Annotated in this window: 39 protein-coding genes (2 of these 39 cut by a window edge); 16 read left to right on the top strand and 23 right to left on the bottom strand. The window is 47.8% G+C overall.

Annotation, left to right across the window (positions count from 1 at the left end; genetic code table 11):
• The 6 genes from ACXAH4_RS13070 to ACXAH4_RS13095 all read right to left on the bottom strand — a co-directional run.
• A protein-coding gene (locus tag ACXAH4_RS13070) for an amidohydrolase family protein (protein ID WP_474882168.1) crosses the window boundary here: on the bottom strand, positions 1-1,270 show its 5' portion. Its footprint begins 281 nt before the window's first position; the window shows 1,270 of its 1,551 coding nt (coding positions 1-1,270); its start codon is at positions 1,268-1,270; the stop codon falls past the left edge of the window.
• A 95-nt stretch (positions 1,271-1,365) separates the two neighbouring features.
• Positions 1,366-2,889 carry a tryptophan halogenase family protein gene (locus ACXAH4_RS13075; protein ID WP_474882170.1) on the bottom strand — a complete coding sequence of 508 codons (1,524 nt, stop codon included), beginning with the start codon at positions 2,887-2,889 and terminating at the stop codon, positions 1,366-1,368.
• Positions 2,886-4,442: a tryptophan halogenase family protein gene (locus tag ACXAH4_RS13080; protein WP_474843228.1), complete on the bottom strand. Its 1,557-nt coding sequence runs from the start codon at positions 4,440-4,442 to the stop codon at positions 2,886-2,888. Before ACXAH4_RS13080 ends, ACXAH4_RS13075 begins: the two co-directional genes overlap by 4 nt.
• Before the next feature lie 51 nt (positions 4,443-4,493).
• Positions 4,494-7,559: a TonB-dependent receptor gene (locus ACXAH4_RS13085; RefSeq protein WP_474882172.1), complete on the bottom strand. Its 3,066-nt coding sequence runs from the start codon at positions 7,557-7,559 to the stop codon at positions 4,494-4,496.
• Positions 7,560-7,982: 423 nt separating this feature from the next.
• Complete coding sequence (locus ACXAH4_RS13090; RefSeq protein WP_119502348.1) at positions 7,983-8,699, bottom strand: GntR family transcriptional regulator; 717 nt, start codon at positions 8,697-8,699, stop codon at positions 7,983-7,985.
• Positions 8,700-8,855: 156 nt separating this feature from the next.
• On the bottom strand, positions 8,856-11,474 hold the full coding sequence (locus tag ACXAH4_RS13095; protein WP_474882174.1) for a glycosyl hydrolase 115 family protein: 2,619 nt from the start codon (positions 11,472-11,474) through the stop codon (positions 8,856-8,858).
• Between the two features lie 240 nt (positions 11,475-11,714).
• Between ACXAH4_RS13095 and galB the strand changes: the two genes are divergently transcribed.
• The 6 genes from galB to ACXAH4_RS13125 all read left to right on the top strand — a co-directional run bounded on the left by galB (position 11,715) and on the right by ACXAH4_RS13125 (position 23,046).
• Positions 11,715-14,432: a beta-galactosidase GalB gene (gene galB / locus ACXAH4_RS13100; protein WP_474882176.1), complete on the top strand. Its 2,718-nt coding sequence runs from the start codon at positions 11,715-11,717 to the stop codon at positions 14,430-14,432.
• A 63-nt stretch (positions 14,433-14,495) separates the two neighbouring features.
• Positions 14,496-16,400 (top strand): sialate O-acetylesterase, encoded by a 1,905-nt coding sequence (locus ACXAH4_RS13105; RefSeq protein ID WP_474882178.1) that lies wholly within the window; start codon positions 14,496-14,498, stop codon positions 16,398-16,400.
• Positions 16,401-16,634: 234 nt separating this feature from the next.
• A complete protein-coding gene (locus ACXAH4_RS13110; protein WP_474882180.1) occupies positions 16,635-19,688 on the top strand; it encodes a TonB-dependent receptor in 3,054 nt (1,017 codons plus the stop codon).
• Positions 19,689-19,756: 68 nt separating this feature from the next.
• Positions 19,757-20,506: a SapC family protein gene (locus tag ACXAH4_RS13115; protein ID WP_474882182.1), complete on the top strand. Its 750-nt coding sequence runs from the start codon at positions 19,757-19,759 to the stop codon at positions 20,504-20,506.
• Positions 20,503-21,537: a cupin-like domain-containing protein gene (locus ACXAH4_RS13120; RefSeq protein ID WP_474882183.1), complete on the top strand. Its 1,035-nt coding sequence runs from the start codon at positions 20,503-20,505 to the stop codon at positions 21,535-21,537. The genes ACXAH4_RS13115 and ACXAH4_RS13120 overlap by 4 nt, the downstream gene beginning before the upstream one ends.
• Positions 21,538-21,546: 9 nt before the next feature.
• Positions 21,547-23,046, top strand: a complete 1,500-nt coding sequence (locus ACXAH4_RS13125) for a tryptophan halogenase family protein (protein WP_474847504.1) — start codon at positions 21,547-21,549, stop codon at positions 23,044-23,046.
• A gap of 44 nt (positions 23,047-23,090) precedes the next feature.
• On the opposite strand, the gene ACXAH4_RS13130 is transcribed toward ACXAH4_RS13125, so the two are convergent.
• From ACXAH4_RS13130 to ACXAH4_RS13155, 6 genes are all read right to left on the bottom strand, one after another.
• Positions 23,091-24,203, bottom strand: a complete 1,113-nt coding sequence (locus tag ACXAH4_RS13130) for an endo-1,4-beta-xylanase (protein ID WP_474882184.1) — start codon at positions 24,201-24,203, stop codon at positions 23,091-23,093.
• A gap of 13 nt (positions 24,204-24,216) precedes the next feature.
• Positions 24,217-26,931, bottom strand: coding sequence for a glycoside hydrolase family 3 C-terminal domain-containing protein (locus tag ACXAH4_RS13135; RefSeq protein WP_474882186.1), 2,715 nt, complete (start codon positions 26,929-26,931; stop codon positions 24,217-24,219).
• Positions 26,932-27,083: 152 nt separating this feature from the next.
• Positions 27,084-28,292, bottom strand: coding sequence for a D-mannonate dehydratase ManD (manD, locus tag ACXAH4_RS13140; protein WP_474843250.1), 1,209 nt, complete (start codon positions 28,290-28,292; stop codon positions 27,084-27,086).
• Between the two features lie 51 nt (positions 28,293-28,343).
• A complete protein-coding gene (locus ACXAH4_RS13145) occupies positions 28,344-30,500 on the bottom strand; it encodes an alpha-glucuronidase family glycosyl hydrolase (RefSeq protein ID WP_474847496.1) in 2,157 nt (718 codons plus the stop codon).
• 295 nt (positions 30,501-30,795) lie between these two features.
• Positions 30,796-32,226: a sugar porter family MFS transporter gene (locus ACXAH4_RS13150; RefSeq protein WP_474882188.1), complete on the bottom strand. Its 1,431-nt coding sequence runs from the start codon at positions 32,224-32,226 to the stop codon at positions 30,796-30,798.
• Positions 32,226-33,245, bottom strand: coding sequence for a glycoside hydrolase family 43 protein (locus ACXAH4_RS13155; protein ID WP_474882279.1), 1,020 nt, complete (start codon positions 33,243-33,245; stop codon positions 32,226-32,228). Before ACXAH4_RS13155 ends, ACXAH4_RS13150 begins: the two co-directional genes overlap by 1 nt.
• 536 nt (positions 33,246-33,781) lie before the next feature.
• On the opposite strand from ACXAH4_RS13155, the gene ACXAH4_RS13160 reads away from it, so the two are divergent.
• Positions 33,782-35,665: a PAS domain-containing hybrid sensor histidine kinase/response regulator gene (locus tag ACXAH4_RS13160; RefSeq protein WP_474843256.1), complete on the top strand. Its 1,884-nt coding sequence runs from the start codon at positions 33,782-33,784 to the stop codon at positions 35,663-35,665.
• Between the two features lie 48 nt (positions 35,666-35,713).
• Here ACXAH4_RS13160 and ACXAH4_RS13165 read toward each other — a convergent pair whose 3' ends face one another.
• Positions 35,714-37,345 (bottom strand): NAD(P)/FAD-dependent oxidoreductase, encoded by a 1,632-nt coding sequence (locus tag ACXAH4_RS13165; protein WP_474882189.1) that lies wholly within the window; start codon positions 37,343-37,345, stop codon positions 35,714-35,716.
• Positions 37,346-37,501: 156 nt separating this feature from the next.
• Between ACXAH4_RS13165 and fdxA the strand changes: the two genes are divergently transcribed.
• Positions 37,502-37,825, top strand: a complete 324-nt coding sequence (gene fdxA, locus ACXAH4_RS13170; protein WP_474882191.1) for a ferredoxin FdxA — start codon at positions 37,502-37,504, stop codon at positions 37,823-37,825.
• 58 nt (positions 37,826-37,883) lie between these two features.
• Here the strand turns inward: fdxA and rlmE are convergent, their stop codons facing one another.
• On the bottom strand, positions 37,884-38,504 hold the full coding sequence (gene rlmE, locus ACXAH4_RS13175; RefSeq protein ID WP_474843467.1) for a 23S rRNA (uridine(2552)-2'-O)-methyltransferase RlmE: 621 nt from the start codon (positions 38,502-38,504) through the stop codon (positions 37,884-37,886).
• A 176-nt stretch (positions 38,505-38,680) separates the two neighbouring features.
• On the opposite strand from rlmE, the gene ACXAH4_RS13180 reads away from it, so the two are divergent.
• From ACXAH4_RS13180 to ACXAH4_RS13210, 7 genes are all read left to right on the top strand, one after another.
• Positions 38,681-39,424, top strand: coding sequence for a TrmH family RNA methyltransferase (locus tag ACXAH4_RS13180; protein ID WP_474882192.1), 744 nt, complete (start codon positions 38,681-38,683; stop codon positions 39,422-39,424).
• Between the two features lie 168 nt (positions 39,425-39,592).
• Positions 39,593-40,471 (top strand): LysR family transcriptional regulator, encoded by an 879-nt coding sequence (locus ACXAH4_RS13185; RefSeq protein WP_119502365.1) that lies wholly within the window; start codon positions 39,593-39,595, stop codon positions 40,469-40,471.
• A 178-nt stretch (positions 40,472-40,649) separates the two neighbouring features.
• A complete protein-coding gene (locus tag ACXAH4_RS13190; protein ID WP_474882194.1) occupies positions 40,650-41,546 on the top strand; it encodes a cation diffusion facilitator family transporter in 897 nt (298 codons plus the stop codon).
• Between the two features lie 236 nt (positions 41,547-41,782).
• Entirely contained in the window at positions 41,783-42,112 is a 330-nt protein-coding gene (locus ACXAH4_RS13195) for a hypothetical protein (protein ID WP_303572742.1), read from the top strand.
• Between the two features lie 201 nt (positions 42,113-42,313).
• Positions 42,314-43,399, top strand: coding sequence for an efflux RND transporter periplasmic adaptor subunit (locus tag ACXAH4_RS13200; RefSeq protein WP_474882196.1), 1,086 nt, complete (start codon positions 42,314-42,316; stop codon positions 43,397-43,399).
• Between the two features lie 11 nt (positions 43,400-43,410).
• The gene (locus ACXAH4_RS13205) at positions 43,411-46,593 is read left to right on the top strand and encodes an efflux RND transporter permease subunit (protein ID WP_474882197.1); all 3,183 of its coding nucleotides are present in this window, start codon (positions 43,411-43,413) and stop codon (positions 46,591-46,593) included.
• Positions 46,586-48,034 (top strand): TolC family protein, encoded by a 1,449-nt coding sequence (locus tag ACXAH4_RS13210; protein WP_474882199.1) that lies wholly within the window; start codon positions 46,586-46,588, stop codon positions 48,032-48,034. The genes ACXAH4_RS13205 and ACXAH4_RS13210 overlap by 8 nt, the downstream gene beginning before the upstream one ends.
• Before the next feature lie 70 nt (positions 48,035-48,104).
• On the opposite strand, the gene ACXAH4_RS13215 is transcribed toward ACXAH4_RS13210, so the two are convergent.
• The 9 genes from ACXAH4_RS13215 to ACXAH4_RS13255 all read right to left on the bottom strand — a co-directional run bounded on the left by ACXAH4_RS13215 (position 48,105) and on the right by ACXAH4_RS13255 (position 57,101).
• Entirely contained in the window at positions 48,105-48,935 is an 831-nt protein-coding gene (locus tag ACXAH4_RS13215; RefSeq protein ID WP_474882201.1) for a hypothetical protein, read from the bottom strand.
• 34 nt (positions 48,936-48,969) lie between these two features.
• Complete coding sequence (gene fabG / locus ACXAH4_RS13220) at positions 48,970-49,701, bottom strand: 3-oxoacyl-ACP reductase FabG (protein WP_474882202.1); 732 nt, start codon at positions 49,699-49,701, stop codon at positions 48,970-48,972.
• Complete coding sequence (locus tag ACXAH4_RS13225; RefSeq protein ID WP_474882204.1) at positions 49,694-52,039, bottom strand: MMPL family transporter; 2,346 nt, start codon at positions 52,037-52,039, stop codon at positions 49,694-49,696. The genes fabG and ACXAH4_RS13225 overlap by 8 nt, the downstream gene beginning before the upstream one ends.
• Positions 52,040-52,045: 6 nt before the next feature.
• Complete coding sequence (locus tag ACXAH4_RS13230; RefSeq protein WP_474882206.1) at positions 52,046-52,765, bottom strand: outer membrane lipoprotein carrier protein LolA; 720 nt, start codon at positions 52,763-52,765, stop codon at positions 52,046-52,048.
• On the bottom strand, positions 52,762-53,178 hold the full coding sequence (locus tag ACXAH4_RS13235; protein WP_474882208.1) for an acyl-CoA thioesterase: 417 nt from the start codon (positions 53,176-53,178) through the stop codon (positions 52,762-52,764). The genes ACXAH4_RS13230 and ACXAH4_RS13235 overlap by 4 nt, the downstream gene beginning before the upstream one ends.
• 4 nt (positions 53,179-53,182) lie before the next feature.
• Positions 53,183-53,437 (bottom strand): acyl carrier protein, encoded by a 255-nt coding sequence (locus ACXAH4_RS13240; RefSeq protein WP_474843278.1) that lies wholly within the window; start codon positions 53,435-53,437, stop codon positions 53,183-53,185.
• On the bottom strand, positions 53,434-54,255 hold the full coding sequence (locus ACXAH4_RS13245; protein WP_474868858.1) for a lysophospholipid acyltransferase family protein: 822 nt from the start codon (positions 54,253-54,255) through the stop codon (positions 53,434-53,436). Before ACXAH4_RS13245 ends, ACXAH4_RS13240 begins: the two co-directional genes overlap by 4 nt.
• A 52-nt stretch (positions 54,256-54,307) precedes the next feature.
• On the bottom strand, positions 54,308-55,246 hold the full coding sequence (locus tag ACXAH4_RS13250; protein ID WP_474882210.1) for a chorismate transformation FkbO/Hyg5 family protein: 939 nt from the start codon (positions 55,244-55,246) through the stop codon (positions 54,308-54,310).
• Positions 55,247-55,556: 310 nt separating this feature from the next.
• On the bottom strand, positions 55,557-57,101 hold the full coding sequence (locus ACXAH4_RS13255) for an alpha/beta hydrolase-fold protein (RefSeq protein ID WP_474882211.1): 1,545 nt from the start codon (positions 57,099-57,101) through the stop codon (positions 55,557-55,559).
• 334 nt (positions 57,102-57,435) lie between these two features.
• Between ACXAH4_RS13255 and ACXAH4_RS13260 the strand changes: the two genes are divergently transcribed.
• On the top strand, positions 57,436-57,671 hold the start of the coding sequence (locus ACXAH4_RS13260; RefSeq protein WP_474882213.1) for a TonB-dependent siderophore receptor. It continues 1,906 nt past the right edge of the window; 236 of the gene's 2,142 nt are visible here — the first part of the coding sequence; its start codon is at positions 57,436-57,438; its stop codon lies off the right edge, out of view.

The following is a 57,671-nucleotide window of genomic DNA, read 5'->3' on the forward strand; positions in this document are numbered from 1 at the left end:
TGACTTCCAGCGGATGGAAACCGGCTTCCTGTAGTAATTCCAGTTCACGGATGTAAGCAAAACCGTAGATTTTATAGATGTAACCGGCGTCGGAACCGGTGGTCACCCGGCCACCATGGTTTTTATAGTCATTAAGAAATGTCATCCAGCGGCGGTAGTTGTTGCGCCAGTTGATTTCATCCTGCGTGGTCCAGTTGAACCAGTAGCTGCCGTGGGCATACCGGCTGGGTTCAAAGAACTCCCAAAGCACGGGTAATGTGTAATCGTCATGCCATACGGCCTCACGCTCACGCATAAGATCCCGGCTGGCTTCATAAATTGTCAGTGTCGGGTCGATGGTGAAGTCCAGGTCGATAAGCTCGTCTCTTACCTGCTGCCACTTCTCACTATCCGGAGCTGCTGCCTGAAGCCAGAGTTTTCCGGCTTCCGAAAACCGGTGCTGCTCGTCGTTGTAATTATAGTGTGAGGGGTAGTCCTGAATAACCTTATCTTCAAACAGCGCTTCCGGCAGTCCGTACCAGTGTTCCATAGAGGTTAAACCTAACCGGGCTGAATCCAGTGCATTGGTGCCCATCACGTTCAGCTGGGCATGGTGCATCATGGTGCCTAAGCCCTGCTTCTTAGCTTCGTCTAAGGCTGCCGCCATAATTTTGGGACTGGCACCAAAAAACTTGATTCCCTTCGCACCTTTACGGGCGATGTCTTTCACCCAGGCCCTTGCCTGCTTCTCTGTGGAAACCGGCTGATCGCCGCCCATACCAAAACCCACATAAGGCACAATTCGCGGAGCAACAATTTCATTTTTATCACTGCGCGCCTGATGCTCCAGCACCCAGTCTACGCCATTGAAACTGCCGGGTTCGCGGATGGTGGTAATACCGTGAGCCAGCCACAACTTAAATACATACTCAGCGGGAATATTGTCGGCAGAACCGCCAATGTGGCCATGCATATCAATAAAACCCGGCAATACATACTGGCCCTGAATGTCGATTTCCTTATCGCCATTTTTCAGCTCAGGACGGCTGTATTTGATAGGTACGCCCGGGTGGCCCACCGATACAATTTTCGCAATTTTGCCATTCTCAATCACAATATCCACAGGACCCTGAGGGGGTGCACCTTCGCCTGAGATAATGTTGCCGCCTCTCAGAATAAGACGGGATGCATCCATACCTTCACCGGCCTTTCTGTCAGGGGCCTTACTGCCCGGTGTGGCGGCAGCCTGAAATGACAATGTGATACAAAGCGCCAGAATAAATTTTTTCATTGCCTTACCTTGAAGCTATTATAATCAAAGGCCTATCATCACTCATTGTCAAATACATGCGCAAGCGCATCTTGCCGGGATTCGAACACTCGCTCTCACCCGTGGGTATTAGAAAAAACACAATGCTTATTAATATATTGCTGATGAGATGGTAACGATGCTGCGGTTCTTTTAACGGCTTCCCTCAACCCATGCATATTTTTAAAAAGTATATCATCGGGAATGCGGTCTACCCGGCTGTCGTAGTGCATCGGAATAATTCCCTGTCCCAGCATGACCGCCAACCAACTGTGTGACGTAAAAAGTGCATCAGGGCGGGTAGCTATATTGCCGTTTCTGGCAAATTGCTCCATTTTTTCTGATAGCGAGTCCGGTACAGACATGTCCCGGACAAATCGCCAAAACGCAGTATCGTCCCTTAGAGTTGCTTTGTAATGCAATATGATGAAATCCCGGATATCCTCATATTCGTCAGTCATCATCTTATTGTATCGCCACCGCAATTCATCGTTGCTTCCACTTGCTGGCCACAAACTAATAAGCAGTTGAATACCGGTCTGCACCAGATGAATACTGGTTGACTCCAGCGGCTCTATAAAGCCCCCCGCTAACCCTATCGCTATACAATTATTTTTCCAAAATGTACTGCGGTGACCAGTACGAAAACGTAAAAAATTGGGCCCGGTAACCGGCTCCCCATGCAAATCACTTAACAGGGAAGTCAAAGCTTCCTGCTGCTCCTGAAACTGGCCAGAATACACGTAACCGTTCCCAAAACGGCTTTGCAACGGAATTTGCCAACGCCACCCTGCCTCTTTGGCGTAAGCGCGAGTGTATGGCGGAGCATGTATATTCTCATAAGTTTGGATTGCAATAGCGCGGTCGCACGGGAGGTAATGTGTCCAGTCGTTGAATTCACTCTGCAAATGTTCATTGATGAGTAAACCGCGAAACCCGCTGCAATCGATAAACAAGTCGCCGGCTACGACCAGACCGTTTTCAAGTCTTACAGACGTTATATCACCACTTTTCGGCTCAACAGAAACATCAACAATCTTGCCTTCAATTCGCTGAACATCCCTTTGCTCTGCATACCGGCGCAACAATTTCCCATAGGCGCCGGAGTCGAAGTGCCAGGCATGCCGCATGGTAGACAAAATAGTATTCGCCCCCCCTTGAGCCTGTGAAAATCGTCCTGATTTTGCTGCCACTGTGCACAAATTGTATTCGCAGATATTGCCGCAGAGCTCTTCCGGTAGTTCACCATTACGTACTAAGCTATTGAGCTTTAGCCATAACTGATGAAAAGGGAATTCGGGAGTATCTTTACCAAAAAAGCCGAAGGGATGAAAATAGGCATGTCCTTTCCGGTACCAGTCAATAAACTCAATCCCCAATTTAAATGTACCTGCACACTCCTTTAGCATGTCATGTTCGTCTATACCGAGAAACGCATTGAACTCTGCCAGCAAAGGAATGGTAGCTTCGCCTACGCCGATGGTGCCTATTTGGTCGGATTCCAGCAAAGTGACTTGCGTTTCAGGTTGTGCTGTTCGCGCTAACGCCGCAGCGCACATCCATCCTGATGTTCCGCCACCGACAATAACAACCCTTTTCACCGTCGTCCTCCGGCCCGGGGGCGAAACCCACCAGAAGCAACCTCGTTGATTAGTTGCCGGTGAGCAGGCACTGCCGTCATTGCATTTCTGCTTTGCTGTTGGATACTATGGAATTCACGACGGGCATCATCGTAAAACCGGAGCGCATCTGCGCGGGCTGATATATCTGTCTTAAACCCCATACCATACAAAATGTATTGCCAACTGTTTTCGTCGAAAATATCGTGACTTGCGTCAATATCCAGAAATGATGGCGGCCTGTGTCGCCATTGTGCTAACTTACCTTTCAAGTATTCTGAAGCAGAATCCGGTGCCCTGTTGTCCCGCCAGAAAGCTGTATCGTCCCGCTCGCTTAAGTAATAATGTACCTTGATAAAATCTTTAACATGCTCAAATCGCTTGCACATGGCTTCGTTAAACTGCCTCGCCGACGCCTCGTAATCGCCGGACCAGGGAAATAAGTTGCACAGCATCAGCGCTGCAACTTCAGCAAAACTGATCCCTGTTGCTTCAAGTGGCTCTATAAAACCCACCGACAATCCAACACCAATACAGTTTTTATGCCACTGAGTTTGCCGGTAACCGGGCTCAAACTTCAACAGCCGGTGCGACAAATCTCCCGCTGCCGGACCTATATGGGCTTTGAGCGTTTTTACAGCGGTCTCTTCATCACAGTACTCAGATGCATATACATAACCAACACCACGACGATGATGTAAACCGATATCCCAAATCCAACCAGCCTCTTTGGCTGTGGTGTAGGTACATGAGGGTATGCCGGCTTGCGGGTTGTCATAAGGCACCTGCAAGGCTACTGCGCGGTCGCAAAACAGTTCTTTTTTAAACGAAGTAAATGGCATGCCCAGGGTCTCGCCAATCAGACGTGCCCGAAATCCTGTGCAATCAATATATAAATCGGCAGTAAGTTCTCCATGCTCTCTTGCTGTTACAGAAGCAATGCTGCCATCTTCGGCTAAACTAACGTTGTCAATAGTATCGACAAGCCTCCTTACGCCGGTTTCCGTAGCTTTGTTTCTCACCAAAGCTGCAAGTTTAGTTGCGTCGAAGTGATAGGCATAGTTTAACGGCGCATCGAACTGAGGATGGGTAATTAATTTTGGGGCCAGCTTCTCATCAATCACCGTACTTTGCACTGAACAAGCTTTGGCCCAGGGTACATCTCCGGCAACCCCAAGCAGCCAGTACGGAAGTAAATCCATATCTGTGTGCTGTGAGGCTACCTGGAAAGGATGAAGGTAATTGTCATCAGGTTTATCTGCAGGGTTGTACTTCCAATTATTAAATCGGATCCCTTGTTTAAATGTGGCATCAGCATGTTTAATCAAGTCGCTCTCGTCAATACCAATACGTTTCATGGTTTTGCGAATAATAGGAAACGTTCCCTCACCAACGCCGAGGGTGCCAATTTCATCCGACTCGACAAGCGTGATTGACACACCACCGGGTGTATCTGCTGCCAACATACGTGCCATATAGGCCGCAGTAATCCAACCAGCAGTCCCCCCGCCGACGATCAACACACGCTTACTCATAGTGTTACCTCTGATATCAATTACCTTTGTGCTGTCACTTGTGAAACCGGGTTAAAAATTAAAACCTAAATGCAAACTTATGCGGCGGTCAGCAATGAAAACTGCACGGTCTACAAACACACCGTCCATAATTTCCATCTCGGTTCGCTGCTCCTCATCTGTCAGGTTTTGTACATTCAGTTTCACATTCATCGCATCACTGATCCGGTACGATAAGCTTGCATCTAACCGGCCTATAGCCGATGCATATACAGGAAGACCAATCTGAGTATCACTACCGGTAGCAGGATCCGCATAGACAAGAGTGGTACCTGAGTCATTAGTAGTGGTCAGGTATCGATCACGCCAGTTGTAAGCCAGTCTTGCACTGATATCATTTTTATCATACAGCAGCGTCGCTGAATATGACCACTCAGACAGCCCGATAACGGGAACACTAAGCGCGTCACCGTTGATATCAAGAGCAAACGCATCAGGTGCATCATTATCGATAAATGTCAGATTACCATCGACACCAAATCCACTCATCCATCCCGGCAAATTATCAAAATAAGTCCGTCCGCCCAATTCGAAACCTTTGATAATCGTATCCTCATCAGCGTTAAAGTTCGTACGACTCGAAACGTCCCCATTGAGGAATTCGCCTTGACCATCACTGACAAGCACTGATTGGGGATAATTTGCTTCTGAGAAAAAGTCACTGGCCGGAGCCGCAAAATTATTAAAAGTGATATAATTTTCAATAGTTTTGTAGAACAAAGCCAGATGCATCGAAGTCCCTTTCTCCGGATACCACTCAAGTGAAATATCATGGTTGTATGCTATTTCAGGCTCTAAGAAAGGGTTACCTGACGTATTCGTATAACCTGAAAAAATACCCGGCACGGAGACGTCCTGATCAGGATATAATGCATTAAGCTCTTCATTGGCCGGATTTTCAGTGACTTGCACAGTAGCGGTTCCTTGCGCACGGATGTCCGGGTAACGTGGAGGCGTGAGTGTTTTTGTCCATGCGTAACGTGCTACCAACTCTTCAGACAAATCAAATTTAATGTTGAAAGACGGTAGCCAGTAACTTTTTGAGAAATCTCCCATACGGTCTGTTTCATACCCTGCACTTTCGCGGGTTAATGGCGGCTGACTACCTTCGTTTGCCTCCTGCCAGGCCGCTACATTATCAAGCCCTCCCATTGCTTCGATGGAAGCTTCAGCATCTGCAAGACTTGCGTAGTAGCGGGCGCCGCCACTAAATACAAAATTGCCTTTACTTTCGATATCATAGTTGACCCAGCGGAGACCAACGTTACCGCTAAAGTTCGACCATATACTATCACCAATATTTTCGAAGCCGACCATAGCGTACAGTGATTGGGTTTTGTGCTTTGTCTCATAGAAAGACGGCATCTGGTCAAAGTTCGGGTTTGGCGTTTCGCCATACACATATGCACTTTGAGCAGGATCAGCACATTGATAATACAAGTCCGGACCACAAGCAGTATAGGTGTTGTACATCCTTTCAAAAGCGCTGGCATCGTTTAGTTCAGGAGTACCAACCCACACAGCGCCCGGTGCAGCTGTATCACCTTTGAAAAAGTCTGAAAATTCTTCCAGATAAAAATCACCTTCAGGAGCAGTATCAACAAAAGGTCTTGGCACACCATTCCATCCCCGACCGGTTGCAGACCACCAGGTGCCTACAAAGTTATCGCTTTCACTTCTGTCTGCAACACGGCCACCAACAGCGAGTTTCCTGAAAAAGTCATGTTCGAGGAAAAGACTCCCGTCAAGTTGAAATGCATGAGCCTCACCATCATTTGCACTGTTCAACCAGTTGACCCTTGATAAACCGGCATCGGCAGGATTAGTTGATAAGGCCTCACCAAATGTAGCCACAGGTATTGACCCTTTCAAATCCAGATAGGTTTCGGCGATTACCGGAAGCACTGTACTTCCAAGGCTATACTTTCCGGATCTTGATTCCGCATTAACATATTGGTAGCTACCGCTCAAATCCCAGTAGTCCGCCAGATATTTGAAACCCACTGTGTGGTCAGCGGTTTTACTGTTAGACGGGCTGAAGCTTGAATTTGGCGAGACGTTAAGGCCGGATGTCAGATTTGTACTGGATATTGTCCCTTGTTGGAAAACCCCGTTACTATCAAATTCTGCTCCCTCAAATACCCCTACTGAGGTCCCCGGCTCAAGTGAAAGTATTTGGCTATGGCGGTCACTGTCCCGTTCTGAGATAAAGCTGGTATGGTAGAACTCGAGCGCATCCGAAGGCTTCCATTGTAAAGCTACATAATATCCGTTTCTCACCCTTTCAAACTGGTCTTGCGTATAACGAATACCTGCAGGTACGTAAACCCGCTGATCATTATATGAGGTCGCCAGATAGGGAGGTAAAATGACGTTACTGTCGTGGGATGCTATTTTAGAATACGCAAGGTTAACCAGAACGCCGAATTCCCCCAGGTCGGTATCAATTCTGTTCGATACCATACCTGAAACCGCTGGCGTTACTTTTTCAGAGAAATCTCCGTAATCTGCTGTTATCGAAGCATCAGCCTTAAATCCTTCGAAATCAAATGGCATACGTGTTTGCAGATCTACTGTACCGGATACGCCACCTTCAATAAGATCTGCACGGCTGGCTTTATAAACAGTGACAGCTTTAAGGAGTTCAGGGCCCACATCAGCCCAATTTAGTCCGGAGCCACCGTTAGCAGAAAACACTTCACGGCCATTTATTAACGTTTTAGTTTTATTCAGTCCCCGTACCTGCACACCGGAACCTTCGAAAGCGTAACCATCCGGTGAACCTTCGGCCCCGGCACGAATCCGGTTCATAGTTACACCCGGCGTACGTTCGAGAATTTCAAGTAAGGAGGTGCTGGGCACCTTGCCTGCCTCGTCTAACACTATCGAATCACCGATAGTATCGCCGGCGCGCTTCAGGTCAATCGCATCCTGTAAAGACTGACGCTGGCCGGTAACAGAAATATATTCGACATCGTCATCAGACGTATTACCGTCACTCTGTTTATTAGCCGGTAAAGATTGCTGGACGGTTCTTTCAACCGGTTTGGCATCTTCGTCATCATTACTTTGGGCCATTACGCTTGTTGTGCATGACATAACGGCTAACGATAGTAGCGACAATTTAAAAGAAGGTAATTTACGTTTCTTGTTTTCCTGTGCAATCACGGGGTGAAATTTTGTTTTTTTAAAGCTAGGCATTTGCAGCCCTCCGATTTGTTTGATGGCAGGCCCCAACCTGTCAACGTGTTCCATACTGAGTTTCAGACAAACATACTTGTATACAACTTAACTGGACACGAGCATTATCAACCCAAAAAGTTAACAAATAATTTATTTTTATTAACAATGAGGTTACTTTTGTTTGAAAATTTATCGGATTTGAAGCTTTTAAATTTGATGCAGCCGGAGTTTAACCTTTTGAAATTAAACTAATCCGGAGGCAGGCGGTGAAAAAATGAAAAGTTAACATACGTAAAGTCCCTTCCCTGAAGGAGTGGACTAGACAAAATATTCAGGATGGTCGACAGGCAATCGATCCAGCACGTTGTATACCTCACGCAAATGCAAAGTCATAGCAGAGACTGCTTCTTGCCTGTTGCCAGAACGCAGTGCAGTTACAATTGCACGATGCTGTTGGATGACTCTCGCATATTGCCCGCTCATATGCAGACTAAGGTTTCGCAAACGGTCCATATGTGCCTTTTCCTGCTCTATCATATTGCTAACACGGTCAAAGCCGGTGTTGCCCGATAGCAACTGATGAAAGTCATCATCAAGTGACTGGAACAGGAGGGCATCATCAATAGCTGCGGCATCCTCCTGCCGGGCGATAATTGATTCAGCCTCATTGAATAAACGGGATTCAGTATGTTCTGCAAGATAGCTAACCACAGATACCTCAAGCGCTTCACGGATAAAACGCGCCTCTAATATAGCTTCGCGGCTGAGGCGGGATACATACGTTCCTCTTTGCGGCCGAACCTCTACAAAGCCTAAATTAGCCAATTTGATTAAGGCTTCTCTGACAGGTGTGCGGCTGACGCCGAACTGATTAGCAAGCGCAGTTTCGGAGATAAGTTGACCCGGTTCCAGTTGCATACTGACTATTGCGTCACGTATGAAACCGTAAACCTGACTTCCGGCAGGGCGACTATAATCAATTTGTTTAGCATATTCAGCCGCTTGCTCCAAAAAAAGAACAGATTTATTACTCAAAACCGTGTACCTCATACTTTACTGGTTTACCAGTATCAGTGTATCGGATGTAAACCAACCTTCACATTATTTATTGAAGCGACAAGCCTATTTTACCATTTATGACAGACACAGGAGCGTAGTTACTTTCACGTCTCTCACGCTCCTGGTTATCACTTATACGTCACCAAACAATTTATCGAAAAAGCGGCTGACAGCCGACTTAGTGTCAGGTTTCGTTTTCTGAGAATATCGAATATGAAGTTTTTCCAATACAATATTGTCGTCAATTCGATATATCGTTAACTCATGAGTGCCTGGTGTCAGATTTTCCGCCACCCATTTAAGTGTATACTTATTATTTATAACAGCATTAGCCCATGCTTTTTCTTCAGGAGTACGTTGAGCACCGCCTGTAGCGTGTAAATCAAAACTAACAATTTCTGCAGGCTTGTCATCTACAGCTATCCCGAGACGGATACCTCCACGACCGTATGTGTCAAGAGTGGGACTTAACTCAAGTTCTACAGACGCATCACCATAATAAGGTTGCTCGATACTATAGGTAATCGAGAGGTTGTCATCTAATGTGGTTGTAGTCAGTCCCTGAGGCAGTACCATCATAGCTGCCTCAGACTGCCCAAGGTTTTCCACAGCAGTCCAGCTGGCCTCTTTGGTGCCGCTAATCTTCACATAATCTTTAGCTTCAATCAGTTGCTCATCTTGTAAAAGTTGCGGTTCATGAAACGAAACTTCAATATTATTTTTACCACCGTAGATGCTGGATACAGCGGGCATAGTCTGTTGTTCAGGGTCATTCCATGTTACATAATTCATATGAACCTGGTTTATCATACCGTCCCATTTACCATTTAGTATGGAATGATATTTTTCAGTTAATGCTTTATCTTCAGCAAAACTCGTCTCGACTATACTTTTAAAATAGTTAGCCCTGGAATCACCTGCATCTACAAGCTTCTTATTCCAGGCTGCAGCAAAATACATTTCATAAAGATTGCTCAAAGACGCAACAGGCCATTCAACTAACTGAAAGAATGCCGGATAATGCTCCTCGTCAATTTTCTCTTTCACTTCTTTCATATCAGTCTCAAGCTGTTTCCACTTGCTGTAGTGCTGATAAAACTCTCCGGCTTGTAAATCAGGTACTGTGGGCTCACCTACTTCAAAAGTATCCTGATTAAGTAATTCAGGCTTCCGCATCGCAGCAAAGGTACCGTAGCGTTCCAGCAAACTGGCAATATCTTTTGCCAAATCTGCAGTAAAAGACTGTTCAGCAAATTGCATGGCATACGCCTGAAGCTCCTCCGGCCCCATTTCTTCAGGATTCCATGCCATTGTCAGAAAGAAATCTATAGGGTACTCAACAGGCTTGAGATCACCCACATTGACAACCCACAGATCTCTTGCACCACGCTCATAAGAAAGGTTCATTTGTTGCCAGACCTTGCCCACCTGCACAGTGTTCGTCCATTTATAATTCCGCGGCACGCCGACGTAATCGAAATGATAGTAAACGCCAAAACCACCTTCACGCTCTACATCTTTCACTGGCAACCGCCGAACCTGGCCCCAGTTATCGTCTGCAAATAATAGAGTAACGTCATCAGGTACGGTCATACCTTTATCGTAATAGTCCTGCACCTCTTTATAGAGGGCCCAGACCTGTGGGGTTTTTTCAGCAGGTTCGCCCGTTACGTCTTCGATGATTTTTCGCTGATCATCCACAACGGTTTCAAGTAGCTCAATTGCAGTCCCTTCTGACATTGGCTCATCCCCGTCACCACGCATGCCCACTGTGACAAGCGATTCATAAGGTTCTCCATCTCCCTTTGACATCATCCGCTCTATGCCACCTCGCCAGAATTGTTGTATGGCCTCGCGGTTAGTCTCATAATTCCACGCACCACCACCCGACGGGTTTTCAGACTTGCGATGCCACTCTGCATGTGCCCGAGTCATTGGTTCATGATGCGAGGTGCCCATAACGATACCCATATCATCTGCCAGCGAGGTATTTTTGGGGTCATCAAGATGAAAAGCTTTCCCCCACATGGCAGGCCAGATGTAATTCCCTTTAAGTCGCAAAATCAAATCAAAAACATGTTCATACATGCCGGAATTCACACCACCAAACGTTTTTTGTGCCCAACCTTTCAATGCTGGATCTTCATCATTAATAAAAATGCCGCGATAACGTACTTTTGGATGATCACTTCTGGTTCCCGCTGTAATAAAAACATTTGCATGCTGTTCAACCGGGACATCAGCAAACCAGTGCCAGGGAGAAACGCCCATTCGTTCAGAAATATCAAAGGTACCAAAAATAGCTCCCCGTCTGTCTGACCCGACAACAACTAACGCCCGACCTACCCCCGGAGCAGGATCGTCGACCACCGTTATCTGATATGCTTCCCATTTATTTCGGATGCCCGAGATATCAAGTTTTCCCTCTTTTACAAGAGAATCGATTAAAGCATCTTCCCCGGGGACTCCGATGATTATCGCTGCTTTATTCAGCATCTGCGATTCAGTGAGCTCAGATTTGCCCCCTCCAACCCTTGTTAAATCTTCCGAAAAAGATTTTGCGACTCTCTTCACGGCAGCATTAGCCCCGGGAGAGATTATAACCGGAAGAGGCTGATTATTTTTAATGAGTGGGATTCCCCCGTTATCCTTAAAACAAACGGAAGCGGGTTCGTCACATGCAAAAACACCTGTTGAAAACAGTGCACACATAAGTGATACAGATTTAATTGTCGATCTCATATAAAACATACTCACGTCTGATTTTTGTATACGAAATGTAAACAAAGCAAAATTAACAAACAATTACTAGTATACAAGTATGCATTACGTTTTTTTATTTTCTGATTTTCCCTCTCCTCGTCTTTAATAAAGGGCTTGAGAAATTTCGTAAACTGTTTACTTATTTTTTCTTTGGCTTTTAAACACCCAACTTCTCTGTATATCTTATTGAAGAATTCAGTTAGTCACATTTTATTAACAGAGAAGAGTATGTTATCGCCTAAGTATTTGAAGTGCCTGGCGTTGTTGACAACAATGTTGTTGGCTTCTGCCACATCAGCTAATCAGCGCGAGAGAATAGACCTTACCAGCGACTGGCGCTTTTATCGCTATGCTGACAGTGAGATTCCTGATTCTCTAATATATGATAATCGTCCATCCACAGGGCAGTACAATGACAGCCAGGCCGCGGACACCAAACCTACTGATGCCGTAGTTACTGAAAGTGGCAACAATGCATTGAAGCCCTGGATTCTTCCTTCTGGAAACAACTTTTTGGGGGCTTCTGAAAAGCGTTATGAAAGGCCAGAGGGAAAACCGGGGAGTAATTTTCCTTTCGTTCAGGAAGGCTTTGACGACAGTAGCTGGCAAAAAGTTGATTTACCTCATGACTGGGCCATCGCTGGTCCGTTTTATAGCGGCGAGAATCCCAAGGTCGGGGGAGGCATGGGCCGCCTCCCTTCTCACGGCGTAGCATGGTACAGAAAGCAATTTTCTACCGGTGCAAATGACGCAGACAATAGAGTTTACCTTCACATCGACGGTGCCATGTCTTATTCGATGGTATGGCTCAATGGCAATCTTGTGGGAGGCTGGCCGTATGGCTACAGTTCTTATCGCCTTGACCTGACACCTTACCTTGCGAAAAATGGCAAGAATCAATTAGCTATCAGACTCGATAACCCACCGAAATCCTCCCGCTGGTATCCGGGGGGAGGAATTTATCGCAATGTCTGGTTGGAAAAAACTGCGCAAATACATGTCAGTCACTGGGGCACACAAATCATTACCCCGTCAGTTTCCGCAGATAGAGCCACCATTTCCATTGCAACAACGCTGGTGAATCACCTCTCCGAAAGCAGTGAAGTCACGCTGAAGCAAAGTATTCACGAACTTACCGGGCAAGATCTTCCGGGTGACAGCCCGGTAAAGGAGCTTCCTGAACAGAAAGTTAAACTCTCTGCGGGACAACAGCATAAAACAAAAGCTTCAACAATTCTTGATAAGCCAAAGCTTTGGGGCCCGGCTCCTTACCAGACACCTAACCGATACGCACTTGTCACATCCGTGATATACAAGGGAAAAGAAATAGACCAGTACATTACTCCATTCGGGATAAGAAAATTGACGTTCGATCCCGATGTCGGAGTGCTGGTAAACGACCAGCACATACCTCTGAAAGGTGTTAATCAGCATCATGATTTAGGCGCACTGGGAGCGGCATTTAATCTTCGCGCAGCTCGCAGGCAGTTGGAATTACTTCAGGAGATGGGAGTAAATGCAATTCGCATGGCACATAATCCGCCGGCTCCGGAACTGCTTACGCTAACGGATAAAATGGGGATACTGGTATTAAATGAGTCTTTTGACAGTTGGTATAAAAAGAAGACCCCGTTAGATTTTCATCTGATTTTTGCTGACTGGCATGAACAGGATCTCAGGGCCCTTGTACGAAGAGACAAAAACCATCCTTCAGTGATTATGTGGTACATAGGAAACGAGGTGGGTGAACAATACACAGGTCAATCAGGTGCCGATATTGCACAGACTCTGAAAGCTATCGTTAAAGATGAAGACCCTACCCGCCCGGTAACCTCTTCCATGAATTGGGCAAAAGCAGACTTCCCTTTCAGCGCAGCCATGGATTTGATTAGTCTGAATTACCAGGGGGAAGGCATTCGTCAGGCAGCGGAGTTTGAAGGTACAGAACGCATTCGCACCCCGCCATCTTATCCAGCCTTTCATGAGGCTCATCCTGATAAGGTTGTTTTGTCCAGTGAAACTGCCTCGGCGTTCAGTTCCAGAGGAATCTATTTCTTTCCTGTGACAAAAAAGGAAAGTGCTCCTGTTCGGGACGGTCTGGGAGGTAATTCAAAGATTCATCAGGTCAGCAGTTATGAGTTGCACGCCGTCGACTTTGGCTCATCTGCAGATAAAGTATTCAGATATATGGAGACCTATCCCTTTGTCGCCGGACAGTTTGTATGGAATGGTTTTGATTATCTCGGTGAGCCAACACCGTATTACGCTGCCCGCAGTTCTTATTCGGGCATGATAGACCTGGCAGGATTTAAAAAAGATCGTTTCTATCTTTATCAAAGCGAGTGGAGACCGGATTATCCGATGGCTCATATTCTGCCTCACTGGAATTGGCCGGGACGTGAAGGGGAAATTACACCGGTACATATTTTCACTTCCGGTGATGAAGCTGAACTTTTCATAAATGGAAAATCACAGGGACGAAAAAAGAAAGGCGATCTTGAATACCGCCTGCGTTTTGATGACGTCCGCTATACACCCGGCACGGTAGAGGTCATTGCCTACAAGGATGGAAAACCATGGGCAACAGACAAGGTAACCACTTCAGGTGCTCCTCACGGAATGAAGTTGCAAGCAGACAGGAAAACAATTGATGCAGATGGCAAAGATCTCTCTTTTATCACCGTCGATATTGTGGATGAAAATGGCGTCTTCGTACCAGATGCTGTGAACGAAATATCTTTTACCTTAGACGGACCGGGCCGCATCATCGCCACGGATAATGGAGACTCCACTGATTTTACTTCATTCGCTTCACAAAAAAGGCACGCTTTCAGCGGAAAACTACTTGTAATAGTGCAGAGTAACAGAGGTGAAGCAGGCGATATCACGCTTTCCGCAACGAATCCGGAACTTGGCACCTCGACGATATTACTTAAGTCAATTTAATCATATGACAGATGTGCAGGCACCGGGTCTGCATGTCTGTATCGAAACATTTCAGGAGTGTTCATGACCCGTTTAATTATCAGTATGTTTATTCTTCTGTGCTGTCCGGTCCAGGCATTGACTGTGCACCGCCTTATTTCCGATAGTGCGGTACTACAACGTAATCACACTATTCCGGTAAAGGGAACGTCAGAAAGTGAAACGGTTTCAATCTGGCTGAACGACACACTCACCGGAAAAGCCAAGGTGACCAGCGGCCAGTGGGAAATAAACTTACCAGCCAGAGAAGCCGGAGGACCTTTCACACTGAAGATTAAAGGTGACAGCGAACTGACATTCTCCGATATATATTTCGGAGATGTATTTCTGGCTTCAGGGCAATCAAACATGGAGCTTACCATGGCCAGGGTTGAAGAAGCCTACCCTGAAGATGTCAGTCAGGCTGATTTCCCTCTCATCCGTGAATTTACAGTTCCGGATAAATATCGTTTTGATGCTGAAAACAAAAATTATGAAGCTGGCAAATGGCTCACTGCTACCCCGCAAAATATCAGACAACTTTCGGCTGTAGGTTATTACTTTGCCAACAAAATCCATAACTCTCAGAATGTGCCGGTAGGCATAATAAACGCTGCCTTAGGAGGCTCTCCCATCGAAGCCTGGATGGCCAGAGAAACGCTGGCACCTTATCCTGATGAAATAGCGGCAGGTGACTTTTTCGCAAAACAAGAAAATATTATCAGAACACAGGAACAAGAACGGGAAGCAGTTGATAACTGGTATAAGACGCTGAATGATAAGGACAAAGGCATGCAGGAAACGCCCTGGTATACACCTGAATTGGATGATAGTCAGTGGCAGTCAATTGCGATGCCGGGAGATCTAAAAGGTTATGATGAGGGATTTGCCGGGGTTTGGTGGTTAAGAAAACATGTTCATCTTGACAGCGTGCCCGACCAATCTTTTATTCTGCGATTAGGTCGCATTGTTGATGCTGATGAAGCATGGGTAAACGGAGTAAAAGTTGGTAACACCACCTATCAGTATCCGCCCCGACGCTACACTGTACCGGCATCGGCATTAAAAAAAGGGGACAATGTGATCACCGTCAGAGTAACCTCCAATGGCGGCGCAACAGGTTTTGTAACAGACAAACCATACTTTTTAGGCGCTTCTGAAGGTAGCAGCATTTCTCTGGACGGTGACTGGAAGTATAAAGTGTCATACCGCACAACTGAGACCCCGGCCACCACGTTTATTCGCTGGAAACCCATGGGTTTATTCAATGCGATGATAGCGCCGGCTGCAGGCTATCCGTTATCGGGAGTATTGTGGTATCAGGGGGAGTCTAACGCTTCCCGTCCTTCCGGATACAGCGATAAATTAATAGCCATGATGGCTAACTGGCGTAGCCGCTGGGAGGCACCCGATTTGCCTTTCTTCATCATACAGTTGACAAATTTTATGGAACGGAAACCTGAGCCGGGCGAAAGTAGCTGGGCAGAACTTCGTGGTGAACAAGCCAAAGCAGCAGCCGACCCCGCGACCGCCCTTATTGTTACAATCGACATAGGTGAATGGAACGATATTCACCCTGTAAATAAGCGTGAAGTTGGCCACAGAGTGGCACTTGCCGCAGAAAACATGGTTTACCGGAAAAACGTGGACTTTAACGGACCAATAGTTAAATCAGTAAAATCTTCAGGTAAGCAAGTTGAGCTTACTTTCGACTCGCCACTGGACCATGAACGTTTTAACGATACCCCGGCCAGCTTTGCCATGGCCGGCGCAGATGGTAATTACAAATGGGCAAAGTCGACCCTTCAGGGTAATAAGGTAATTCTGTCCCATCCTGCAATCAGTAAACCTGAAAAAGTGCGTTATGCATGGGCCGATAATCCTGCTGTATCTGTTTATGACCTGAGCGGTTTGCCCGCAGCGCCTTTCGAAATGAGTGTGTCACCATAATACCTCTCAGAGACATTTCTGCGCGGGTATACCGCGCAAAAAAAACACATTGAAGTAAAAAAAAATAATACCTGTTGCATGTTGTAAAGTGAAAGTATTTACACATCGTTAACACCATGGTCACGTAATTGGCGCTTAAGCGACAGCGTGAAATCTCTAAATAGACCAGATGCTGACGGGAAAAGGTTGGGCTATGTGTACATAGCCCGGGCACATCTCAACAGGACTAATGTAATGAACAAACAGCACACGTTCAGACAATCAATAGTAAATAAAGCTGTATCAGTAATACTTGGGACGGTAGTCATTTTACCGGCGACAGCACAAACGGAAGATCCGGTCGAAGTTATAGAAGTTACCGGTTTACGCTCCAGCCTGGCTGAAGCGGCTTCGATAAAAAGAAATTCTGTAGGGGTTGTAGACGCAATTTCAGCTGAAGACATCGGGAAATTTCCGGATACAAACCTTGCAGAATCCTTACAACGGATAACCGGTGTTTCCATCAGCCGTACAAACGGCGAAGGTAACGAAATCACCGTGAGGGGCTTTGGCGGCGGCAACAACATGATTACCCTGAATGGTCGGATGATGCCTGCAGCACAAACCTATGGCGGTGGTAGCGGAGCAGACGGTACGACCCGTGGAGGTAGTACCCGCGCTTTTGATTTCGCTAACCTGGCATCTGAAGGCATACGGGGCGTTGAGGTATATAAAACCAGCAAAGCAAATATCGCTACTGGTGGCATTGGTGCAACTGTGAATATCAAAACGGCACGCCCTCTTGATGCCCCCGGCTTTCGCTCCACCATAGGTGCAAAAGCAGTGCATGATACCACTAACCGTGCAGGTGATGATGTTACACCAGAGCTCTCCGGTTTAATCAGCTGGACTGATGATGACGCAAAATTTGGCGTGTCTTTAACGGGAAGTGTACAGGAACGTCATTCAGGATATGTTGGCGCAACAGTTAACGACTGGAACATCGGAACCTGGGGCGACCCTAACGATCCGGACACCCTGTTTAACAACAGCGGGGATATATATGAAAACGCACCTGAAGTGGGTCAGCTTTATGCCCGTCCCAACGATTTGCGCTATGCATTTTCGGATACAGAAAGAACGCGTACCAACGCACAGTTAACTCTGCAATACGCTGCCTCAGATAACCTTGTTGCGACCCTGGATTATCTTTATGCAGAGAATGATATACAGGAGCATCGTGGTGAAATAGGCAACTGGGTGCAAAACGGCTCCAACGTAACTGCTGTGGTATTTGATGACGGTCCCATTGCAACACCTATCTACATTGCAGAGTCTTATCCCGGTACCGTGGACGAAGGTTATGAACAACAATGGCGCGAACAAACTAATACACTCAATTCTGTAGGTATTAATCTTGAATATTTCGCCTCTGACAATCTTCTGCTGTCGCTTGATGCTCATAATTCCAAAATGGAAAGTTTGCCTACAGGTCCCAGTGAAAATGCTGCCTCAGGTGAGATTGCTGTTGGTATAGGCTCCCCTACTGTTACTTCCCGCGAGTGGTGGTTCGATACGGAACTGCCGACATACCGGAATGTTTACGATGATAGTGCAAGAGGAAACGGGAACGGTGTAGTTGACGCCGGAGATGTTGGTTCATCGATTTTACGCTTCAGACACGCTTCTCAGGAAACAGAAATAAGTCAATTAAAACTTGACGGTAAATGGATGTTTGACAGCGGGGAATTTGATTTTGGTGTTGAAACCAGAGCTATGGAAATGATTGCGCGGCAGACGGCCGGCGACAATATGACACTAGGCAACTGGGGCATAGCGAATCCGGGAGAATTTTCCGAAGGACTCCTTCAACCTCTCGATGTAGCCGGTCTGTTTGATGACTTTGACACCGGGCAAAGTCAGGGAATGGGTTTTGTCGCTGATCCTGTAGCCTTAGCCCGTGAGGGGTTAGCACTCTACCCTTCAGATGCTAATTATTTCGGTGTCAGCAATATTTTCTCAACCAACGATGTGGTTAAAGAAGACACTATGGCCGCATATTTTCAGGTTGCACTGAGCGGCGAACTTGGCAATATGCCAGTTAACTTTTTGGCCGGAGTCCGTTACGAAAAAACCGACGTCACTTCAACATCTCTGGTCACGCCACCCAGTTATCTGATTTGGGAAAACAACAACGACTTCAGTCTCTATACCGATCCTGATACAGATACAATTCCGCTGTCTGTGGACGCTGATTATGATCACGTGCTCCCCAGCTTTGACTTCGATGTTATGCTAACAGATGAGGTGAAAGCCAGATTCTCTTATAGCAAAACTATCGCCAGAGCAGGTTATGGTGATTTGCGGGTATCGCCCAGCGGTTTCGGTACATCAGGCTCGACACTTAACGGCACCAGACCCACGGCCAGTTCATCTAACCCTGCACTACTCCCTCTTGAGTCAGATAATTTTGATGTTTCAGCGGAGTGGTATTTTGAGGAAAACAGTTACGCTTCAATAGGCTTCTTCGAAAAACGTGTGGCTAACTTTATCGGGACAGGCCAGGAAGATCGCACATTTTTTGACATCCTCGATCAGACTAACGGACCACGGGCATTGGCGGCTGCGGAAGCGCTCAGAGACCGCGGTTATGCAGTGGATGATACCTCACTTTTTGCCATGATGGTTCTGCTCGAACATCCCGAAGCATTCCCCAACGGCGCGGATGACTACACCGGTTCATCAGAACAGTTATTACAACTGGGGGAAACACCGGGATGGGATATCGTGCCTGAAGAAGGCGATCCTGAAATGGTGTTCAGAACCAGCTTGCCTCAAAATAACCGTGAAGCCAAACTTTACGGAGCAGAACTTGCTGTCCAACACTTCTTCGGAGAGTCCGGCTTCGGTTTCCAGGCGAACTATACCCTGGTTCGGGGTGACATCGGATTTGATAACAACGGAAGCCCGGATGTGTCACAGTTTGCTCTTGCCGGCCTGAGTGACACTGCCAACTTTGTTTTTATTTACGACAAAGACGGTCTGACAGCGCGGGTAGCTTATAACTGGCGTGATGAATATCTGAACCGCATAAACTATCGCGGCTCAAATAATCCCACTTACGTTGAAAGTTATGCGCAGATAGATGCTAACGTGAGTTACGCCATTAATGAACAACTCACAGTGTTTGTTGAAGGTATTAATATTACCGGAGAGAACCGTCGCGAGCATGGGCGTACTGAAAACCAGTTGTGGTATCTGGAAGATCTGGGAGCCCGCTATCAGCTAGGCGCCCGTTATAACTTCTGACAATAATAGCTAGCCGCGGCCGGAAGAGACGCCGGTTGCGGCTGTATATCTGAATAAATGGAAGTCCTGTGGCAAAACTACAATTACTCAATAACCTTAGCCATAAAGATTTACGGGTTTTTACCCGTTACGGGGCGCAATATGGCGATAACGTTGGCTCCGTACTTACTTTTCCTGTCGAGTATGACGATCTGCACAAAGAATACCCTGTTTTACTGCGCAGACATCCCACACACGGTCTGCAATCAGTAGCGTTACTCGGTTTTTCTGCACAGGAAAATCTTTTTCTGAATGAACTCTACCCTTCACCACCGTCAGCAGGCAGCTGGATGGCCCGCTATGTGCCGGTAATGATTGTAAAAGGCCCGTTTATGATTGGATATCAGCAACAAGACGGCCAATCTGAGCCGGTTATACATGTTGATATGGACCATCCCAGAATCTCACATGATGCAGCCGGAGGCACTGCTGTATTCTTACCCAAGGGCGGCCAGAGTGGTTATTTGCAAAAAATAGCTTCAACACTTCAGCGGCTGGATACAGGTCAAAAAGAAGCGGATTTATTCTACCGGGAAATGGATCACCTGAATCTACTTGTGCCCGTTAACTTTACTCTTACATTGAATTCAGGAGAGAAAATCTCCGTTGAGGGTCATGAGACTATTTGCAGTGAAACGTTCGCATCTTTACCTTCACATTCACTGTCAGAACTGCACCGGAAAGGCTGGTTGAATTATATAATTTTTCTTCAGTCCTCGCTGGCAAATATGAATTGGCTCATTGAAATGAAAAATGCAATGGAGATTGTCAGGACGTGAACGAGCGACAGTGGCTTCCTGTCGAGGAGACAGCGCATTTAACCCCGACGTCAATCCCATCAGACCTGATTTTAAGACATAAACCACTGGTTATGCGTGGTTTAGTTCAGTCATGGCCTGCAGTGAAGGATTCCGGCGATGTGCCCCGTCTGATAAAGAGAATCAAGCAGGCATATAATGGCAGGCCGGCAATGATATACCAGGCTCCGCCCGGCGTTTCCGGCCGGTTCGCCTACGGCCCTGATTTGACGCACTTAAACTACGAAAGTGTATACGGCAGCGTTTCAACTATGCTTGATGAAATTACAGAAACGTTGAACGAGGCTAATCCACCTTCCCGCTATGTTGCTTCGAACCAACTTCAAACCCACTTTCCCGGACTGTTATGTGAACATTCACTAAGGTTACCACCGGCAATTACCCACCCGGAAGCTGCTCCGCCCTTAGCAAGTATCTGGATGGGGAATCATTCCATCGCCTGCGCCCATTTCGACGCGCTGGAAAATATTGCCTGTTGTGTAGCCGGAGAAAGGCGCTTTAATCTTTTCCCCCCTGAGCAGATTAAGCATCTTTATCCCGGTCCGCTTCATATTACCCCGGGGGGACAGCCTGTGACGCTGGTAGATATACACAACCCCGATTTACAAAAATTTCCTGAGTTTGCCCGCGCGCGGGAACATGGCTATGAAGTTACTCTCAAGCCCGGCGATGCTATCTATATCCCGTCCATGTGGTGGCATCAGGTAGAAGGTCTGCATGCTTTCAACATTATGATCAACTACTGGTGGAGTATGGCACCGGACTACCTTGCAGGAGGCATGAGTGCTCTGCTGCACAGTATACTGGCCATCAGAGATAAACCGGTTCACGAAAAAAAGGCCTGGAAAGCCATATTCGATTATTACATTTTCTCCGCCAGTGAGAGTAATACGGACCATATTCCCGAAGAGGCAAAAGGTCCCCTCGCTACACTGGATGAGAATACAGCAAGGCAACTCAGAGCCATATTAATACGACAGTTAAATCAATAGGTTTCGCCAATGGATTCAAACACCCAATCAGAGAAAACCCGCGTTGTCATTGCCGGTGGTGGTACTGCAGGCTGGTTGACTGCCGCTGCACTTGCAAAAAAGCTGGGTCCGTTAGTGGACATAACACTGGTTGAATCTTCTGATATTTCGACTATTGGGGTTGGTGAGGCGACTATCCCCCCTCTTCGCGTTTTTCACCAGTTGCTGGGAATTAATGAAGCTGAATTTATGCGGGCGACCTCCGCGACCTTTAAACTGGGCATTCAGTTCACTGATTTCGGCGATAAACAAACTGAGTATATTCACTCTTTCGGGCAAACAGGGCAATCAGGCTGGCTGGCTGAATTTTTCCATTTCTGGAGAGAGGCTCACGAAAGAGGCATACCCGGAGAATACGGAGAATACTGTCTGGAGCTGGAAGCGGCCAAAGCTAATAAATTCTTCACCTCAACGCAAAATTCTCCTCTCAACTACGCCTATCATCTTGATGCCGGAGCTTACGCTGCCTATTTGAAAAAAATAGCCGTTAACTCTGGCATCACTCATATTGTTGATAACATTGAAGCGGTCAACCGTGCCCCGTCTGGAGATATTTATGCGCTTTTACTCCGGCAGCAGGGGTTGTTAACGGGTGATCTCTTTATTGACTGTACAGGGTTTAAAGCTCTGCTGATTGGTGAAGCCCTTAACACCGGATATGAAGACTGGTCTCACTGGCTTTTCTGTAACCGGGCTCTGGCCGTACAAACTGAATTGGCTCCGCCATTAAAGCCCTATACAGTAGCTTCTGCTCATGAAGCAGGGTGGCGCTGGGAAATACCTTTACAACACAGAATGGGCAACGGATTCGTTTACAGCAGTCAATTCCTCACAGATGAACAGGCTGAATTGCAATTTCAGAAGACGCTGAATTCTGCCCCACTGCAAACAATTCGTCGCATAGAATTTAAAACTGGCAGACGTGACCATGCCTGGCAACACAATTGTGTTGCTATCGGGCTTTCTGCGGGTTTCGTTGAGCCCATGGAGTCTACCAGTATTCATTTAATAGTAACGGGTATAACGCGGCTTATGCAGCTGTTTCCTTACAGGGGAGATGCTACCCGCCTGCGTAATGAATATAACAATCAAACGCGGGCCGAAATAGAGAAGATACGTGATTTCATTATATTGCATTATCATGTAACAGAACGGGACGATTCTGAATTCTGGAAAATGTGCAAAAAAATGAACATTCCGGACAGTCTGGCTGAACGTATTGAATTATTTAAAGAACATGGTCATGCTTTTCAGAAAAACGGTGAGTTGTTTCGCGTTGATTCCTGGACTCAGGTAATGCTCGGACAAGGAATTTTGCCGGGCTCCTGGCATCCCGCAGCAAAAATGATGAGTAGCGGGCAACTTAGCGCAGCTATGGAAAAAGGCAAACAGGAAATTAAACAACGGGTAGCACAGTTACCCGGGCACGAGATATTTGTCAGTCAGTATTGTGCGTCAGTGAAGCATTAGAACGCTTACATTCACAGTGACATTCGCAAATACAAAAAAAGCACCTATGGTGCTTTTTTTACTATTACTTTGTAGGCCAGCTTTGGTTGGCCATTCCGGTCAAATAGTAACGGATAATCCACCCGTCCACGGACAGGCCAGTTATTTCGCCAGGATTCATCATCAGACGTTCCCCAAAGCGTCACCCTGTCAATATGTGCAGCATATTTCACAAACAAGGAGAAAAGACCTTCATAGACATCAGCTAATCTCTTCTGCTCTGACTCTGGCAATCCGTTTCTGTAGGGGTCGTACAATGGATCAGCCACATACCGTTGATTTACGTTTGCACCATCAAAAGATTCCTCTGGGACGGGTAACACTGACACGTCCAGTTCTGTCAGAGAAACCTTAGTTCCCGCACTGATAAGAGTCTTGATGCTCTCTTCAACAGCGCTCAGCTCCGGATAAAATAATGAGTAGTGGCCCTGCATCCCCACTGCGAAAATATCGATTCCGGCGTCGGTAAGCTGGTGTATCAGCCTGACTGCACCTGCCACTTTTTCGGGCTTATATAAATTAAAATCGTTATAGTACAACTGAGCATCAGGATCTGCTTCCCTGGCAAAACGAAAAGCCTGAATCAGGTAGTCATCGCCAATAATTCTTCTCCAGGGAGTATCACGTAAACTTCCATCGTCGTTTAAAGCCTCATTCACCACATCCCATCCCAGTACTCTCCCTTTATAGCGACCTGCAACGGTATAAATGTGTTCTTTCATGCGCTCCAGTAAATGCTTTCTGCTGATCTCAGCGCCTTTTTCATCTTTAAAAACCCACTCTGGTGTTTGCTGATGCCAGATCAACGTATGGCCAATGACTGAAGCTCCGCATCTGTCTGCCAGCTCGAAAAGCTTATCTGACAGGGTGAAATCGAATTCCCCTTCACGGGGCTGCAAGGACTGCCACTTCATAGCATTTTCTGCAGTGAAGGCATTGAATTCCTTACAAACCGGTGTATCTGTAGCGGGTAACGCTTTACTCAAAGTATCGTTACTGATGGCTGTGCCTGTGAGAAATTGATCATGGTAGGCTTCAGCCAGTTCTTGTGCACAAATTGACGGACTCGCGGTAATCACTCCGCATAACATTACCAATATGACTTTCGCTTTTTCCAAAATGTTGTCCGCCTTAATTGATGTTGATACTTGCCTGCGCGATGCGTGTTTCATCGACATAGCCCGGCTGACCATCACCGGCGAATATATTTAATTTTCCCTTATAAGCGACCCTGCTACCTTTATCGTTTATGTATGTCAGCTCTGAGGCTGGTACGGTTAATGATACGGATGCTTTGGTCTGATTTTCCAAAAATGTACGGGTGAATCCTTTTAAGCTTATACGTGGAGTACCTGCAGGCGCATCCGGCATCTGCACATACAACTGTGTCACCTGCTCTGCATCGTACGGCCCTATATTTTGCAGACTAACTGTAATTTCCAGATCACTTCCGGAATTCAAATTCGCAGGGGTTTTCAAGTCACTGTATTGGATTTCACTATAGCCCAGTCCATGCCCGAACGGGTATAAGACCTCGCCTTCGAAGTAGCGATAGGTACGGTTAGTCATTGAATAATCATCAAACTCTGCAAAACCATCGAGATTTTTATAGAAGGTCACCGGTAATCTTCCTGACGGATTTACTTCACCCCACAAAATTTTGGCAAGCGCTGTACCAGCTGCTTCACCCGGATAAAATGCCTGGATAATCGCATCAGCGTGTTCATCTTCCCAGTTTAAGGCCATCGCACTGCCACTAAAATTAACGACCACTACCGGCTTTCCGATTTTATGTATAGCTTTAATTAACGCCTGCTGCTCCGCCGGCAAATCAATCCGTGAGCGATCGCCATAGTTGAAGCCGTCCAGCTTAACCGGCATCTCTTCGCCTTCAATACGGGGAGATATACCTACCGCCATCACAATTACATCTGCCTGTTGAGCAACGCTTTCAGACTCAGCCAACAAATCGGTGGAAACGTTCACCCAGCGCATTTGCCAGTCGCGTAAATGACTATAAGCCGTATTCGCTATAGTGTTCACAGAAAATATATGCCGGATTTCCAGGTCGTAAGACACGCCCGCCTCCAGTTCAACACTTCCGTTTATACGGCGTCCTTCGATGGATATCTCACCGGCGCCGTCAAAGCGATATTCTCCGGATTTCTCCGGGATCAGAACTGCTTTCAACACCATGCCATAGTCTTCAGCTATTTTGTTGGTCACAGGAGAATGGGTTTTGCGAAACGAGAGAGAGTCTAATACTTCACTACTAACGGGCCCGCCGGACATTTCGACAGGGAAATGCGGACGGGAAAAGTCAGACATTTTACCCTGCGTAACTTCGAAATATTCAGCTTGAGCACCGGGTACTAATCGTCCATCTTTGTCGTTATGATATAAAACAGTGTTATCCAGAACCTGCCAATGCCCGTATACGTCAGCAATTAATGCGCTGCCCGCTGAATAGGCCACATTATCCACGCCGGCATAATTTCTGATCCCCTCCAGAGCAGTCACCGGGTTTACCGGTAATCCGTTGTAGTTCCCCACCAATACATCAGGATTGTCTGCATTAGGGCCAATAACTGCGACTTTAAGTCCTTTTTTCAGAGGCAGAATCCCGTCGTTTTTGAGCATTACCAGAGATTTCTCAGCAGCTTGTAAGGCTTTTGAAAGATGAGACTCTGAACCAACAGATTCAGAAGGTATTGATGCAAAGGGCACATCTTCATCGGGATCAAACATGCCGAGTTTAAAGCGGGTTTTAAATAGCCTGCTTACCGCCTGGTCTATTAACGACTCATCAATTAAACCTTTCTGTACCGCAAAGATGAGGTTAGCAAAACTGCTTAACCGCCCAGTGCCGCAATTCAGATCGGTTCCGCTGGTTACTGCCCAGGCAGCTGCAGCTGCAGGAGATGCAGTGACGTTGTGTGCCTTAGGATCGTAAAAATCAGCTATAGCACCGCAGTCTGACATTACATGACCATCGAATCCGTATTTACCTCTCAGAATTTCTTTCAGAAGCATATCGGAACCACAAGCAGGCGCATCATTCACACGATTGTAAGCGCACATAACTGCTTCGACATTTGCCTCTGTAACAGCCTTTTCAAAAGCTGGCAGGTAAGTCTCGTAAAGGTCTTTATCTGAAACAACATAATTGTCAGAATGGCGGGAAATCTCAGGGCCGTTGTGAACAGCAAAGTGTTTAGCTGTTGCTGCAGTTTTTAAATACTTATCATCATTGCCTTGCAGACCAGTGATAAAAGAAACGCCAAGTTCTCCTGTGAGATAGGGATCTTCGCCGTAGGTCTCCTGACCTCTACCCCACCGCGGATCGCGAAAAATATTTATATTCGGGGACCAGTAAGTCAGACCGGTGTAACGATAACTAAGTCCGTCCTGTTTAAATTCGTGGTGCTTCGCTCTACCTTCGTCGGAAATCACCGTAGCGACCTGATTCAAAAACGCCCTGTCCCACATCGCCGCCAACCCGATTGCCTGTGGAAACACTGTTGCTTCTCCGGCTCTGGCAACACCATGTAACGCTTCATTCCAATAGTCATACGCCGGTACTCCCAGCCGCGTGATGGCGGGGGCATCGTTGTACATCTGTGCAACTTTTTCCTCCAGCGTCATACTTTCTACCAGTGCCTTAACCCGGCTATCAAGTGGAAGTGCCGTATTCAGATAATCCGGCTGATTGTGACCCGTTGACTCAGCACGCACAACTTGCTGAGAGTGAACTTTAGTGCAGGATGCCAATGTTAAGGCAAGGGGAATTAATGCCAGTGCAAATCGCTTTTTAAAAGAACTGACAGCAGGTTTGACGTCTTCCATGTAACTCATGATTTTCTCACATTTGTAAACGATGAGAACACGATACCCCAACACTATTCGTGAACAAGCGGACCACTTCAAAACGTAAATAAGATGTAAAAAACGCCATCAGAGCACGAATAAAATTGAGATGAAGTCCCGCTGAAGGATTTCTACCAGTTCCACAAAGTGCCATCCTCCAAACGATTCACAGGCAGCATTGCCCGCTTATAGGGATATTTTTTCGCAAGCGATTCGTCAATATCCACACCATGGCCCGCTGACTCTCCGGGAGTGAAAAAACCTCTTTCAAATTTATAATCGAAAGTGAATACTGACTCCATCTCTCGCGTATATGGCATATGCTCCTGAATACCAAAATTTGGTACCCAGTAATCAAAATGCAATGCCGCGCCCATACACACAGGCGACAAATCCGTTGCGCCATGAAACCCTGTTTTAACGTGATACAGACTCGCAAAGTCGGCTAATCTTCGCATTTGAGTAATGCCACCCGCATGCACCAGCGTCGAACGGATATAATCGATATATTGCTCTTGTATTAAAGAGCGGCAATCGTGAATGGAATTAAATACCTCTCCTACTGCCAGAGGTGTAGTCGTATGCTCACGAATTAAGCGAAAGCTCTCCTGATTTTCTGCAACAACGGCATCTTCCATCCAGAACAGATGGTACGGCTCCAGTTCCTTACCAAGCCGGGCCGCTTCAATAGGCGTTAAGCGGTGATGTACATCATGTAACAAGTGAATGTCGTCGCCATACTGGCTGCGGACGGCGTCGAAAAGTTTAGGCATAAAATTCAGATATTTATGCGTACTCCATACACTTTCTGATGGAAGGTCAGCGTCTGCCGGTTCATATTTTCTGCCATCTTTGGCAACACCGTAAGTACTTGCCAGACCCGGGATCCCTGACTGCACCCGTACTGCCTGATACCCTGCGTCAATGGCTTTACCAACGGCATCCAGGGTCGACTCGATACATACGCCGTCAGCATGGGTATAAGTCATGATCCTGTCGCGACTACGCCCGCCCAATAATTGATAGAGAGGCAGGTTGGCTATTTTGGCCTTAATGTCCCATAACGCAATGTCGACGGCAGCAAGGGCAGTCATTCCCACGGGGCCACGCCGCCAGTAAGCGCCGCGATACAAAAACTGCCAGAGATCTTCTATACGTTGCGGATCTTTTCCGATAAGAGTAGGAATAATATGATCTTCAAGATAGCTGACAACGGACAATTCTCTACCGTTAAGTGTTGCGTCTCCGACGCCATACACCCCCTCATCAGTCATCACTTTCAACGTTACAAAATTGCGGCCGGGCGAACACACAATGACCTTAGCGTCGATAATTTTCATCGACTGACTCCTTAAAAAAAATAATATACAGTGAACATTATTGAGACCATGTCAGCCCTGACCCGGAGCATGGGGAAAAGATCTTGCTTTCAATTCGGCAAGTGAGTGTTTTGGTGTAAACCACTTTGCCGGTATGGGACGCTCAGAAAATTGTTGAAAATACAGCACACATGCATCACGCCACCAAATTGCTTCTTTCTCCTGAATATCCAGCGCCATCTGTACCTGACGGAATTGCAGAGGGTCAATCTGTCCTTCTAAATCATCCCATTTAGCGGCCATTTCACTAACTTGTTCTGCGCCCTGAAAATAGCGGTAAACCAACTCATCCCACAATGGACGGCCGCTGGATTCAACCTCAAAATCCCAGGGCAAGTGGTGAAACCAGAGCAGATATTTTTCGGGTGTACTTTGGGGATTTGACCACAGCTCCTTTAAAGGTGAAAAATATTGTTCTGTGGCATTCACGCCCTCGGGTGTACGGTCAAACCCGATACCGTCTTTCGCCGCACGATGATAGTAAGTCGAATTCCAGTCATCCCGTCCGAGACTATCAACCCAGGGACCTGGTCCGTAATGATGGCCAGCTCCCATGATGTGATGTAAGCCTAACGGTGTCATGACATCTACCACGGTTTGATGGCTGGTCATCATCATATTCGTGATAGCTGCCACTGCATTCTTTTCATTGCTGAGTGTCATACGCACCCAATCTTCTGCGACCTCTGACGCTTTGCTTTCAGGATCCCAGGCCATGCGACCAAACACATACCAGTTCGACTGCAGTATGATATGCCCTGTCCAGTTGCGGTCAGTGCCGATATTCGACACGCCCGCCATGCCGCTAATCCTATGGTCAAACAGTTCACCATCGATAACTTTAGCAACCGTACTCCCTTCACCCTTTGCATATGTATCAGACTGCAGAACCTCCTCATACATTGGGCCCAGATAAACAAAATGTGTACTGAATCCCAAATATTCCATAGTAATTTGGAACTCCATCATCAGTGGTGTTTCTGGCATAGCACCGAATAAAGGACTAAAGGGTTCCCTGGGTTGAAAATCAATCGGGCCGTTTTTTACCTGAACCAATACGTTTTCATCAAACTTTCCGTCAAGAGGTGTGAACTCTGAATACGCTTGTTTGGAGCGCTCTTCGCCTTTCTCATTGGCGTAGACAAAAGCTCTCCACATAACATTTCCAGCAAACGGAGCCAGTGCCTTCGCAAGCATATTCGCACCTTGTGCATGAGTACGGCCAAAATCCCCCGGCCCGGGTTGTCCCTCAGAATTCGCCTTTACCAGGAATCCACCGAAGTCGGGTATATCAGCATAAATCTCTGCCACTTTATCCTTCCACCACTGCTGAACTTCGGGATCCATTGGATCTGATGTGGACAAATTACCAATGAGTTGCGGCGAACTGAATTTCACAGATAGATAAACCTTAATTCCATAAGGTCTGAACAGATCAGCCAGTACTTTCACCTTCTCAAGATAATGGGGAGTCAATATGAGAGGGTCCGCATTGACATTATTAAGTACTGTGCCGTTGATACCAACTGACGCGTTGGCTCTGGCATAATCAACATACCGCTGATACCGGTATTCAGGTAATTTGTGCCAATCCCAAATAGACTGCCCCGCATATCCACGCTCTACATGGCGATCAAGATCATCCCAATGATTGAGCACTCTTAAGGAAATTTTTGGGGCCGATATGATATTAAGTGCATGCAAAGGCTTGTGTAACTGTACCTCTTTCAGAAGTCTGAATACCCCGTAAAGCGCCCCGGCATCAGTGTTAGCCAGCACCACTATTTTTGTTTCATTGTTATCCGTAACTTGTTTAACAATGTAACCTTCCCCTTCTGCCCGGCCAATATTGACGGAATACCGCTCAGCGAGTTGAGTTGCATTTTCACCACTGGCCACGAGTAAAGTGGCCTCGTCCGCACCCACATGGCGGGAACGATTTATCATGTTACCAAGAGCGAATTGTAGTTCTTCTCTGGCGACCTGCATGGTGTCTGAATCACCGTAGACATGGTAATTTCCTAGCAATGCAGTATAACTTTTTACCAGCTCAGATTGCTGTATAGCATCGTATTTGAGCCAGAGACGGTATCCATCTTCTCCGTGGAACAAATTTGAAGCAAATCCGCATTGTGACACTAGCAGGAAAAAAACGATCAGATACTTCATAACGTCCTTAAAATATTTTACGCGTAATATTAATCCGGCAACAATAAGGCATCCTGAGCAGCAGCATAACTAACCTTATTTCATGAAAACCAAGAGTTAACCTCATATAAATTCATTGTTAATAATAAGGTAACTACCTCATACTTTTTTTATGAAAAATGTTTATTGCCTTTGTGTTTTTTTGAGTTATCCCACTCACGTTGCTTCAAAAGTCTGAATCTTTACCAAAAAAAAGCCAGCGACATGCGCTGGCAAAATGGGAACTTGCATTCAATGGTTTATCTGAAGAAACAGATTACCCCTCCATATTTTCGAGCTCTCTGCCCTTCGTCTCGTGTATGAAACGAATGACAAATATGACTGAAAGCAATGCGAAAAATGTATACAGCCCGTATGCGCCGGCCAGGCCGGTCCCTGCCAACAATACTGGAAAGGAAATAGTAATCATAAAGTTACACGTCCATTGCACAAGACCGCTGACAGCCAGGCCGGAACCTCGTATCTGATTCGGAAACATTTCACCCAGCATAACCCACATAACCGGTCCCAAGGACATATTAAAGAAGAAGACATACAGGTTCGCAGAAACCAGGGCTAATGAACCCCACTCTCCAAGTATGAGTTTGCCGCCGGCCCCCTGAGAGGCATTCATAAAAGCGACTACCAGCACACCGAGAGTCAGAGTCATGCCTATCGATCCCCACTTCAGCAAGGGTTTGCGTCCAATTTTATCAATGACCAGGAGGGTCAACACACAAGCTGAAATACTGATAGCTCCGCTTAGAACGTTGATAAGTAACGCGTCAGACTCAGAAAAGCCAACGGCCTGCCATAGTACTGCTCCATAGTAAAAAACTACGTTAATACCCACAAGTTGCTGGAATGCAGCCAGACCCAGACCCACCCACACAACCGGGCGCACTCTGCCGGCTGTTTTATCAAACAAATCCTTTAGTTGTGGACGATGGTCGTGAGAAAGTGATTTTTTTATTTCAATGAACTTTTCTTGTGCAGCATCTTCACCAAGCAGCTTCCTGAGCACTTTTCGGGCGCGTTCTGGCTGATTACCCGAAACAAGAAACCTTGGACTCTCAGGAATAAACCATAGCATTACGAAAAACAAAGTAGCCGGAATCAGCTCTATCCAGAACATCCAACGCCATGCTTCAAAATTTAACCACAATTTATTTGTCGAGCCTGCCGCTTCGCCGGCAAGAATGTAGTTACTTAAAAATGCAGAGAACAAACCACTCAGAATAGCAATTTGCTGAATACTCGTCAGCATTCCCCGGTACCGGGCAGGAGAGACCTCCGAGATATAAGCTGGTGCCATTACCGAAGCAGCCCCGACAGCAAGGCCGCCTGCTACACGATAAATTACAAACTCAAAAGAGGATGTAGCAACACCTGAGCCCCAGGCACTCACAATGAACAATACCGAAGAGATAATCAGTAAAGTTCTGCGGCCATATTTGTCAGCAAAACGACCAGCAAAGAAAGCGCCGGCTGCGCATCCTAGTAACATGCTGGATACATTAAACCCGGTTCCGGCGCTTTGTGAGTTAAATGCCTTTTGCAGCCCGTCAACTGTGCCATTAATGACACCACTGTCAAATCCGAAGAGAAAACCACCGATGGTTGCAACAATACTAATAAACACAACAAAACTAATATTGTCTTCCGTGGCTTTATCCATACTTGCCGTCTGAGCAGTTGATTCCAACATCACTTCTGCCCTAAGTAAGGATCAATGGTTACGATAGAGCCGTCCGGATTATAGGTAAGCTCTGTCATTTTCACACTTCGCAGGTGAGTTTGACCATCTGATAATGAGCTATCGTGATAGAACAGGTACCACTTTCCTTTGAACTCAGCGATTGAATGATGATTGGTCCATCCTAGAACAGGCTGCAGAATCACCCCCTGATAAGTAAACGGGCCATACGGATTGTCACCCGTCGCATAAACAATTTTATGTGTATCACCTGTAGAGTAAGAGAGATAATATTTACCCTTATATTTGTGCATCCAGGCTGCTTCAAAGAAACGGCGATCGTTATCTCCTTGCAAAATTGGGTTACCTTCTTTATCCAGCAACTCAATTTCTTTAGGTGTTTCTGCGTAGGACAGCATATCAGCGGCCATTTTCGCTATACGAGGTTTTACCGCTGGTGCATTATCTGCGGGATAGACATCTTCAGCATTATAGGAACCGCCTTCATAGCGTTGTAGTTGTCCTCCCCATATGCCTCCGAAGTACATGTAATAAGCCCCGTCATCGTCCTTAAATACGGCAGGGTCCATGCTGTAGCTTCCCTCAATGGGTTCAGCCTCTGGCACGAAGGGGCCTTCAGGTTTGTCACTTGTGGCAGCACCGATATTAAAAACATCGTTTTTGTCTTTAAGGGGGAAGTAGAGGTAATAAGTCCCGTCCTTATAAGCTGCATCCGGAGCCCACAATTGTCGACCGGCCCAGGGAATATCCTTCACAGATAAAGCCACACCGTGATCTGTCACTTCACCGCCGACTTCATCCATACTGAGTATATGATAATCACGCATGTCAAAATGATCACCATTGTCATTTTGGGGAATCCCTGATTCCACATCGTGTGACGGGTAAATGTACAGGCGTCCGTTGAAAACATGTGCAGAAGGATCTGCGGTATAAATATGTTCAACAAGAGGATCGCTTAATCCACTTTTTACTGAGTTTTTATCTCCGGAATGTTTTTGAACCGGAATATCTTTGTCTTCAACATCTTGTTGTTGTGGCTGACACGCTGTCAGAACGAGTGCAGACAGGATCGCTGAAAAGGTTAAAGAGAGTTTAGGTTGAAACGTCATATTACGCTCCCTGTTAGTGATGAAAAGTGCATAGCCCGATAATGCAGGGAGAGTAAATTAACGGCAATATCAACGGCTGCGAAAACGATAAAAAGACAACGAGGTAATGAATAACATAAACTTCACAACACTATTTTTCCTATCACAGCCATCACCACTATAAATTATCTATTTGAACCAAATGGTTGCAAGAACAAAAATAGTGTAAGAACGCGTTCTCCAGAAGGCGATGTTACCTTAATGTTAAGCTCACTTAATTTACCTTAGCGGGATTTCAAAATCTGGCGCTACAATGACATAAGCCCCTCAATGCAGATTCTGGAATATTTATTTTTTCTTTTATTTGTATTTAAAGGGATAATGATGTTCACGATGTTCGTCTGTAGTTTAGACGTATTACCCGTCACCATTAAAGGAAATGAAGAGGTGCTATAATGTCTGATACTGAGTCCCTGTTAGATTCCCTCAATACGCTTGTCTGTAAAGCGAACAAGGACGGATATTATACTTATCTGAATAACTATTGGGTCGTCAGTTTAGGCTGGAGTCTCGATGCACTGAAGAACCAGCCCTTTTTATCCTACGTACACCCTGAGGATCGGGCTGACACCAGCGCCACGATGGCGGCACTTTTCAATAGTAAACGCACTGTTGAGGGTTTTCGGAACCGCTACAAAAGTATCTCAGGTGAAGATGTCTGGCTTGAGTGGTTTGCAAAAGCCACCTCAGATACCGAAATAGTCGCATCAGCGACTATTATCACCGGGAAGGTGGTATTAGAAGAAGCAGACAGAAAACAAAAAGCTTTGTTGCAACAAGCTGAGTTGATTGCTTCCTTAGGACACTGGAGTGTTGACGTTGTAAATGAAAAGGTATTTTGGTCCGATGAGATATACCGCATTCACGGCGTTAGTAAAAGTGATTATGAACCATCGCTGCAATCTGCCATCGATTTTTACCATCCGGACGATATTTCTATCGTCCAGAATCACGTTAATGAGGCAGTCGAAAAAGGAGAAGGTTGGGAAGTAAAATTAAGAATTGTCCGTCCGTCCGGTGAAATACGACATGTGCATAGTAAGGGGATGGTAGAACATGACGCGACAGGAAGTATTAGTTCTATTTTCGGTACATTTCAGGATGTAACTGATCGGGTTAAAAAATCTCTGGAGCTGGAAGCAGCAAAAAGAAAGGCCGAAGTTGCGAATATTGCCAAAAGTCGCTTTCTGGCCTCAATGAGCCATGAGATTCGTACACCTATGAATGGTATTTTGGGTACCCTTCAGTTACTCGAAGACGAATTGACTAAGTCTTCTGACAGAAAACTTTTAAGCAATGCGCTTACTTCATCTTACTACCTGCTTAAAATTGTTAATGACATTCTGGATTTCTCAAAAATTGAAGCAGAGATGTTATCCCTCGAAAAAATAGCATTTTCTATCAGACAACTGTTAAACGAGGTCGCTTCCAATTTTGTTCCCCGTGCAAAGGCAAAAAACATTGTATTCCGAAGCTCCCTGCAAAAGAATCTACACGATGTTTGGTTGGGAGACCCGGTAAGAGTAAAGCAAATTATCACGAACCTCATTTCTAACGCAGTAAAGTTCACAGATACCGGTAGCGTCACAGTTGCAATGTACTCTGAGCAAACCACGGCCTCGTCAGCGTTGACGATTCAGGTTATCGACACAGGTATTGGTATGGAACAAAAAGTAATAGACGGATTATTTGAGAGGTTTACACAAGCAGATACTTCAACCACCCGCAAATATGGCGGTACTGGTTTGGGAATGGCCATAACAAAAAGCCTTGTAGAACTGATGAATGGCACACTGACGGTGACCAGTCAGAAGGATAAAGGGACTACTTTTTCCGTTACTTTACCTCTGGGAAAAGCCGAAAAGGCAGAGCCAATAAAAATATCAAACGCCAATGCCCCTGACCTCACCGGTAAAAAAATTCTCGTTGCCGAAGATAATGATATTAATCAGGTTATCATTACATCAATGCTGGAGAAAACCAATGCCGAAGTCAGAGTAGCGGAGAATGGACATGAGGCCGTTGAACTAACTCAAATATTTAAACCTGATTTAATTTTGATGGACATTCAGATGCCTGAATTAGACGGCCTTGAAGCCTGTAAACAGATTCGCCGCGATAATAGCACTATTCCCATACTCGCACTTACTGCTAACGTGATGTTAGAGGACATCAAAACCTACCTTGATGGAGGTTTTAATGAACATCTCGCTAAACCCGTTGAGGCCGGTAAGCTATACAGTAGACTAGACTTATATTTACGGAAGAAAAACCGCTGATTACCAGCTACGCTAATTTACTCACCATCCCCGTCAACCGGCAAATCGTCAGCTCTGTGAGTCAACCTGGTTAGTAAATGCCATAGCCAGCGCTTCTGCCACGCGGATGCCGTCAATGCCCGCAGACCAGATCCCGCCGGCATAACCTGCGCCCTCACCGGCCGGGTACAAACCCTTTACGTTCACGCTCTGGTAATCCTTACCACGCTTAATACAAACCGGAGACGAGGTACGGGTTTCCACACCGGTCAGCGTGCCATCAGCTTTGGCAAAGCCTTTTATCTGGCGGTCGAACGCAGGAATGGCTTCACGGATAGCTTCAGTGACATAGCCCGGCACCACTTTGCTTAAATCTGTCAGGGTAACGCCCGGCGTATAAGACGGCGTGACGTCTCCCAATTCTGCGCTTGGCTTACCGGCAAGAAAATCGCCGATAAGCTGGCCCGGCGCATGGTAGTTTTCGCCACCGGCTTTAAAGGCCATTTCCTCCAGCCTGCGCTGTAATTCAATCCCCGCCAGCGGGTGACCGGGATAATCTTCTTCCGGCGTGATGCCTACCACAATGGCACTGTTCGCATTGCGTTCATGACGCGAGTATTGGCTCATGCCGTTGGTGACCACACGACCCGGTTCAGAGGCCGCCGCGACCACGGTACCGCCCGGACACATACAGAAACTGTACACCGTGCGGCCATTTTTACAATGATGCACCAGCTTGTAATCGGCAGCACCCAGGATGGGGTTTCCGGCGTTATCACCAAAGCGGCATTTATCAATCATGCTCTGTTCGTGTTCAATGCGAAAACCGATAGAGAAAGGTTTGGCTTCAATGTATACGCCCTGGTCGTACAGGTTTTGGAAGGTGTCCCGGGCGCTGTGACCCAACGCCAGAATTACCTGCTTACAGGCCAGATAGCCGCCGTCAGACAAATGCAGGCCTTTCACCGCATATTCGCCGTCTTTTTCATCCATATCGAGCTTTTCTACCCGCGTGGAGAAACGGATTTCACCGCCAAGGTCGATAATTTGCTGACGCATTTTCTCAACCATGCTCACCAGTTTGAATGTACCGATGTGGGGCTTACTCACATACAGAATTTCTTCCGGCGCACCGGCTTCCACAAATTCATGCAGCACTTTGCGTCCGTAGTGTTTACGATCTTTTACCTGACTGTACAGCTTGCCGTCAGAGAATGTACCGGCACCGCCCTCCCCGAACTGCACATTGGATTCGGGATTTAAAGGCTGTTTGCGCCAGAAACCGAAGGTATCTTTAGTACGTTCACGCACTGCTTTACCCCGTTCAAGCACAATGGGTTTAAAGCCCATCTGGGCGAGGATTAACGCAGCGAAAATACCGCAGGGGCCGAGTCCCACCACCACCGGGCGACTATTCAGATTTTCCGGCGCCTGCGCAACAAACTTATACGACATATCCGGCGTAACTCTGACCTGCTGATCAGCGCTGAATTTTTCCAGCAATTTTTCCTCATGGTTTACCGACACATCCACGGTGTAAATCAGCTGAATATCTTTATTGTTGCGGGCGTCATAACCGCGCTTAAACACACTGGTTTCAAGCAAATCACTGGCAGCAATACCAAGCTTACTGATGATGGCCTGCGGCAAGGCTTCGTCGTTATGATCAAGGGGAAGTTTTATATCGGTTAAACGCAACATGAGGGATTTCCTGGTTCGCCGGACAGCCTGTCTGTCAGAGCCAGCATAGTGTAATGCAGATACTGGCGATCCGGTAGACATTCACCGGTATTTGTCTTTTGATCCCTCTGCTTTACACTTATAATCCGCCCAAATTTTCAGACATGCGGATAAACCATGACATTTGTAGTAACCGACAACTGCGTGAAGTGCAAATACACCGACTGCGTCGCCGTGTGTCCGGTGGATGCGTTTTTTGAAGGTCCGAACTTTCTGGCTATCGATCCGGCCATTTGTATTGATTGTGCTTTGTGTGTGCCAGAATGCCCCGCCGAAGCGATTATTCAGGATACCCATTTAACCGAAGAGCAAAAGCCCTGGCAGGAAATCAATGCGGAACTGAGTCAGCAATGGCCGAATATTACAGAGGTAATTGCGCCGCCGGAGGATGCCGACAGCTGGAACGGTGTGCCGGGCAAACTGCCGCTGCTGGAACGCTGAGCAGCGACAAACAGGCTTAGCATGCAGTATGCGCCGCCGCTGGCGCATACAACCCGGTTCAGCCTTTAAAACCCGTAGCAACCAGATACACTTCCCTGGAACGCGGGCGGGACGCCGCAGGTTTTCTTACCACCACTTTTGAAAATGACGTTCGTACATCTTTCACGTACTCATCGTAGCCTACGCCCTGAAACACTTTTGCACAGAAGCTGCCACCCGGTTGTAATACGTTTCTGGCCATATCCAGAGCCAGCTCAACCAGATACATAGACGCATACTGATCGGTGGTATTTACGCCACTCATGTTCGGCGCCATATCAGACACCACAACATCCACCCGGTCATCCCCGAGGGTATTCAGGATCTGATCGTAAACGGCTTCATCAGTGAAATCGCCCTGAATAAAATCCACACCGATAATACTGTCCATGGGCAGAATATCTGACGCAATCACCCGCCCGTTGTCACCAACGATGGGCGCCACAATTTGGGACCAGCCACCGGGTGCAGAACCCAGATCCATGACCACGCTGCCGGGTCGGAACAATTTGTCTTTTTCATTGATTTCGAGAAGCTTGTAACTTGCCCGTGAACGATAACCGTCAGCCTGCGCTTTTTTTACGTAGGGATCGTTAACGTGTTCTTCCATCCATTTTTTGCTGGTTTTTGAGCGGGCCATAGTCAGTTCTGCAGTAGCTAAAGGGAAAACGGCGTTCATTGTAATCACGCGCAGCGGTTTTGCAAATGCAGCGCACCAACAAACTTCATAGCCGGCCTGACTTCCCTGCGGTTACAGGCTACAATGCGCAGCTTATTACCGCTTTTTGCAACACTGTTTCCGGAACTTACCTGCACATGAAATTAGACGACGTAAAAAAACTGCACCAGAAGAAATACCGTTCGCAGTTTGGCTTTTATCTTGTTGAAGGTGAGCATTTAATTCAGGAACTGCAACGCTCGCCATTGATGGCACAGTCTGTCACGTTGTACGTAACAGAAAGCTGGCTTTCCCGTGGCATTGCGCTGGACTCCCGTTTTGATGTGGTAACTGTCACAGACCGGCAAATGGCTTCACTCAGCGATACCAAAACTCCGCAGGGTGTGATTGCCAGAGTGCCGCTGGCAGCCCATGCTGTGGCACCTGAAAATAAAACAGCCTGTGAGCGAAGTATTTATTTACATGAAATTCAGGATCCCGGAAACCTGGGCACTATTTTACGTTCTCTGGCCTGGTTCGGAGGCTTCCGGTTACTGCTGAGCCCCAACAGCGTTGACCCGTTTAATTCCAAAGCGGTGCGTGCGAGTATGGGGGCAATTTTCCATCTGCCGGTAGAAACCGATGTTACACTGGATGATTGTCAGCAACGCTTTACCCGCTTTGCCTGCCTTGATCTTAACGGTAAAGCCATCAGCGACCCGCAGTTCAACGACTTTCCCTGCTATCTGTTTGGCAACGAAGCCCGTGGTATACCGGAAGACGCTCTTACCCGGGCCGGCGCTGAGGCCTTCACCATTCCCGGCAACGGCCAGATTGAATCACTGAATCTCGCCAGCGCGGTAGGCATGTGCGTGTATCAGCTGTCGCTGAGCAACAGCTGATAGCTGCCTGATAACTTGTGGCAGTGGCTCCGGACTATGAATCAAATACGTTGACCTTTGACTACCGGCGGGACGGTTTCACACGTACAATCAATCACTACCAGACAGATTAACCACACCGGTCAGATCAAACACATCAGAGAGTCACCGGCATTCAACAGGAGCCCTATGAACCTGTCGCAGATTGAAGCTTTCTGTGCCATCGCCGAAACAGGCTCGGTATCGGAAGCTGCCCGTCAGCTGGAATGTAACCGCAGCAAACTGAGCATGGCCATTAAAGTGCTGGAAAGTGAGCTGGGTGTGGATTTATTTGTGCGAACAGGCAATAAAATCGAACTGTCGGAAGTGGGTAAAGCCATTTATAAAGACTGCGAAAGTATGCTCATCACCGCCACCCGTATTCGCGGCACCTGCGCGCAGGTAACCGGTGAATTTGCTGCTGAAGTATGGATTGCGCCGGACGATTCATTGCCAGACCCTGTCTGGCAAGGCTTTATCCACTCGCTGAATAAACTGTTTCCGAATACGTCCTTCAACCTCGTGCTGGCGTCCAGCGGTGACCTTGCCAATCTGGTTGCTACCCAGCAGGTGGATTATGCTTTTGGCGTGGATTACGAGCGTTTCGATGATGCCAGGATCAGCTACAAACCACTGGGCAAAATTCGCATGATGTCGGTGTGCAGTGCTTCCCACCCGCTGACCCGCCTGAAACGGGTAACCGATGAAGATCTCCGCAATGCTATGCAGGCGGCGATGGTGTATCTGAACGAGCAGAATAACTCCAGTCTTGAACCCTTCTCCCGCCACTACATCGGGTTCTCCAGTTTTGAATTTATGCTGAATACCATTCTGACTGAAAGTGCCTGGGGTGTGCTGCCTGAACCACTCATCCGCCATCATTTGCGTGAGCAGCGCCTGTCGGTTATCCGCCATACCTATGGCCTTACTCAGGAAGATTATTGCATGGTCAGCCTCAACGGCAGTGCTGAAAACCCGGCCATGGCCTGGCTTGCCGATAAGCTGAGCGACTACCTTTTTGACTTCTGATGTAAAAGCACGCGGCTGCTGTCAAAATTATTGACAGCAAGTTTTATCTTTATCTCATTGTTTTAAATAGATATTGTCAACCCCCCCCTTCAGCCCTCTATCACACGACCAAATCGTCATTGTAAATTACCGCCACCGGGCGAAAATCAGCGCAGATTTTTCAGAGGTTATCTTTCCCATGTGTGCCCGTACCCGTAATAACGAAAAGCAAACACTGACACTTTCAGCCCTTTTTGCCGGCCTTTTTTCCGTTGCTGGCCTGATGGTCGGACTGTTTGTTGACTCAATGGTTATTGTTTTCGACGGTGTGTATTCACTGGTAAGCCTGCTGTTAACTTTATTGTCGCTGGCAGCTTCCCGCTTCATTTTGCGCCCGTCCTGTGACCGCTTCACCTTTGGCCGTGCCATTTTTGAACCGGCCGTCATAGCTGTAAAAGGTGCGGTGATCCTGCTGGTTGTCGGTTATTCCCTTTACTCTGCCATTGTTTCACTGCTGACAGGGGGCCATGAAGTCGATGCGTCAGTCGCTACCGTATTCGGTGTGGTCAACGTAATTGGTTGTGCCTTTGTGTGGTGGTACGTGGCTGCGAAGAATAAACGTGTGTCATCAGGCCTGATTGAAGCTGAAGCCAGTCAGTGGCAGATGGACACATTATTGAGTGTAGCCGTGACAGCAGGATTTGTGATTGCCTGGTTATTGTCACTCAGTCCCCTTGCCTCTTTCGCGGTGTATGCGGACCCGGTGATGATGTTAGCTATATCAGCGTTCTTCATCAAAGTGCCTTTTACGATGCTGATGTCAGCAATGCGCGAGCTCTTCTTAATGGCGCCCGCAGAAGAGCTTCGTCAAACCATTGATGAAAGCGTGGCCGCTGCGGTTGAAGAGTCAGACCAGGAAATTGAATTATCATGTGTGGCAAAAGTCGGTCGCGAACTGTGGGTAGATGTCGACTTCTATCCTGATAGCAGTGATGTTATCCGCGTGAAAGATATAGAGCAAACCCGTGAAACCATCCGCGAAAAGCTGTCTGACTTGCCCCTCAAACTGCAAATTACCGTGAAAATCGCCGGCTAAGCTGCCGGCGGTTACCTGACTGACTGAGCCGTGCCGGATACGGTACAATCCCGCCAGCTTGTTAACCTGCCAAAATTTTAACAAGCTGGCAGCGTTACATTTACAACTCCCGTTGAGCTTTTCCTACTGCGATAAAGTAACCCTCAAAATCCTCAGGTTATCTCACATCTGCTTGTCAGCCAGTACAGCAATGCGTAGGATTTGCGGCGCTTTTTTTTAGTGGTAACCTACTCAACATGTTAAATTTTCAGCAATTTCGCGAACAATTTATCCGGCAAAAGCTTCCCGCTTTACTGCTGCTGGTGTTCTGCGCATTTCTGATTGAAAACAAACAGGTTTACCTCACCACCGTCACGACATCCCATGTGGATGCCTCTATGTGTACGCTGGGTTTTGAAGTCGATAATACAGATGAAGAGCAACCGGACCCGTCTGTGCCGGTCACAGAAGTTCTCACTGTTTCTGCCTGCGCTCCGGCGCTTGTCTCCGTCAGGCCCTCTCACTTCACCACCCCGTCCACCTGCCGCTACAAGTTACCTCCGCCCCGGGCGCCGCCCTACGCGTAATCATTCCGGAATAGTGCCTGCGCACTGCTCCGGGGACACTTCAACAATATTTTTCTCACAGGCAAGTCCGGACAGATCCCATTTCTGACCGGATGGATTTCTGCGGCCTTTTCTTCGCCACACACTCTGAGTGTGTGACGGGGCCGCGTCGTGCCTGCGCATGTCCCTGCGCAGGCACAATAACCATAAAAATAGTGATCTATGAAAACGAGAACAATCCTGACTTTAAGTGTAGTGACGGCGCTGCTTGGCGGTTGCGGTCACGATGAAACCGCTGGCCATGAACAAACTGTAGAGTTTGATGTCACCCATCCTCTGCGTCAGAACAACACAACCGTGAAAGAGTATGTCAGCCAAATCCGGGCCATTCAGCACATCGAAGTGCGTGCCATGGAAAAAGGCTATCTGCAAAACACCTTTGTGGATGAAGGGCAAACGGTAAAAGCCGGTCAGCCTATGTTCAAAATTATGCCGGCTGTTTATGAAGCCGAACTTCATAAAGCACAGGCAGAGGCAGAAGCCGCCAGAGTGGAATACGAAAATACCCGTTCGCTGCAATCGCAGGATATTGTGTCTGATACTGAACTGGCCGTCGTCAAAGCCGGTTATGACAAAGCCCTGGCAGAGGTAGCGCTGGCACAAACCCACCTGGATTTTACCGACATCCGCGCGCCGTTCACCGGCAAAATGGACCACCTTGAAGCGCGAACCGGCAGCCTGCTGGATGAAGGTGAATTGCTCACCACCTTATCTGATCTCAGCACCATGTGGGTGTATTTTAATATGCCGGAATCTCAGTATCTGGATTATGTTCAGCGCGGACAGGATATCACTGAAACCACTGTGCGGCTGAAGCTGGCTAACGGCTCGGTGTATGAACAACCCGGCCATATCGATACCATTGAAGCTGACTTTGATAACACCACAGGTACCATTGAAATGCGGGCTTCGTTCCCGAATCCCAATGGCCTGCTGCGTCACGGACAAACAGGTAACGTACTGATGGACGTTGACTATCCTGACAGCGTGCTGATCCCGCAAAAGGCCACATTCGACATACTCGATCAGACCTATGTTTATGTCGTTGACGGCAATAATACCCTGCACACCAGACACATACAGATTGCCGCAGAACTACCCCATGTTTTCATTGTGGCAAGCGGACTTGAAGAAAGTGACACCGTGCTTATCGACGGATTACGCCGGGTCAGGGACGGTCAGCAAATCGAAGCAGACATGGTGTCTCCTGAAGAAGTCTTCGACAGCCTTGAGCTGGCAGCAGAGTAAAGGTCGCGATTATGTTTGGAGTTTTTATAAAGCGGCCTGTCATGGCCATTATGCTGTCGCTCATGATTGTGTTTCTGGGCGTATTGTCGATTTTTTCTTTACCTACATCCCAGTATCCGGATATTGCCCCGCCACGGGTGCTGATCTCTCTGGCATACCCGGGTTCCAATGCTGATGTGCTGGTAAAGTCCTCTCTGGTCACTATTGAGCGCTCCATTAACGGTGTGCCGGGCATGAAGTACATTGTGTCTGACGCCACCAGCGCCGGTGAAGCCACGATTCAGGTAATTTTCGAGCTGGGTGTAGATCCTAATCAGGCACTGATGAACGTGAAGAACCGGCTTGATCAGATCAAAAACCGTCTGCCGCAACTCGTTCAGCTTGAGGGGGTGGTGGTAAACCGCGTGCAACCCAGCATGCTGATGTATATCAACGTGTTCAGCACGGATAAAGATGCGGATGAAAAGTTTCTCTATAACTATTCCAACATCAATATCATTCCTGAAATTCAGCGTGTGAACGGTATCGCCAGCGCTAAAATTCTGGGTAGCCGTCAGTACGCCATGCGAGTGTGGCTGAAACCTGACCGCATGCGGGCCTACAATATTTCCACTGAGGAAATTATGGAGGCCATGGACGAGCAGAGCCTGATAGGACGGCCGGGCCGTCTGGGACGAAGCTCAGGTTTAAGTGCCCAGTCCAAGGAATATGTACTGGTGTATGAAGGCCGGTACAACAAACCGGAAGAATACAAGAATATCATTATCCGCGCAGACTCCGACGGTAAATTGCTGAAACTGGGTGATGTGGCCGACGTGGAACTGGGCAGTGAATTCTTTGATATTTACTCCAACAAAGACGGCTATCCCTCAGCAGCCATTGTGCTTAAACAAAGTTACGGCAGCAGCGCCAGTGACGTGATTGAGCAGGTGAAAGCCAAAATGGAAGAGCTGCAGGATACCTTCCCGCCGGGCATGGAATACGAAATCAACTACGATGTATCCAAATTCCTTGATGCGTCTGTTGAGCAGGTACTGCATACACTGGCCGAAGCATTCGTGCTGGTGTCTCTGGTGGTGTTTATTTTCCTCGGTGACTGGCGCTCTACCCTCATTCCCATCATCGCCGTACCGGTATCGCTGATTGGTACCTTTTTCTGTATGCAGGCCTTCGACGTCAATATCAACCTTATCACCCTGTTTGCGATGGTTCTGGCTATCGGGATTGTGGTGGATAACGCCATTGTGGTGGTGGAAGCCGTGCATGCAAAAATGGAAAATGATGCAGCCATCACGCCCTACAACGCCACCCGGCAGGTTCTGGGCGAAATGGGCGGTGCGATTATTGCTATTACCCTGGTGATGGTGGCGGTGTTTATTCCGCTTATCTTCATGACCGGTCCGGTGGGCGTTTTCTACCGTCAGTTCTCCATTACCATGGCATCTGCCATTATCATTTCCTGTATTGTGGCGCTGTCACTGACACCGGTATTGTGCGCCATGTTGCTGAAGAATCATCACGGTCAGCCACAGAAACGCACGCAGGTAAGTATGTTCATCAACAGCTTCAACCGCGTGTTTGATAAAGTTACCGGTCGCTACACGGGTCTGGTACGGGCTGTGGTTACCCGTCGCACGGTAACCGCCGTTTTACTGGTAGCCTTTGTTGCCGGTACCGTGGGAGTAAACGCTAACTTACCGGCAGGTTTTATTCCCGGTGAAGATCAGGGACAAATCTACGCCATTATCCAGACGCCCCCCGGCAGTACACTGGAAGCAACCAACAAAGTTGCCAGAGAATTGCAGGAAATGGCGCTGGAAATTGAAGGCGTGTCTTCGGTATCTTCGCTGGCGGGCTATGAAATCCTGACAGAAGGACGGGGGTCCAACGCCGGTACCTGTCTGATTAACCTTAAGGACTGGGCAGACCGTGAGCAGACTATTCCGGAAATCATTGAGGAACTGGAAGAGAAGGCCCACCACCTCGGTGCGGTCATTGAGTATTTCGAACCCCCTGTTGTGCCGGGTTACGGTGCCTCATCCGGCCTGTCGTTCCGTCTGTTGGATAAGACTAACACCACGGATTACCATGAATTCGATGACATCAACAAAGACTTCATTGCTGAACTGGGTAAGCGTAAAGAGCTCAAAGGACTGTTTACTTTCTATGCCGCGGATTATCCCCAGTACAAAATCGAAATCGACAACCAGGCCGCCATGCAAAAAGGCGTTTCAATTAAAGCGGCAATGGAAAACCTCGATATCCTGATCGGCAGTACTTATGAGCAGGGTTTCACCCGCTTTAATAACTTCTTCAAAGTGTACACTCAGGCAGCCCCTGAATACCGCCGTTATCCCAGCGATCTGCTGGATTACTACGTGCGGAATGAAGAAGGGGAAATGGTGCCCTACTCTGCGTTCATGAAATTAATCAAAACCGAAGGTCCTAACGAGATCACCCGCTACAACCTGTATACCTCATCGGCCATCCGCGCTGAACCGGCTGCCGGTTACACTTCTGCAGATGCCATTAAGGCTGTGGAAGAAGTGGCAGCGGAAACACTACCACGGGGATACGACATTGGCTGGGAAGGTTTGTCATTTGATGAAGCCAGACGGGGCAATGAAGCGGTGGTGATTTTCGTGGTGGTACTGTTGTTCGTGTACATTGTACTGGCAGCGCAATACGAGAGTCTGCTGTTACCCTTTGCCGTTATTCTTGCCTTGCCAACCGGTATCTTCGGCTCGCTGGCCATGCTGAAAATGATGGGTCTGGCAAACGATGTGTATGCCCAGCTCGGTCTAGTTATGCTGGTAGGTCTGCTGGGTAAAAACGCCGTACTGATAGTGGAATACGCCGTGCAGAAAAAAGAACAGGGCTTGTCTGTTAAAGAGGCGGCAGTGGAAGCGGCAACCGCCCGGTTCCGGCCAATTCTGATGACCTCCTTCGCCTTTGTTGCCGGCCTGATCCCGCTGGTTATCGCTACCGGTGCCGGTGCAGTGGGCAACCGTACAATCGGTTCATCTGCGCTGGGCGGTATGGTAACAGGCACAGTCTTCGGCGTGCTGGTGATCCCGGGCCTTTACTATTTATTCGCCAAACTGGGCGACGGTAAATCTCTCATCAAAAATGAAGACCAGCTGCCCTTCACCGAAACTTACCACTACAACGATAAGGAGAGTGACAATGACTAAATCACGCTGTTTTACCCTTAGTCTGAAACCGCTTGTTGTCGCGGTAAGTGCGGCTTTACTGCTGCAGGGTTGTGCAATACCTGATATCGAAACCCGTGACGCCAGTGTGGCGATGCCGGAACAATTCACACCTGAAGCGACAGAGACGCCGGTGAATATAAACTGGGAAGACTGGTTTAACGACCCGGATCTTATTGCGCTGGTAGACACTGCGCTGGCAAACAATCAGGAAGTCGCCATGATGCTGCAACGCATTAATATGGCGGCCAATGAGGTGTATGCCAGAGAAGGGGAATACCTGCCTCAGGTGTCTGCCGGTGCTGAAGCCGGCGTGGAGAAAGCCGGTGAATATACCCGTGACGGCGCAGTGGAAAAGCAACTGGCTATCCGCGAAGAGAGGGAATTTCCTGATCCGCTGGCGAACCTCCGTCTTGGTCTCAATGCTTCCTGGGAGCTGGATGTCTGGCATAAACTCCGTGACGCCTCTAAGGTGGCGTCACTGGAATATCTGGCCAGTATTGAAAGCCGCAAGTTCTTCGTCACTGAAATGGTGGCGGAAGTGGCCCGCACTTACTACGAGTTGCTGGCGCTGGATAACCATTTTGCGAATCTGGATGCCAATATCGACATTCAGCAACATGTGCTCAATACCCTTGAGCAACTTAAGCACTATGGCCGCTCTTCGTCTTTACCACTCACCCGCTTTGCGGCTGAAGTGAATAAGAATAAGAGCGAGCGGTATCAGGTCAGGCAGGAAATTGCTGCCACTGAGAACAAGCTTAATTTGCTGCTGGGTCGGCCTCCCCAGCCCATTGCGCGTAACGCTGAACGTTTGATGACAGCATCACTGACAAAGCCCTCTGCCGGCGTGCCGTCTGAACTGCTTACCAACCGCAACGATATTCGTGAGGCTGAGCTGACACTGCAGGCGGCGAAGCTGAATATCGACGTTGCCCGCGCCAACTTCTATCCGTCTTTCGCGCTGAAAGCCGGTGTGGGGCTGGAGTCCTTTGATACCCGGTATCTTCTGGACACACCGGAATCTGTTGCCTGGTCACTGTCCGGCGATATTTTTGCGCCGCTGATCAACCGCCGTGCAATTGAAGCTGAGTATAAGAATGCCAGTGCTGAGCAGATTCAGGCTGCCTACGAATACGAGTACACCGTTGTCAGGGCAGTTTCTGAGGTTTCCACCCGCTTATCTGCACTGGATAACCTGAGCAACAGCTATGCAGCAAAACAAGCCCAGATTGAGCAGCTCGAAGCGTCGGTGAATATTGCCAACAAACTGTTCGCCTCTGCCCGTGGTGAATACCTGGAAGTGTTGCTGGCACGGCGGGAGTCACTGGAAGCGAAAAGTGAACTGATTGATACCCGCAAAGAGCAGTTCACTGCACTGGTGGAGCTGTATCAGTCGCTGGGCGGCGGCTGGCGCAGCTAAGGCTTAGCCAAACCTTGCCGGAAACAAAAAAGCGGACAATTCGTTGTCCGCTTTTTTCAGGCTGCTTTGCTCAGAATGCATAGTCCGGCAGAGGAATATCAATCATGCCTTTACGGTACTGTTCTGTTGTTTCTTCACTGAGTTCATCACGGTTCGACTCTGCATAGCGGCGCAGCTTTCTGATTTCGCTGTGCTCTTCCACTTCCCGCAATGCATCGCGGTAGCGCGCCATTCCGCTGCGGCCGATAGCATTGGTCAGCCAGGCAAAAGTATCCGCCTGATTCTTCTGTGCTGTGGCATAGTTTCTCAGTAATATTTCCGCGGCTAAATCACACAGGGCCTCGCTGCGAAGTTCCTTTGATGACATCTCCTGTGCCGCCCGTTTCAGACTGGCAAGGTCGCCGGCCAGCATCATCTCTTTAAGACGACTGACTACGTCTGCATCGGCCTCTTTGCTGTAAAGATCTTCCGGCAACGTGTACATGCCAGCCACAAACTGCTCTCCCTCTGCACCCGGCAACTCGTCGAGAGCGGTATCAGCATGGCGTTCCAGCTTGTCTATCTGTGTGTTTTCCACCACTTCAGACAACACGCCGTAGTAGCGGCCATTTTCAGATGCACCAATGGCACGTGCCAGCCACGCCAGGGAGTCCACATCACTGCGCACCGCATGGGGATATTTCTTCAGCAGAATAGCCGCAGCAATATCCAGTAATTCAGGATCAGCAATTTTGTTACTGAATATACGTTTTGACGCCGTTTTTAACTGAACCATATCGCCGGAAAGCATCATGTCCGCCAGCTTCTGTTCTTCAGGGCCTAATTCCGCCATTGCACTGAAAGACAAGGCGCTTACCGATAATCCGATTGCCATCACGGCCGTTTTTATATATCTCATCATTACTCCATTTCGTTGAGATCACTTCACTTCAAAATCAGTACATACCGCCATTGACGCTGATCACCTGACGGGAAATATAGCGGGCTTCATCTGACACCAGAAAGCCGATGGTATTGGCCACATCATCCACATGACCGAAGGTGCCAAGGGGAATCATTTTTTTCGCTTCGTCTGCCACCGCCCCTTCAATCATACCGGTTTCAATGACGCCCGGTGCAACACAGTTTACTGTGATCTTTCTTTTACCCAGCTCGATAGCCAGCGCTTTAGTGGCACCGATAATGCCGGCTTTAGACGCGCTGTAATTCGTTTGCCCGCGGTTGCCCATCAGGCCGGAAACCGAGGACAGGGTAACAATACGTCCGCCCTGACGCAGCCTGATCATGGGCATGATCACCGGATGCAGCACATTGTAGAAACCATCCAGATTGGTGTGTACCACGCCATCCCACTCTTCACCGGTCATGGCCGGAAAGGCAGTATCGCGGGTAACACCGGCATTACAGACCACACCGTAATAAGCACCATTTTGTTCAATATCGGCTTCAATGGCGGAGCGTGTTCCGTCTCTGTCGGCAATATCAAATTGCAGGGCCACGGCACTGCCGCCGCCGGCAATAATATCCTCAACCACCTTGGCAGCAGCGTCTTTACCGCTGCGGTAATGTACCACTACGGCAAACCCCTGCGCAGCCATTTTGTAGGCAGTGGCTTTTCCGATACCGCTGCTTGCTCCTGTGACTAGGATTCTTTTTTGTTCAGACATGAGATCCTTTTTCCTTCTTGTCAGGCTCACCGTTAAACAGGCTTATTGCCGCAATAAAATTAATCGTATTTCCAATCAGAATAATGCTGCCGAAGGCCTGAACCACCGGCATATCGCTGAATGCCAGCAAGCCGAAAGACAGCAGACTGGTTACTGCAGACAGCAAAATTGCTTGTTGGGTAGTGTCCGGTTTGTCCGCCATTTCACGGGCAAAGATGATGTAATCCATGCCAAGTCCCAGCACCAGAAACAGTGCCATGACATGAAACACATTGAGGGCCTGACCGCAGAGAGTCACCAGTGCCACGGCAATCAGGCTGGCAGATGCAGGAATAAGCAGCAACCGGAGTACACCGGCGCTGCGGTACCAGAGCGCCAGCAGCAGTCCGACCAGACCGTAGGCAATAACCAGTAAAAAGGCACCGGTTTCCCGCTGGGATTTCAGTGCCAGTGTGGCATTGCCCAGGGTATTCACATAGTCAATTTCAGGAATGGCAGCCGCCGCTTTTTCTATGGCAGCTAAATCACTGTTTTTGCGGATAAGAGCAAAACTGATTATCTCTTTGTTGTCAGCGGCCCCGCTCCCTGCCGACCAGAGCGGCGGAAGGCCATCAACTCGTTCAGACAAACCGGCGAAATCCAGTACCTTGCCGGCACCGTCAACGTAAGCCGCTTTTACCGGTGCAACAGACTCTGGCGGTAAACCCAGCGCGCCGGCAAATACATCAAGCACACCGCCATCACTGTAAAGTTTTGCCTGCAATGCATAATCCGCCTTTTGCGCTTCAGGTGAAGGCAACCAGTCAGCGATGCTGCTCACTGAATCGCGGTGCACACCTTCAGAAGTCAGCAAACGGTCCAGTGCATCAAAAATCTGTTGTGGCTGTTGCCCGCGGATAAGCAGATAACGACCGGGCTCGTATACCTGAGTCAGCGCCGATACAGCCTGCTCCTGCTCCAGTAAGGCAGGAGAAACATGGAAAAAGCGTCTGGGATCGTCATTCACCTGCAGTCCGCCGGCGTACAGGTACAAGGCACTCATCACCGCCATAGCGAGTCCGGCAATAGCCAGAGCGCGGGGTCGTCGGGCAGTGACACGCTGACAGGAACGAATTACAGTTTTCAGCAACGGCTGTCTGGCTTCGATGGGACGGCGCACTATTAACGGCCCCAGCAACATGACGCTCAGCCAGGCCATGGCCAGCCCGGCACAGGAAAACAGAGCAATTTTCTTAAGAATAGTAAGTTCAGCCAGGCTCAGGGCACCATAACCCACCAGCGATGTAATCACACTCAGCACCATGGCGCGGTACAACACGGTATCATGACTACCGGCACGGGCTTTCTCATTTGCTGGCTGCGCCGGAGACTGTGCGGCAGATAAGAAGTGATAGAAATAGTGCAGTGAATAATCCACCACAATACCAATCAGACTGGCACCGAAAACAATGGTCAGCACATGCACAGAACCGTATACCCATACGCTGGCGAGAATACCGGCCCCCACACCGGCGGCAATGGAACCAAGGGCCAGGGTTAACGGTAATAACGAACGGAAAACCAGCAACATCAGCACCAGTACGCCGGCTATTGAGCCTGCAGCAATAAGCTGAATATCCGCTTTGGCTGACTGCGCTGAATCCACAGCAAAAAAGAACATCCCGGAATGCAGCACGGACACATCAAACTCTTCACTGACGGCCTGCTCTGCGGCTTTGATTTGTTCGTAAACAGCATGCTGCTGCGTCATACCGGCGGGAAAATCAGTGAAACTCACGCTGAATGACGTAACGGCTGCGGTGCGCTTTTCAGCCACCATGGACGGCTCAAGACGTGCCGACATCCCGATAAGGTAATCTGAAAACCAGCCGAGGGGATCCTGTTCAAAGGGAACCAGTCTGACACCCTCTCCCAACTGATAAAGCTTTCGCTGCGCCGCTGCGGCCAGTTGTTCAGGGGTTTTGTCGTTGAGAGCTTCCCGTTGAGAATCACTGAGAAAATTGAACCTGAAGGGTGTAATAGCAGGCAAATATGCGGCCTGCATTTCATTATCAATGGCAACGTGCAGGCCGTGCACACTATTCAAAGCCGTTTGCAATGCACGGGCAGCTTGTTCAGTGCGCTTATCGTTATCGCTCTGCACAACCACCATAAAACGCTGGCTGATATCATCAGTCAACGCGTCCAGGGCATATTGCAGGGCGGGGTCGCGTACTTTATCCGGATTTAAGTCGTTGAGATTCGTATCAATCTGCACTGCCTGCGGATTGATAACAACAAACAGCACGCCGGCTAGTAGGGTAACAATGAAGCATAACCGGAGAAAAAACGACATCATCGTTGATCAGAATGCGTCGAAACGGGCGGGTGAAAGCAGAACGCGACACCAGTTTGTTTTACCGGAATACAGGGTTTCACATTGTTCCCAGGCTTTCCGCTTGCCCTCAAAACTGTATTCCTCAATCTGATCAATAAGCACCTGCGTATTTTGCCCGGTTGCATCTGTTACTTTAATCGTTACGGCAGGTTGCGGAACATCTCCGTCTGCGGTCGCTGATTTGGTGATACGGATAGCTTCCAGTCCCTTTCTCATCATCTCGCTTTCAGGAATAAGTAACAATGTGCCGTCCGGTTCCTGAGTGACCGCAAATTCATCAGTAAAATAGCCGGTGTCGCCTTTCAGCAACCGAACAAAAATGTTCGACATAATATAACGGGCAACGCCGCTGAGAGGCGTTAATGTGCCATCATCTTCAGCCCTGAAATTGTTGGTGCTGTTCACGTACAATATGGCTTCACTGAAGGGTTCGCTGGTATGCCATACCAGTCCCAGATCGCAGGAATAATAAAAATCACCGGCAGATTTAAGCGGTACAGGCAGGCCCTGCATAGATTTTTGCTGGCTAAACTGGCCGGAAAAGTGACAGCCGGAAGGAAACATGGAAGAGAGTAACTGCTCTTCGGTGGCCTTGCCTTCAACTTCCCCGGAAGGTTCTTCATCCGCCATAGCCGGAAACACTGTCAGCAGTCCCGTCAGCAAACTGATGAACGCAAGGCGGCTCATGGTTTATTTATCCATTCAGTGACAGCGTCAGTGAGAAATGCCGGAGATTCGTACTGGGTGATCTGCTCAGGCATAGCCACCGCAAACTGGGTGGTTTTGCCTTTAGTGAACACCTCACCGGTATCACGATCTTTGATGGCATAGCTGATTTTCAGGCGGTTTTCCCATTCAGTCAGCCAGGATTCCACCACGACTTTTTGCTCAAACAGCAGAGGCTTGATGTATTTAACCTGAATATCAACGATGGGGAAAAAGAACCCCTGCTCTTCCATCACACTGTACGGGCAGCCTATTTCAGACAACAACGCACAGCGGGCCATTTCCATGTATTTAGGATAGTTACCGTGCCAAACCACGCGGTACGCATCCACATCGAAAAAAGGAATGTCGATATTCAGGCGATTTTTTTTCATCGGTTTATGCTTTCGCCGGCAACTCAGCAAGTACGTCAACGACGTCCTGTATGGTTCTCACCTGCTTGAACTGAGACGGAGAGATTTCTACGTTAATGGTCTTTTTCAGGTCAACCAGTAAATCTACGGCATCAATGCTGTCGATATCCAGGTCTTCGTAAAGACGGGCTTCAGGCACGATTTCCGCCGGTTCCAGCTCGAAAAGGTCGACTAAGGTGTCTCTGACCTGTGCCAGGATATTTTCTTTTTCCGAATTCATAACGCATTCCCTCTTTGATTTTCCAGCTGTTCCGGCGTGGCCGTTGTCTCTGTAGACAGCTGTTTGTTGTAATAGTTTTCCAGAAACTGAGTCAGATGTCTGTACTGCTTAGGTCGCGGTAACGTAGTGTCTATGCAGTCATCCAGTGCCAGTAATTCACCTGAACGCAGTGTAAATGCCGGGCCGCCTTCCGGGATATCATACCATTTATCGCCCTTTTTCAGCGCCCGGGGGTAGCACTCTATCATCACAGGCATGATGGAGGCATTAACGGCCACCGCCATATTGGCAGCTCCCCTTTTAAAGCGCAAAACGTTATCTTCTTTGGTCCGCGTGCCTTCAGGAAAAATCAGAATATTCTCCCCGGCTTCCAGTTTGGCCGCCGCCATAGGTAATACCTGCTCAGCATTGTTTGGTATAAAGCCGGCCTGGCGCACCACCGCACCGGTAAAAAAGTTATCCCAAATGGCGCTTTTCACAAAACAACACATCTGCTTATTCACGGCAAGCAGCAGCACCACATCAATCAGTGACGGATGGTTCGCAATAACAATGTGCCCGGGGCGGGCTTTGTGCATAGAGTCCACATCGAACGAATACCGGATAAGGCCGAAAAATCGCATGATACGAATAAATGTCAGGCACCCTTTATGAATACACCAACGGATCATGCGTTGCTTTTTAGCCGGCGAAATAATGGTGACAGGACTCATCAGCCGGAAGAAAACACCGACCAGCAACGCCCCCACGCCAAACAGCGAATAACTCACACCGGCGCTGAGGATTTGCCAGCTTTTGCGCAGTTTAGCTAACAGCATACCAGCACTCCGGTGCGGCAACCGCCAGGCTGTTCCAGAGGCAGATACCGGCTCAGACACAGAAACATTCGATTTCAACCAGCAAGTCTTTACGACAGATATCGGCCAGAGTGTACACCGCTTCAACGTCAGGGTAATGGCTGCTCAGCCAGTCACGGATATAGGCGACATCCTTTTCGTGACGGACATAGACTTTAAAGGCTGACAACGGGCACTGCTCCGGATTCGCTGTATCAAGCAAATGGCTGATATTTCCCATGGTCACAGTGAGCTGCTTCTCAATATCTCCCTCTCCCAGTGTCTGATGGCCTGTAATGCTGGCCGTTCCTGAGATAAATAAAAAGTGAGAGTCATTCAGTGTCAGTGCTGTAGCACGGGCAAATGAGGGACTGGAAATGCCATACTGGCGGGGATATTCGTAGGCGTTCACCTGATGGTGATTATTGTAGTGCCGTGGCTTAACGCGGCTGGCGAACACATAAAATACAGCACCATCGTTATGATGCCCCAACGCTGATGCAGCGGGGAAAGCCTGAGGGGAAATACCTGCTTCTTCAAACGCTTTCAGACGACCGGTGCAAAACTTTTTATACACCTCATGGTCGCCGTCACCGGCATTAATCGCCGGCAGATAATTCCAGAAGCGGAACGGATGCGCGAATCCTTTCTCATCCAGCACACCCAGAATTGCCCCGTAGGCGGTTTGGGTGTGTTGCTCAATATCGCCGCATTCATCTTTGGTCAGCCAGCGTGCTACGCAAATCACATCGTCCGTTTCAGACCAGTAGCAACGTCCGGTCTGGCCACGGGTTACATTGCCCTTCACCGTCCACATTTCATTGACTGTATCAGAGCCCGCTTCTTCAAGCCCTGTTGCAATCAGGCCGTTCCCGAAAGGTTCACACTGGTTGATAAGAGGCATAACCGCAAGAACATCCTCACGGGATTGTAGTGCTTTGGCGGGGGTGGAACAAAAATGCTGTTTTAACATGAGACAACTGGATGTGGTGTAATTTCAAACAGGAATGAGGCAGCCATTCACATGGCAAAAATATCAGCAGGTAATCATTCCGTGACACAAAATTAGTTTTTAATCTGGCGGTAGTTTAAACTAGCGAAAATTGAAAATAAAGCGAATGGACTCACCGTTTACCATGGCTGTTACCATTCGTGAACACCAGTAAATAGTTCTTTCATGCCTGATACTTTTCCCCTTTTTACCCGTGAAGCTGAAGACGCAATTGCTTATCTGACCCGGCCTGTCGGTGCAGCAGATCTCAATACCGGGCCGGTTACTGAAGTTAATTGCGGGTAACAGGGAAAAGTGCCATCAACCCTTCCGTTAGCGCACCCCGCCATACAAAATAGTCATGCCCTCCTGCATATTCCCGGTATGAAACATCATAGCCTTTAAGCTTTAATATATCCCGAAGGTGACGGCTGCCATCAAGGATCCCTTTTTCTCCATTACGGCCACCTTCAAACAAACCCGCACTGATAAAAAAGCGAACGGGAAGGCGCTCAGTACGCATGATATTTTCAGACACATAGTACGTTTGCGCAGCCATTGGGCCGCTGTCGGCTGACCACCAATAAGATCCGCTCATTGAAATAACGTTGCCAAATATATCTGACCGGCGCAGTGCATGGTTGGTTGCCCCAAGCCCGCCATAGCTGGATCCCACAAGTACCCGTTGCTTCGGGATAAACTGACGTTGGGATTTTTTCTCAACATACGGTATTAATTCCTGTACCAGCATCCCGGTAAATGCTCTGTTATCCGGAAGTTCATTACTCCGCGTCTGACCATCAAGGTTATCAATAAAAATGGCTTCTACCGGTGGTAGCTCACCTGATGCCACCAGGTTATTTAATATATCCGGCAAACTCACTTTTTTAATGTATGCGGGACCATCGAATATCAATAACTGAATGGCACTGTCCTGTTGAATATCTCCTATTTGGAATACCTTTATGTTCCGGCGGTTATTGAGTTGTTTACTATCAAGTACAAATGAATAAGACGGAGAAAGATGAGAATCAAATTGCTTTACACCAGGTTGAAGCGGTGCTTTTGCCAGTTCCACAGTAGATTCTTGTTGATATTTGTCTTGTGCGTCAGGCCACACATTTGGGTTATTGGGGTCCCGCTGAACCTTAGCAAGTAAAGCAACACGTTGTTCATAGCGTTCACCTGCAAATTGGGGAACATCTGGCGCAAGCTGATATGCAAGCCGTGTGTCTTCAGGAACAAGGTAACTTTTGTACCAGATATCCGACGAGGAAAGTCTGTCCAACCACCCGTGATCGTTATCTGGCGCGCCAAACAACAAAACGTTTTGTTTAGCTCCGCGATAGATAAATGTCAGTAAAACGTTATCGCCCACTGCTTCCATGAGCGGCGTACCATTTTCAATTAAACCCGCCCAAACTTGATCAACATCTCCCCCTGCATCAAGCGCGGCTACTGCACGACTCATTATTTTACTCTGAGGAGGGCGCTTATAGCTTTGTTGCTCTTCGATTGAGACGATTCGTTTTATGTTAAAACGAGGCGTGTCTCCGAAGTACCGGATAACCGGGTTGTTGTAAGCAGCTACAAAGTGCACGGGAGACTGGCTATCCGGTCTCAAACTGAACTGGCGACAGGCCTCACCATTTTCATCGAGCAGCCAGGCTTTGACTCCATAACCTGCGACGATTTCCGCACTTACATAACTCCCCTCCGGAGCATGGATAGTGAGGGTATTACCTGCACTATGGTGGAGAGGTTGATTCTGAGTCAGGGCGAATGAATGAAAGGCGTAAGATAATGATGCAATAATTAGGTAAATACGTAGACGCATTCCCTGCTCCCTCTTTAAGGCATGACCAGACGAAAGCTTGATATATTATCCAGATGAACCAAAATGTAAATGATAATGCTTATCAATACTAAATTTAACCCAGGCATTTTTCTTACAAGGGGATTTTTATCCCACACTCCCCTTATTGCAGCAGAATACTGCTGAACCTCCCCCGATTTATTTAGATTAACCGTACAAGAAAGAGTGGTTTGCGTGACTACTTAAATATGAATGTAAAGAGACATAAATTCTCCTGACAAGTTATTGATAACAGTTATCATTATCATTTAAGATTAAATGGATTGTTTCCGCTATAATTAAAAATGGAGAATTAATGAACACTCAAACTCCTTCAGGCGCTAAGAAACTCCTGTTAGCGACCTTAACTTCCACCCTTTTCATCCCTCTTGTGCAAGCTGAAGAAAGCAAGGAAAAAATTGAAAACATCACTGTTTACGGTACAAAAACCTCAGCACTGAAGTTAAATTCTAATGGTGGCGCATTAGGTTCAATGGCTATTATCGACACCCCTTTTTCAATCGCGACGATTACAGAAGACGAGCTCGCCGC

Source organism: Alteromonas sp. ABV2_168, from assembly GCF_056161165.1.

Excerpts from the sequence above, each read along its gene's own strand:
- ACXAH4_RS13160 (WP_474843256.1), top strand. The coding sequence starts at position 33,782 with ATGTCTGATACTGAGTCCCTGTTAGATTCCCTCAATACGCTTGTCTGT.
- ACXAH4_RS13150 (WP_474882188.1), bottom strand. The coding sequence starts at position 32,226 with ATGTTGGAATCAACTGCTCAGACGGCAAGTATGGATAAAGCCACGGAA.
- ACXAH4_RS13125 (WP_474847504.1), top strand. The coding sequence starts at position 21,547 with ATGGATTCAAACACCCAATCAGAGAAAACCCGCGTTGTCATTGCCGGT.
- ACXAH4_RS13215 (WP_474882201.1), bottom strand. The coding sequence starts at position 48,935 with ATGATGAGATATATAAAAACGGCCGTGATGGCAATCGGATTATCGGTA.
- ACXAH4_RS13255 (WP_474882211.1), bottom strand. The coding sequence starts at position 57,101 with ATGCGTCTACGTATTTACCTAATTATTGCATCATTATCTTACGCCTTT.
- rlmE (WP_474843467.1), bottom strand. The coding sequence starts at position 38,504 with ATGGCCCGCTCAAAAACCAGCAAAAAATGGATGGAAGAACACGTTAAC.
- ACXAH4_RS13210 (WP_474882199.1), top strand. The coding sequence starts at position 46,586 with ATGACTAAATCACGCTGTTTTACCCTTAGTCTGAAACCGCTTGTTGTC.
- ACXAH4_RS13095 (WP_474882174.1), bottom strand. The coding sequence starts at position 11,474 with ATGTTTTATATGAGATCGACAATTAAATCTGTATCACTTATGTGTGCA.
- ACXAH4_RS13195 (WP_303572742.1), top strand. The coding sequence starts at position 41,783 with ATGTTAAATTTTCAGCAATTTCGCGAACAATTTATCCGGCAAAAGCTT.
- ACXAH4_RS13245 (WP_474868858.1), bottom strand. The coding sequence starts at position 54,255 with ATGCTGTTAGCTAAACTGCGCAAAAGCTGGCAAATCCTCAGCGCCGGT.
- ACXAH4_RS13230 (WP_474882206.1), bottom strand. The coding sequence starts at position 52,765 with ATGAGCCGCCTTGCGTTCATCAGTTTGCTGACGGGACTGCTGACAGTG.
- ACXAH4_RS13165 (WP_474882189.1), bottom strand. The coding sequence starts at position 37,345 with ATGTTGCGTTTAACCGATATAAAACTTCCCCTTGATCATAACGACGAA.
- ACXAH4_RS13250 (WP_474882210.1), bottom strand. The coding sequence starts at position 55,246 with ATGTTAAAACAGCATTTTTGTTCCACCCCCGCCAAAGCACTACAATCC.
- fabG (WP_474882202.1), bottom strand. The coding sequence starts at position 49,701 with ATGTCTGAACAAAAAAGAATCCTAGTCACAGGAGCAAGCAGCGGTATC.
- ACXAH4_RS13185 (WP_119502365.1), top strand. The coding sequence starts at position 39,593 with ATGAACCTGTCGCAGATTGAAGCTTTCTGTGCCATCGCCGAAACAGGC.
- ACXAH4_RS13110 (WP_474882180.1), top strand. The coding sequence starts at position 16,635 with ATGAACAAACAGCACACGTTCAGACAATCAATAGTAAATAAAGCTGTA.
- ACXAH4_RS13235 (WP_474882208.1), bottom strand. The coding sequence starts at position 53,178 with ATGAAAAAAAATCGCCTGAATATCGACATTCCTTTTTTCGATGTGGAT.
- ACXAH4_RS13105 (WP_474882178.1), top strand. The coding sequence starts at position 14,496 with ATGACCCGTTTAATTATCAGTATGTTTATTCTTCTGTGCTGTCCGGTC.
- galB (WP_474882176.1), top strand. The coding sequence starts at position 11,715 with ATGTTATCGCCTAAGTATTTGAAGTGCCTGGCGTTGTTGACAACAATG.
- ACXAH4_RS13145 (WP_474847496.1), bottom strand. The coding sequence starts at position 30,500 with ATGAAGTATCTGATCGTTTTTTTCCTGCTAGTGTCACAATGCGGATTT.
- ACXAH4_RS13240 (WP_474843278.1), bottom strand. The coding sequence starts at position 53,437 with ATGAATTCGGAAAAAGAAAATATCCTGGCACAGGTCAGAGACACCTTA.
- ACXAH4_RS13225 (WP_474882204.1), bottom strand. The coding sequence starts at position 52,039 with ATGATGTCGTTTTTTCTCCGGTTATGCTTCATTGTTACCCTACTAGCC.
- ACXAH4_RS13135 (WP_474882186.1), bottom strand. The coding sequence starts at position 26,931 with ATGGAAGACGTCAAACCTGCTGTCAGTTCTTTTAAAAAGCGATTTGCA.
- ACXAH4_RS13085 (WP_474882172.1), bottom strand. The coding sequence starts at position 7,559 with ATGGCCCAAAGTAATGATGACGAAGATGCCAAACCGGTTGAAAGAACC.
- ACXAH4_RS13080 (WP_474843228.1), bottom strand. The coding sequence starts at position 4,442 with ATGAGTAAGCGTGTGTTGATCGTCGGCGGGGGGACTGCTGGTTGGATT.
- ACXAH4_RS13190 (WP_474882194.1), top strand. The coding sequence starts at position 40,650 with ATGTGTGCCCGTACCCGTAATAACGAAAAGCAAACACTGACACTTTCA.
- ACXAH4_RS13200 (WP_474882196.1), top strand. The coding sequence starts at position 42,314 with ATGAAAACGAGAACAATCCTGACTTTAAGTGTAGTGACGGCGCTGCTT.
- fdxA (WP_474882191.1), top strand. The coding sequence starts at position 37,502 with ATGACATTTGTAGTAACCGACAACTGCGTGAAGTGCAAATACACCGAC.
- ACXAH4_RS13180 (WP_474882192.1), top strand. The coding sequence starts at position 38,681 with ATGAAATTAGACGACGTAAAAAAACTGCACCAGAAGAAATACCGTTCG.
- ACXAH4_RS13205 (WP_474882197.1), top strand. The coding sequence starts at position 43,411 with ATGTTTGGAGTTTTTATAAAGCGGCCTGTCATGGCCATTATGCTGTCG.
- manD (WP_474843250.1), bottom strand. The coding sequence starts at position 28,292 with ATGAAAATTATCGACGCTAAGGTCATTGTGTGTTCGCCCGGCCGCAAT.